At 54.3% G+C, this 57,671-nt stretch carries 41 protein-coding genes, 1 tRNA gene and 1 pseudogene (1 of these 43 only partly in view); 25 read left to right on the top strand and 18 right to left on the bottom strand.

What is annotated here, in order from left to right; translation table 11 throughout:
* From ED901_RS01560 to ED901_RS01500, 13 genes are all read left to right on the top strand, one after another.
* Positions 1-355 carry the 3' portion of a UxaA family hydrolase gene (locus ED901_RS01560; RefSeq protein ID WP_122094421.1) on the top strand. It extends 1,136 nt beyond the left edge of the window, so 355 of the gene's 1,491 nt are visible here — the last part of the coding sequence; the start codon falls outside the window, past its left edge; it ends in the stop codon at positions 353-355.
* A gap of 95 nt (positions 356-450) precedes the next feature.
* The gene (locus tag ED901_RS01555; protein WP_056776425.1) at positions 451-1,005 is read left to right on the top strand and encodes a YgjV family protein; all 555 of its coding nucleotides are present in this window, start codon (positions 451-453) and stop codon (positions 1,003-1,005) included.
* Positions 1,006-1,187: 182 nt separating this feature from the next.
* Positions 1,188-2,867, top strand: a complete 1,680-nt coding sequence (locus ED901_RS01550) for an alpha-amylase family glycosyl hydrolase (RefSeq protein WP_122094419.1) — start codon at positions 1,188-1,190, stop codon at positions 2,865-2,867.
* 104 nt (positions 2,868-2,971) lie between these two features.
* A complete protein-coding gene (locus ED901_RS01545; protein WP_205965068.1) occupies positions 2,972-4,264 on the top strand; it encodes an ABC transporter substrate-binding protein in 1,293 nt (430 codons plus the stop codon).
* A 30-nt stretch (positions 4,265-4,294) separates the two neighbouring features.
* Positions 4,295-5,176: a carbohydrate ABC transporter permease gene (locus tag ED901_RS01540; RefSeq protein WP_056776433.1), complete on the top strand. Its 882-nt coding sequence runs from the start codon at positions 4,295-4,297 to the stop codon at positions 5,174-5,176.
* The gene (locus ED901_RS01535) at positions 5,163-6,008 is read left to right on the top strand and encodes a carbohydrate ABC transporter permease (RefSeq protein ID WP_122094415.1); all 846 of its coding nucleotides are present in this window, start codon (positions 5,163-5,165) and stop codon (positions 6,006-6,008) included. The genes ED901_RS01540 and ED901_RS01535 overlap by 14 nt, the downstream gene beginning before the upstream one ends.
* A 43-nt stretch (positions 6,009-6,051) precedes the next feature.
* A complete protein-coding gene (locus tag ED901_RS01530) occupies positions 6,052-7,104 on the top strand; it encodes a zinc-binding alcohol dehydrogenase (protein WP_122094413.1) in 1,053 nt (350 codons plus the stop codon).
* Positions 7,105-7,116: 12 nt separating this feature from the next.
* On the top strand, positions 7,117-7,908 hold the full coding sequence (locus tag ED901_RS01525; protein WP_122094411.1) for a sugar phosphate isomerase/epimerase: 792 nt from the start codon (positions 7,117-7,119) through the stop codon (positions 7,906-7,908).
* A gap of 15 nt (positions 7,909-7,923) precedes the next feature.
* On the top strand, positions 7,924-8,982 hold the full coding sequence (locus tag ED901_RS01520; RefSeq protein ID WP_122094409.1) for a Gfo/Idh/MocA family protein: 1,059 nt from the start codon (positions 7,924-7,926) through the stop codon (positions 8,980-8,982).
* Complete coding sequence (locus ED901_RS01515) at positions 8,979-11,225, top strand: glycoside hydrolase family 65 protein (protein WP_122094407.1); 2,247 nt, start codon at positions 8,979-8,981, stop codon at positions 11,223-11,225. The genes ED901_RS01520 and ED901_RS01515 overlap by 4 nt, the downstream gene beginning before the upstream one ends.
* Positions 11,215-11,898, top strand: a complete 684-nt coding sequence (gene pgmB, locus ED901_RS01510; RefSeq protein WP_122094405.1) for a beta-phosphoglucomutase — start codon at positions 11,215-11,217, stop codon at positions 11,896-11,898. Before ED901_RS01515 ends, pgmB begins: the two co-directional genes overlap by 11 nt.
* Positions 11,899-11,907: 9 nt before the next feature.
* Positions 11,908-12,996, top strand: a complete 1,089-nt coding sequence (locus ED901_RS01505) for an ABC transporter ATP-binding protein (protein ID WP_122094403.1) — start codon at positions 11,908-11,910, stop codon at positions 12,994-12,996.
* 60 nt (positions 12,997-13,056) lie between these two features.
* A complete protein-coding gene (locus ED901_RS01500; RefSeq protein ID WP_122094401.1) occupies positions 13,057-14,067 on the top strand; it encodes an OmpG family monomeric porin in 1,011 nt (336 codons plus the stop codon).
* A 46-nt stretch (positions 14,068-14,113) separates the two neighbouring features.
* On the opposite strand, the gene ED901_RS01495 is transcribed toward ED901_RS01500, so the two are convergent.
* The 8 genes from ED901_RS01495 to pyrB form a co-directional block, all read right to left on the bottom strand.
* Positions 14,114-15,145 carry a LacI family DNA-binding transcriptional regulator gene (locus ED901_RS01495; RefSeq protein WP_122094400.1) on the bottom strand — a complete coding sequence of 344 codons (1,032 nt, stop codon included), beginning with the start codon at positions 15,143-15,145 and terminating at the stop codon, positions 14,114-14,116.
* Positions 15,146-15,243: 98 nt separating this feature from the next.
* Positions 15,244-15,975, bottom strand: coding sequence for a proteasome-type protease (locus ED901_RS01490; RefSeq protein WP_122094398.1), 732 nt, complete (start codon positions 15,973-15,975; stop codon positions 15,244-15,246).
* Between the two features lie 20 nt (positions 15,976-15,995).
* Complete coding sequence (locus ED901_RS01485) at positions 15,996-16,790, bottom strand: transglutaminase family protein (RefSeq protein ID WP_056776478.1); 795 nt, start codon at positions 16,788-16,790, stop codon at positions 15,996-15,998.
* Positions 16,790-17,731 carry an alpha-E domain-containing protein gene (locus ED901_RS01480; protein ID WP_056776481.1) on the bottom strand — a complete coding sequence of 314 codons (942 nt, stop codon included), beginning with the start codon at positions 17,729-17,731 and terminating at the stop codon, positions 16,790-16,792. The genes ED901_RS01485 and ED901_RS01480 overlap by 1 nt, the downstream gene beginning before the upstream one ends.
* A complete protein-coding gene (locus ED901_RS01475; protein WP_056776484.1) occupies positions 17,725-19,176 on the bottom strand; it encodes a circularly permuted type 2 ATP-grasp protein in 1,452 nt (483 codons plus the stop codon). The genes ED901_RS01480 and ED901_RS01475 overlap by 7 nt, the downstream gene beginning before the upstream one ends.
* A gap of 208 nt (positions 19,177-19,384) precedes the next feature.
* Entirely contained in the window at positions 19,385-19,771 is a 387-nt protein-coding gene (ridA, locus tag ED901_RS01470; RefSeq protein WP_122094395.1) for a 2-iminobutanoate/2-iminopropanoate deaminase, read from the bottom strand.
* A 55-nt stretch (positions 19,772-19,826) separates the two neighbouring features.
* The gene (gene pyrI / locus ED901_RS01465; RefSeq protein WP_056776493.1) at positions 19,827-20,291 is read right to left on the bottom strand and encodes an aspartate carbamoyltransferase regulatory subunit; all 465 of its coding nucleotides are present in this window, start codon (positions 20,289-20,291) and stop codon (positions 19,827-19,829) included.
* Positions 20,292-20,309: 18 nt separating this feature from the next.
* A complete protein-coding gene (gene pyrB, locus ED901_RS01460; protein WP_056776496.1) occupies positions 20,310-21,245 on the bottom strand; it encodes an aspartate carbamoyltransferase in 936 nt (311 codons plus the stop codon).
* 414 nt (positions 21,246-21,659) lie between these two features.
* Between pyrB and ED901_RS01450 the strand changes: the two genes are divergently transcribed.
* Positions 21,660-22,130, top strand: coding sequence for a YhcH/YjgK/YiaL family protein (locus ED901_RS01450; protein ID WP_122094391.1), 471 nt, complete (start codon positions 21,660-21,662; stop codon positions 22,128-22,130).
* On the opposite strand, the gene ED901_RS01445 is transcribed toward ED901_RS01450, so the two are convergent.
* The gene (locus ED901_RS01445) at positions 22,127-23,914 is read right to left on the bottom strand and encodes a sugar phosphorylase (RefSeq protein WP_122094389.1); all 1,788 of its coding nucleotides are present in this window, start codon (positions 23,912-23,914) and stop codon (positions 22,127-22,129) included. The two genes, ED901_RS01450 and ED901_RS01445, sit on opposite strands and share 4 nt — an antisense overlap.
* Positions 23,915-24,087: 173 nt before the next feature.
* Positions 24,088-25,095: an ornithine carbamoyltransferase gene (argF, locus tag ED901_RS01440; protein ID WP_122094387.1), complete on the bottom strand. Its 1,008-nt coding sequence runs from the start codon at positions 25,093-25,095 to the stop codon at positions 24,088-24,090.
* A gap of 168 nt (positions 25,096-25,263) precedes the next feature.
* On the opposite strand from argF, the gene rraB reads away from it, so the two are divergent.
* The 3 genes from rraB to ED901_RS01425 all read left to right on the top strand — a co-directional run bounded on the left by rraB (position 25,264) and on the right by ED901_RS01425 (position 28,910).
* On the top strand, positions 25,264-25,689 hold the full coding sequence (gene rraB, locus ED901_RS01435; protein WP_056776511.1) for a ribonuclease E inhibitor RraB: 426 nt from the start codon (positions 25,264-25,266) through the stop codon (positions 25,687-25,689).
* Between the two features lie 217 nt (positions 25,690-25,906).
* The gene (locus ED901_RS01430; RefSeq protein ID WP_122094385.1) at positions 25,907-27,337 is read left to right on the top strand and encodes a glycoside-pentoside-hexuronide (GPH):cation symporter; all 1,431 of its coding nucleotides are present in this window, start codon (positions 25,907-25,909) and stop codon (positions 27,335-27,337) included.
* Positions 27,338-27,350: 13 nt separating this feature from the next.
* Positions 27,351-28,910 carry a glycoside hydrolase 43 family protein gene (locus tag ED901_RS01425; protein ID WP_122094383.1) on the top strand — a complete coding sequence of 520 codons (1,560 nt, stop codon included), beginning with the start codon at positions 27,351-27,353 and terminating at the stop codon, positions 28,908-28,910.
* A 40-nt stretch (positions 28,911-28,950) separates the two neighbouring features.
* Here the strand turns inward: ED901_RS01425 and ED901_RS01420 are convergent, their stop codons facing one another.
* The 4 genes from ED901_RS01420 to ED901_RS01405 all read right to left on the bottom strand — a co-directional run bounded on the left by ED901_RS01420 (position 28,951) and on the right by ED901_RS01405 (position 33,415).
* A complete protein-coding gene (locus ED901_RS01420) occupies positions 28,951-30,384 on the bottom strand; it encodes a 6-phospho-beta-glucosidase (protein ID WP_122094381.1) in 1,434 nt (477 codons plus the stop codon).
* A 64-nt stretch (positions 30,385-30,448) separates the two neighbouring features.
* On the bottom strand, positions 30,449-31,981 hold the full coding sequence (locus ED901_RS01415) for a PTS transporter subunit EIIC (RefSeq protein ID WP_056776524.1): 1,533 nt from the start codon (positions 31,979-31,981) through the stop codon (positions 30,449-30,451).
* Between the two features lie 146 nt (positions 31,982-32,127).
* Positions 32,128-32,868: a MurR/RpiR family transcriptional regulator gene (locus ED901_RS01410; RefSeq protein WP_122094379.1), complete on the bottom strand. Its 741-nt coding sequence runs from the start codon at positions 32,866-32,868 to the stop codon at positions 32,128-32,130.
* Positions 32,869-32,911: 43 nt separating this feature from the next.
* Positions 32,912-33,415, bottom strand: a complete 504-nt coding sequence (locus tag ED901_RS01405) for a GNAT family N-acetyltransferase (RefSeq protein WP_122094377.1) — start codon at positions 33,413-33,415, stop codon at positions 32,912-32,914.
* Positions 33,416-33,674: 259 nt separating this feature from the next.
* On the opposite strand from ED901_RS01405, the gene ED901_RS01400 reads away from it, so the two are divergent.
* Together ED901_RS01400 and ED901_RS01395 are read left to right on the top strand one after the other, a co-directional pair.
* Positions 33,675-34,865, top strand: a complete 1,191-nt coding sequence (locus ED901_RS01400; protein WP_122094375.1) for a YjgN family protein — start codon at positions 33,675-33,677, stop codon at positions 34,863-34,865.
* A gap of 3 nt (positions 34,866-34,868) precedes the next feature.
* Complete coding sequence (locus ED901_RS01395; protein WP_122094373.1) at positions 34,869-35,912, top strand: M48 family metallopeptidase; 1,044 nt, start codon at positions 34,869-34,871, stop codon at positions 35,910-35,912.
* 44 nt (positions 35,913-35,956) lie between these two features.
* Here ED901_RS01395 and ED901_RS01390 read toward each other — a convergent pair whose 3' ends face one another.
* The 3 genes from ED901_RS01390 to pepA all read right to left on the bottom strand — a co-directional run bounded on the left by ED901_RS01390 (position 35,957) and on the right by pepA (position 40,922).
* Positions 35,957-38,812, bottom strand: coding sequence for a valine--tRNA ligase (locus ED901_RS01390; RefSeq protein ID WP_122094371.1), 2,856 nt, complete (start codon positions 38,810-38,812; stop codon positions 35,957-35,959).
* The gene (locus ED901_RS01385; protein ID WP_122094369.1) at positions 38,805-39,290 is read right to left on the bottom strand and encodes a DNA polymerase III subunit chi; all 486 of its coding nucleotides are present in this window, start codon (positions 39,288-39,290) and stop codon (positions 38,805-38,807) included. Before ED901_RS01385 ends, ED901_RS01390 begins: the two co-directional genes overlap by 8 nt.
* Before the next feature lie 120 nt (positions 39,291-39,410).
* Complete coding sequence (gene pepA / locus ED901_RS01380; RefSeq protein WP_056776547.1) at positions 39,411-40,922, bottom strand: leucyl aminopeptidase; 1,512 nt, start codon at positions 40,920-40,922, stop codon at positions 39,411-39,413.
* A gap of 277 nt (positions 40,923-41,199) precedes the next feature.
* Between pepA and lptF the strand changes: the two genes are divergently transcribed.
* Both lptF and lptG read left to right on the top strand, forming a co-directional pair.
* Positions 41,200-42,294 carry an LPS export ABC transporter permease LptF gene (gene lptF, locus ED901_RS01370; protein WP_056776550.1) on the top strand — a complete coding sequence of 365 codons (1,095 nt, stop codon included), beginning with the start codon at positions 41,200-41,202 and terminating at the stop codon, positions 42,292-42,294.
* On the top strand, positions 42,294-43,364 hold the full coding sequence (gene lptG / locus ED901_RS01365) for an LPS export ABC transporter permease LptG (protein WP_056776552.1): 1,071 nt from the start codon (positions 42,294-42,296) through the stop codon (positions 43,362-43,364). The genes lptF and lptG overlap by 1 nt, the downstream gene beginning before the upstream one ends.
* An 81-nt stretch (positions 43,365-43,445) precedes the next feature.
* On the opposite strand, the gene ampH is transcribed toward lptG, so the two are convergent.
* Entirely contained in the window at positions 43,446-44,585 is a 1,140-nt protein-coding gene (gene ampH, locus ED901_RS01360) for a D-alanyl-D-alanine-carboxypeptidase/endopeptidase AmpH (protein ID WP_056776553.1), read from the bottom strand.
* A 219-nt stretch (positions 44,586-44,804) separates the two neighbouring features.
* On the opposite strand from ampH, the gene ED901_RS01355 reads away from it, so the two are divergent.
* The 4 genes and pseudogenes from ED901_RS01355 to ED901_RS01335 all read left to right on the top strand — a co-directional run.
* A tRNA-Leu gene (locus tag ED901_RS01355) sits at positions 44,805-44,889 on the top strand.
* Positions 44,890-45,175: 286 nt separating this feature from the next.
* Positions 45,176-45,433: pseudogene (locus tag ED901_RS01350) on the top strand (transposase); the annotation flags it as partial.
* A gap of 927 nt (positions 45,434-46,360) precedes the next feature.
* Positions 46,361-47,986, top strand: coding sequence for a ShlB/FhaC/HecB family hemolysin secretion/activation protein (locus ED901_RS01340; RefSeq protein WP_122094367.1), 1,626 nt, complete (start codon positions 46,361-46,363; stop codon positions 47,984-47,986).
* 22 nt (positions 47,987-48,008) lie between these two features.
* The coding region (locus ED901_RS01335) for a hemagglutinin repeat-containing protein (RefSeq protein ID WP_240993857.1) at positions 48,009-57,671 on the top strand (9,663 nt) is incomplete at its 3' end.

Here is a 57,671-nt window from a genome sequence, read left to right as displayed (position 1 = left end):
CGAGCGTCTGACCAAACCGGGGCTGAACCTGCTCAGCGCGCCGGGTAACGATGCCGTCGCTACCAGCGCACTGGCCGGAGCCGGTTGTCACATGGTGCTGTTCAGCACCGGGCGCGGCACCCCTTACGGTGGTTTTGTGCCGACGGTCAAACTGGCGACCAACAGCGAACTGGCGGCGAAAAAACCGCACTGGATCGATTTCGATGCAGGACAACTGATCCACGATGTCACAATGGATCAACTGCTGAAAGAGTTTGTGGATCTGATCGTGGAGATCGCCGATGGCCGCAAAGCCAAAAACGAACTCAATGATTTCCGCGAATTAGCCATCTTTAAAAGCGGTGTCACATTGTAACCGGTCAGGTTTATCGTTAGGATGAAACGGCGTTTCAGTTATGGAACGCCGTTTGCTTTTGCAGCGCAAGTCTTCCACGGATGAGATCAGGATAAATGACGTATTACTGGTTGGCACAGTCAGTCGGTGTTGTGGCCTTTGCGGTCGGCATCACGATGTTTTTCAACCGCAGCGACCGCCGCTTCAAACAACAACTTTCCGCTTACAGCGCCATTATCGGCGTGCATTTCCTGATGATGGGCGCAGCGCCCGCCGGGATGAGCGCCTTACTCAACTCCCTGCGCACCCTGATTTCCCTGCGGACCCGCAACCAGTGGATCATGGTAGTTTTCATCGTCCTGACGCTGGTGTTAGGGCTGAGCCGCGCACACCATTGGGTGGAATTATTGCCCGTCGGCGCCACCGTCGTCAGTACCTGGGCGCTGTTTCGCACCAGCGGGCTGACCACGCGTTGCATTATGTGGTGTTCAACCTGTTGCTGGGTGGCGCACAACATCTGGCTTGGCTCGATCGGCGGCTCGCTTATCGAAGGCAGTTTCCTCGTCATGAACGGTTTTAACATCATTCGCTTCCGCCGCCTGCAACTGCGCGGCATCGATCCGTTTGAGGTCGAGAAGAAGATACTGCAGAAGAGGGATGAGCAGGGGTAATCCCTGCTTTTGAGTGCGTAATACGTATTCTCCCTTATTTTGAATCCGCTCACAGATCCTAATAATAATTCTCCGTTTCTCCTCGTATTGATTAATTCCCCCAGTTTGACGCGTTGACAACCTCTGGGGGCAGGAGTAGTTTTCGTATTTGTGGGAGCGGTCCCACGGATAAGGAATAAATCATGGATGTTATTAATGGATTACTGAAGGATATATACGCAGGGAAGTTATCACTGGAATTTTTAGATGATCTCACTACTCGCATTGAGGTGGCTAAAAATCAGAGAAACTATTCAGCCAAACAGGGATGGGATGAAAAAGATGTGGTATTGATCACCTACGCAGATCAGTTCACACACCAAAATCAGAAAACACTTTCTGTATTTAACGCGTTCTATCAGAAATATCTCGGCGACATATTTAATATTGTTCATCTGCTGCCATTTTATCCGTATTCATCGGATGACGGCTTCTCTGTGATTGATTATCAGCAGGTCAATCCGGTTGCCGGGGACTGGAAAGATATTCGTAAACTGGGTCAGTCAACACGCCTGATGTTTGATTATGTCTGCAACCATATTTCCGCAGGCAGCGAATGGTTTAAAGAGTATCTGGCGGGAAATCCGAAATATGAAAATTATTTCATCAGCCTTGATGAAAATACGGATTTAACCGCCGTTACCCGTCCGCGTCGTTCGCCTTTATTAACGCCGTTTCGCGGCAAAAGGGGAGATGTCCGTCACGTCTGGACGACCTTCAGTGCAGACCAGATTGACCTGAATTTCGCCCACCCGGATGTGCTGTGTGACATGCTCGACGTGTTGCTGAAATATCTGGCGGAAGGCGCGGAGTATGTTCGTCTCGACGCCGTCGGTTACATGTGGAAAGAGCCCGGTACCTCGTGTATTCATCTGCCAAAAACACATTTGCTGGTGAAGTTATTCCGCGCCGTGGTGGAGTATGTGGCACCGGGCACCGTGCTCATTACCGAAACCAATGTGCCGCATCAGGACAACATCAGCTACTTTGGTGACGGTATGGACGAGGCGCAGATGGTGTATCAGTTCCCGCTGCCGCCGCTGGTTTTGCATGCTGTTCACAGCGGAAGTGCCGCGACGCTCACCCGCTGGGCCGCCGGTCTTAGCGCCTGTTCGCCTGCCACCACCTTCTTTAATTTTCTTGCCTCGCACGACGGGATCGGCCTGAACCCGTTACGCGGTTTATTGCCCGAGACAGACATCCTCGCGCTGGTGGACGCGCTGGAGCAGGAGGGCGCGCGGGTGTCGTATAAGAATAATGCTGACGGCAGTACCAGCCCGTATGAAATCAATGTCACCTACATGGATGCGCTGAACCGGCAGGACGATCACGACGATGCGCGTCTGCAACGTTTCATGCTCGCACATGCTATTTTGCTGGCATTCCCCGGCGTTCCTGCGGTGTATATTCAAAGTATTCTTGGCTCCCGTAACGATAATCAGGGCGCAGAACGTGCCGGGTATCACCGGGCGATAAACCGGCAAAAATATGACATTTCACAAATTGAACAGGCGTTATCCGAACCTGATTCATTACGTGCAAGAGTATTCTCGGCACTTAGCACATTAATTTCCAGCAGAACCCGGCAACCGGCATTTCATCCGTCTTCGCCGATGCAGGTTATCGATTGTCATGATCGTATATTTGCTTTCAGACGTGGCGCAGGAAGTCAGGAAATATATTGTCTGTTTAATCTTTCAGATAAACATACACAGGTTAATCTGCCCGCGGGACATTATCGGAATATACCCAATGACACACCTCTGGAATGTGTCGGAGAAATAACCTTAGCGCCTTATCAATATATCTGGCTGTGCCATTAATAAACTGATCAGTTTCGTTATTCCCATTCAGAGCATGTGAAACTCGCAGGCCAGTGCTTGCGGCTAGCCCTAAAACAGTCAAGGAGATGTTCATGAATATAAAAATGACCAAAAAATATATCCTTATTATCCCGGCATTAGCGTCTGCGTTATGTTTATCCGCCTGTGATAATGCAAAAGAAAAACAGGTCACCATTGAATTTATGCATTCTTCGGTGGAGCAGGAGCGTCAGGTGGTGATTAACCAGCTCATTGCGCAATTCGAAAAAGAAAATCCGCTGATCATTATAAAACCGGTGCCGGTGGAGGAAGACGCTTATAACACCAAAGTGATCACTCTGGCGCGCACCGGCGCGCTGCCTGCGGTGATCGAAGTCAGCCACGATTACGCCAAAGTGATGGATAAAGAACAGCTTATTGACCGCGATGCTATCGGACACGTGATCGACAGTATTGGCGCTGACCAGTTTTACCCCGGCGTGCTGCGCATCGTGCGCACCGAAGAAGGTCAGCACTATACCGGCGTGCCGATCCACGGCTGGATCCAGGGCATCTGGTACAACAAACAGCAACTGGCCGATGCCGGATTAGCAGCCCCGTCAAACTGGCAGGACGTCATCCATATCGCTACGGCATTTAATCAGCCCGAACAGAAGAAATACGGCATTGCCTTGCCCACCGCGGAAAGTGTCCTGACTGAACAGGCGTTTTCCCAGTTTGCGCTTTCCAACAATGCCAACGTTTTCAATGCGCAGGGGCAAATCACGGTGAACACGCCACAAATGCAACAGGCGCTGGATTACTACCGTCAGCTCGCGACCTTCTCCATGCCGGGTTCCAACGATGTGATGGAAATCAAAGACGCCTTTATGAACGGTACGGTGCCGATGGCGATTTACTCCACGTACATCCTTCCTGCGGTTTACAGCGAAGGCAAAGCCGCCGATCTCGGGTTTGCGGTACCGACAGAAAAATCCAAAGCCGTTTACGGCACCATCACCTCGCTGACCATTTCCAACGGGCTGAACGAACCGGACCGCGAGGCCGCCGAACGCTGGGTGAGTTTCCTTGAAAAAGCCGATCACGCGACGGCGTGGGTATTGATGTCGCCCGGTGCGGCGCTGCCGGTCACCAAAGGCGTCACGGGCAACCCTGTCTGGCAGAACAATCCGGTGATCAAAGCCTTTGGTACGCTGCCGCAGAGGCTGGTGAACGAGTTTGCCAATGTTCAGGTGTTCGGTTCCGTCGGGGAGAAAAACTTTGCGGGCATGGGCGATGTCACGGGATCGGCGGTACTGAGCGAAATGCTCAACGGTGTGACCGTCGGCAGGAAGGATCCGCAGCAGTCGCTGGCGGAAGGGCAAAAGCGTATCGAAGCACTGATGCAAAAGCGCTAAACGCAGGCGACTGAATTCTCAGGGAAGACCATGAAATCACGTAAATTTAACCATTCCGATGGACGTTTTGCGCTGCTTCTGCTCGCGCCCAGCATTCTGTTGCTGGGCCTGCTGGTGGCGTATCCGATGCTGTCGAATATCCAGATTAGCTTTCTGCAAATTCCGCTGAATCCGCGTCTCGATAACCGGTTTGTCGGGCTGGATAACTATCTCAGCATTCTCACCGATCCGGGTTTCTATCATTCGCTGTGGGTGACGTTCTGGTACACCGCGCTGGTGGTGGCGGGCAGTACCGGGCTGGGGCTGGGCGTTGCGCTGTTTTTTAACCGGGAATTCCGTTTTCGGAAAACAGCGCGTTCGCTGGTGATTTTGTCCTACGTCACGCCCTCCATTTCGCTGGTGTTTGCCTGGAAATATATGTTCAACAACGGCTACGGCATTGTGAACGTGATCGGCGCTGATGTGCTGCATGTGTTCAGCGATGCGCCGCTGTGGTTCGACAATCCGGTCAGCAGCTTCATTCTGGTGGTGCTTTTCGCCATCTGGCGTTACTTCCCGTATGCCTTTATTTCGTTTCTGGCGATTTTGCAGACCGTGGATAAATCCCTGTACGAGGCCGCCGGTATGGACGGCGCAAACGCCTGGCAAAAATTCCGCATCGTCACGCTGCCCGCCATCATGCCGGTGCTGGTCACGGTGGTCACACTGCGCGCCATCTGGATGTTCTACATGTTTGCCGACGTCTATCTGCTGACCAACAAGGTCAACATTCTGGGTGTGTATCTCTACAAAACCGCCTTTGCCTTTAACGATTTAGGTAAAGCTGCCGCCATTTCTATGGTGCTGTTTGCGCTGATCTTTATCGTTATCCTTCTTGCCAGAAAACGGGTGAACCTCAATGGCAGCAACTAACCGCAAGATCCTGCGCAAAGCGGGCTTTTATGCCAGCCTGCTGATTTTCCTCGGCGCGATGTTATTCCCTTTTTTCATCATGCTGATGACCTCCTTTAAAAGCAGCAAAGAGGCGATTTTCCGCCATCCGACGCTGTTGCCGCAGGCATGGGATTTCCATCATTACGTGGATATTTTCAATCCGCAGATTTTTCCCTTTCTCAGTTACTTCAAAAACAGCCTGACCGTGTCGGTGCTGGCCTCGGTGATCGCCGTGTTTTTCGGCATTCTCGGCGCATATGCATTGTCGCGCCTGCGTTTCAAAGGGCGCATCACCATCAACGCCAGTTTTTACACCGTCTATATGTTTTCCGGCATTTTGCTGGTGGTGCCGCTGTTTAAAATCATTTCGGCACTGGGGCTTTACGACACCACCACCGCGCTGGTGATCACCATGGTCGTGCAAACTTTACCGACGGCGGTGTTCATGCTGAAAAGTTACTTCGACACCATTCCTCATGACATCGAGGAGGCGGCGATGATGGACGGCCTCAACCGCGTGCAAATCATCTTTTACATCACCGTGCCGCTGGCGATATCCGGCATCATTTCGGTGTTCGTCTACTGCTTTATGGTGGCCTGGAACGACTATCTCTTCGCCTCCATTTTCCTCTCCAGTTCTGCCAATTTCACCCTGCCGGTGGGGCTGAACACGCTGTTCAGCACGCCGGATTACGTGTGGGGAAGAATGATGGCCGCCTCGCTGGTGACTGCATTACCGGTGGTGCTGATGTACGCGCTTTCGGAGCGGTTTATCAAAGGTAATCTCACCGACGGCGGCGTAAAGGGCTGACGTTAACGACTCACATTCAAAGACTACAGATAAGGAATATCCGATGAAAAAACTGGTCGCAACTCAGCCACGGGTGGCTGAACTGATGGAATACACAGACCGCCCGGTGGCGGCGCATGAAGTCAAAATTCGCGTGAAATTTGGCGCGCCGAAACACGGCACCGAGGTGGTGGATTTTCGCGGCATCAGCCCGTTTACCGACGAAGAATTCTCCGCCGAATGGGGCATGTTTGTGCCGCGTCCGCCAGAAGCGCCGCGCGGCATCGTATTTGGCGAGTTCCAGCTCGGCAATATGGTGGTCGGTACGGTGTGCGAGAAGGGGAGCGAGGTGACAGATTATGAGCTGGGCGATGAGGTCTGCACCTACGGGCCGCTCAGCGAAACGGTGATCGTTAACGGCGTGAACAATTACAAATTACGCAAGATGCCCGCCGGTGCGTCCTGGAAAAACGCCGTCTGTTATGACCCGGCGCAGTTTGCCATGAGTGGCGTGCGCGACGGCAACGTGCGCGTGGGGGATTTTGTGGTGATCGTCGGGCTTGGGGCTATCGGTCAGATTGCCCTTCAGTTAGCGAAAAAGGCCGGGGCCGCCATCGTGATCGGTGTCGATCCGCTGGAAAAACGCGGCGAGATTGCGCTGAAAAACGGCGCGGATGCGGTGTTCAACCCGATCGGCACAGACATCGGTCTGGAGATCAAAAAGCTCACCGGCAAACAGGGTGCCGACGTGATTATCGAAACCAGCGGAAACGCACAGGCGTTGCAGGCGGCGCTGCGCGGCATCGCTTACGGCGGCACCATTTCTTACGTCGCCTTTGCCAAACCTTTCGCCGAGGGCTTCAACCTCGGGCGTGAGGCGCATTTCAACAACGCCAGAATCGTCTTTTCCCGCGCCAGCAGCGAACCCAATCCGGACTATCCGCGCTGGAACCGTAAACGTATTGAAGACACCTGCTGGGCATTGCTGATGAACGGCTACCTCAACTGCGAAGACCTGATCGACCCGGTCGTCACGTTCAGCGACAGCGCGCAAAGCTACATGAAATACGTCGATCAGCACCCCGATCAGAGCATCAAACTCGGCATCACTTTCTAAAAGGACTCAGACATGAAAATCGGCACACAAAATCAGGCATTCTTTCCGGAAAATATTCTGGAGAAATTCAAGTTTATCAAAGCGATGGGATTTGACGGCTTTGAAATTGACGGCAGGTTGCTGGTGACGCATCTCGATGACGTGAAAGCTGCCATTAAGGAAACCGGCCTGCCGGTGATCACTGCCTGCGGAGGCTATGACGGCTGGATCGGCGATTTTATCGAAGAACGTCGCCTGAATGGCGTGCAGCAAATCACCGCCATTCTGGAAGCGCTGGCACAGGTCGGCGGCAAAGGGATTATCGTGCCCGCCGCCTGGGGCATGTTTACCTGTCGTCTGCCGCCGATGACCCCGCCGCGCACGCCGGCCGGCGATCGTCTGGCGATCAGCGCCTCGTTGCAGGCGCTGGACGCCGTGGCAAAACGCACCGGCACCACCCTGTATCTGGAGCCGCTGAACCGCTATCAGGATCACATGATCAACACGCTGGCGCAGGCGCGCGCTTACATCGAAGAGGGCGCGCTTGAGCACGTCCAAATCATCGGCGATTTCTATCATATGAACATTGAGGAAGACTGCCTGAGTGCCGCGTTTCATCAGCAACGTGACCTGCTCGGTCACGTGCATATCGCTGATAACCATCGCTATCAGCCAGGCAGCGGAAGCCTTGATTTTGCCCCCGCGTTCCGCCAGCTGGAACAGGACGGTTACGACGGATATATCGTCTACGAATGCCGCGTGCGGGCAGACAATCCGGCGCAGGCATATCAGGATTCACTGACCTGCCTTCGCAATTTACTCTGACTGACAGGCCGTAAAATGGAATTTATAACGAAAACGGCAGGAACGCTGAAGGTCGCGCTGATCGGCGCAGGCCAGGTGGCGGAAAAGGTTCACGTGGCCGGTTACCGTCAGGATCCCGGCCTTGAACTGGTGGCGGTGGTGGATTGTGATGCCGCACGCGCTCAGGCATTTGCGCAGCGTAACGGCATCGCGCGGGCCTATACGTCGCTGGAAGATATGTTACTCACCGAACGCCCCGACGCGGTCAGTGTGTGTACGCCCAACCTTTTCCACCATCAGCAGGTGATCGCCGCATTGCAGCATGGCTGCCATGTGTTTTGCGAAAAACCGCCCGCCATGGATCCCGCTCAGGCGCTGGAGATGTGGCAGGCGGCGCAACAGGCTGACCGCATCCTGGCCTACGATTTTCACCACCGTTTCGCCGAAGATGCGCGCATTTTGCGCCGTAAAGTCGCAGACGGAGAACTGGGCGAGGTGTATGTCACCACCGCCCGCGCGCTGCGGCGTTGCGGGGTTCCCGGCTGGGGCAATTTTACTGATATCACTCAGTCCGGTGGCGGACCGCTGATCGACATCGGCATTCACATGCTGGATGCCGCGATGTACGTGCTCGGTTTTCCGGCGGTGCGCAAGGTGACGGCGCAGATGTTTCAAAAAATAGGTACCCGCAAAGGTGAAGGACAATTCGGCAGCTGGGATCCGAAGAAATACAGCGTGGAAGATTCCGTGTTTGCCGCCATCGAGTTTTGCGATGGTGGGTTGCTGCGGGTGGAAACGGCATTTGCGCTGAACATTCAGCCGCAGTCGGTGATGAACGTCGAGTTTTGCGGTGACAAGGCCGGTGCCACGCTGTTTCCGGCACAGGTGTATACCGATGAAAAGGGCCAGCTGGTGACGTTATTTAGCCGCGAGGTGGCCGACGACCAGCGCCATGCGCGCAGCCTTCAGGCTTTCGTGGCGGCGGTTCGCGGGGAAACAGTCAGCCTGGCTGATGCCGGGCAGGGGTACCGCATTCAGCAACTGGTGGCAGCGATTTATGCCTCGGCAACCTCAGGGGAGAGCGTGTATCTATGATCCAGACTCAGATCCTGCACGAAGCGCCATTTTCGCCTCATCGCCTGAATAAATACGCCAGCCTGCATACCTGCGGCAATGGCCGGACCGGCATTCGTGGCTGTCACGAAGAAGCCTATACCGATCAGCAGCGGGGAATGTTCGTTGCCGGTTTTTATCACCGGGCGAATGCCACGGAAGTGACTGAACTGGTGAATCTGCCGGACATCACCGGGATGCGCATTGAACTGGACGGCGAAAGCTTCTCGTTGCTTTCCGGCACGCTGATGTCGTATCAGCGCGAACTGCGCACCATGAACGGCGAGCTTTACCGTGAACTGGTCTGGCAGTCACCCGCCGGTCAGCAGTTTAAAATTGAAACCCGGCGGTTTGTGGCGCTGGCTCCGCTGGCGCTGGTGGCCTGCCGTTTAACCGTCACCGCTCTCGGGAGTGATGCGCATCTGTGCGTGAGCACCGGCATTGATGCCACACAGACCAACAGCGGCAGACAGCATCTGAATGAATGTTCGGTGCGGGTTTTCGATCACAACGTTTTACAGGGTTGCTATCAGACCACCGACGGGCAGCAGCAGGCGATTATCACCAGCCGGTGTGTGATCCCGCCCGGTGCCAGCAGCAGTTTCTCTGCCAAAAACCGCCAGCTGTTGCAGCATATCAGCCTGCCATTGCAGGCCGGTGAAGCGGTGACGCTGGAGAAATTCAGCTGGATTGCCACGTCGCTTGATGCGGATGCCGGGCCGGATAATACCTGGCCGCAACGTTGCCTGGAGGCGCTTTCTGCCGTTGCGCAGCATAGCTACGGCCATTTGCTGATGGAACATACCGGCCACTGGCAGCATTACTGGCGCGCGTCGCGCGTCGGCGTGGAATCTGATGATCCGCAAGATCAGCGTGCGCTGGATTTTGCGCTGTATCATCTGAAACTGATGATCCCGGCGCATGATGCCCGCGCCAGTGTGGCGGCGAAAGGGCTGACCGGCGAGGGCTACAAGGGGCATGTGTTCTGGGATACCGAAATTTTTATCCTGCCTTTTGCCCTGCTCAATGCGCCGGAGCAGGCGCGACAACTGCTGGAGTACCGTTTTCGCCATCTTTTACCGGCGCAGGATAAAGCCCGGCGCAATGGCTATGAGGGCGCGCTGTTCCCGTGGGAAAGCGCTTTCAGCGGCGAAGAGGAAACCCCGGAGTTTGCGGCCATCAACATCCGTACCGGCCAGCGGCAGCGGGTGGCGTCTGCACTGGCCGAACATCATCTGGTGGCCGATGTCGCCTATGCCACCGCAGGCTATTTTCAGGCGACACAAGATGGCGAGTTTATGCAGCAAACGGGGCTGGCGTTGCTGAAAGAAACGGCGCTGTTCTGGATGAGCCGCGCCGAACGTCGCCACCATCGTCTGGAAATCCTCAATGTTATCGGGCCGGATGAATACACCGAACACATTGATAATAATGCGTTTACCAATTATATGGCGCATTACAACGTGCAGACAGCCTGCGAATACCTGCGCCGGTCCGGTCATCAGGATGAGGCGTTCTTCCGCCGGGCAGCGGATTTTCTCACGCAGCTGTATCTGCCGCAGCCGGATCAACAGGGCGTGATCGCGCAGGATGATACCTTTCTCAGCAAGCCGCAATGCGACCTGACCGCCTATAAAACGCAGCAGGGCACGCAGGCTATTTTGCTGGAGTATTCCCGCGCTGAAATCAACGAGATGCAGGTACTGAAACAGGCCGATGTGGTGATGCTGATGCACCTGCTGCCCGCGCAATTTACCCCGCACAGTCAGGCCGCCAACCTGCGTTTTTATGAGCCACGCACCATCCATGATTCCTCACTGAGTAAATCCGTCCATGCCATTGTTGCCGCCCGCACCGGGCAGGCTGCGCAGGCATTGCAGTTTTACCGTGAGGCGTGCCGCATAGATTTAGGCGATGAACCGCATTCCAGCGACGACGGCATTCATGCGGCGGCGACCTCGGCGGTCTGGATGGGGGCGCTGATGGGGTTTGCGGGGCTGGATTATCAGTCGGGCGAACTGCATTTCCGGCCTGCGCTGCCGCAGGGCTGGCGACAGTTACAGTTTCCTCTGTGCTGGCGCGGGTCACGCCTGAAAGTGACGATCGAAGCGCAGCAATTCACGCTGTGCAAAACGGATGCCCGCCCGCTGACAGTCCGGGTAAACGGCCTCTCTCACACGTTTACGGAAAGCCTCATTCTGAAAGGATCGCATGATGAAATCTGACATTTCGCCGCGCGCCGTCATTTTTGATCTCGACGGCGTGGTGGTTAATACCGCACACCTGCATTTTGTCGCCTGGCAACGGCTGGCGCAGCGCATCGGCATCTCAATTGATGCGGCATTTAATGAGCAACTCAAAGGCGTCAGCCGGCAGGGATCGCTGCTGCGGATCCTGGCCGCAGGCGGTAAAGCACAGGATTTTACACCGGCGCAGTGTTCAGCGATGGCGGCAGAAAAAAATGCCGATTACGTCAGTTTACTCGCCGGGCTTACCACGGCAGACATCCTGCCGGGGATCAGCGAACTGCTGCACCGGCTGCGGGATCAGGGCGTTCTCATCGGACTGGCCTCTGTGTCACAAAATGCCCCGCAGGTACTGGCCGCGCTGGGATTACAGCAGGCATTTGATTATGTGGCAGATACCCGCCAGATCGTGCATTCCAAACCGCATCCGGAGATTTTTCTCCACGTCTGTGAGGCGCTCAATGTCACGCCGCAACAGGCCGTGGGGATTGAAGATGCGCAGGCGGGCATTGATGCGTTGCGTGCCGGAGGCATTTTTGCGATAGGCATTGGTGCCACTCTGGAAGGGGCAGATTACCGTCTTGATTCGACCGACGGGCTGTCATGGGCGGTGATCAGGCAACAGTGGTTACGCTATCAGGCTGACATTTAAGGAAAAATTATGGCTCAGATTTCACTGCAACATATTCAGAAAATTTACGACAAGCAGGTTCAGGTGGTGAAGGATTTCAGTCTGGAAATCGCAGACAAAGAGTTCATCGTGTTTGTCGGGCCGTCGGGCTGCGGAAAATCCACCACATTGCGCATGATTGCAGGGCTGGAGGCGATTTCTGACGGCGACCTGCTGATCGACGGCGTGCGCATGAATGATGTGGCGCCAAAAGATCGCGAGATTGCGATGGTGTTTCAGAACTATGCGCTTTATCCACATATGTCGGTTTACGACAACATGGCGTTCGGACTGAAGCTGAGAAAAATTGCGCCGGAGGAAATCCACCAGCGTGTGGAATATGCTGCGCAAATCCTCGGTTTGAAAGAGTATCTCCAGCGCCGTCCCGGCGCGTTATCCGGCGGGCAGCGACAGCGTGTGGCCCTCGGGCGCGCCATTGTGCGCGATGCCAAAGTCTTTCTGATGGATGAACCGCTGTCGAACCTGGACGCCAAACTGCGTGTGCAGATGCGTGCGGAAATCAGCAAGTTGCACCACAAACTCAACACCACCATGATTTACGTCACCCACGATCAGACCGAAGCCATGACCATGGCGACGCGGATTGTGGTGATGAAAGACGGTGTGATCCAGCAGGTCGGTGCGCCGAAGGCGGTGTATAACCACCCGCAAAATATGTTCGTTGCCGGTTTTATCGGTTCCCCGGCGATGAACTTTATCCGTGGCGCGCTCGATGGTGAATTCTTTGTCACCGAAAGCCTGCGCATTCCGGTGCCGCAGGAAAAACTGGCGGTCCTGAATGCACGCGATTATCAGCGTAAGCCGCTGGTGCTGGGCATCCGCCCGGAGGATATCGCCAGTGCGGCTTCGCAAAATGCGCATTTTGAAGCGCGTATTACCGTAGCCGAACTGACGGGCGCAGAATTTATGTTGTATTGCTCTATTGGCGGACATGAGTTTGTCTGTCGCTCCGGCGCGAATACGGATTATCAGGCAGGTGAATTATTATCCCTGCGTTTTGATATGAATAAATGCCATTTCTTTGATTGCGATTCTGAAGTCGTTATTACAGGTATTTAAAAAAGAGGTTACCCGTTGTCTTAATATTTCGCTGTCCCTACTGTAAAAGGAATTTATATAATGAAAATAAATCTCATTGCCGCCTTATTCTGCGGCGCAGTCTGCTCGTCTGCGTTTTCTGCTGAAGGCGAAAGCGTGAATAAGAATGAAGATCATAATTCACCGGAAATGATGACGCCGGTGCCCATCGGCCTGGCGGCCCTGCCTTCTGAACCCTGGAAGATCCAGGTCGGTGTGATGCAGGAAACTGAAAACACGGAAGGTCAGGGCGATAAAGACGGTGCCTATGAACCGACGGTGTTTATTAACTTCAGCAAAGGACAGTGGAATCTGTACGGCGCGTTTTATCAGGAAGATCATAACGTTGATTATTCTCAGGATACGCGCAGCGACTGGTTCAATCAGTACGAGTTCGATGCGCATTATCAGTTTGCCGATAACGATGATTACGCCCTTGGGCTGATGCTGGGGTTCAGAAATTATCAGTGGAAGTATAATGAAGATAAGAAGAAAGACAGCGGATCCTACAACACCCAGCGTTACACTGTTCAGCCCGACTGGTCAGTTTCACTTAGCCCGAATCTGAAATATAACGGCTGGATGGCGTTATACAATTATTATAATAATATGGACAATAACGGTTATCTGAATAAGGAATTCGAAGGCGAAACGGGTCTTAAATACAGTTTCTCCGGGGATATTGCCATTCAGGTGAATTATTATTTAGATCGCGGATGGAATACCGGAGACAGTCAGCGCGGCGAATTCGCCAAACAGGAAGCCCGCGTATATTTACCGGTGAGTGTGGATCTCTTTTCCAGCGGAAAAACGGTGCTGACGCCGTACGTTCGCAGAACGCTCGACACTTATTATTACAATGACGACCGCGCAGAGCGGGAAGGGGAAACCGATACCCGTTTCGGACTGTTAATTAATCAGCCATTACCGGCCGGTTTTGCGATATCTCTGGAATATGCCTACGAATTGCAGCTGCACGATAATATTGATGCCAGCGCCAATGCGAAAACCAAATTCCATTATACCGGTGTCGGCCTGACGTATACCTTCTGATGCACTGAATCATCCAACAGGGGGCGCCGCTTCCTGTTGGACTGACTTATTTCGCGGTCTTAAGACAACGGGCGGAATGATTGACGACTAACTGCGTGGGCACAAGCGTTCGTGCGTGCGCACACGGGCGGTCGAAAATTTTATCAAACAACACACTGCAACCCTGCCAGCCTAATTCCCGGATCGGAATTTCAATGCCGGTAAGACCTGGAGAAAGGAGGGGCGAAACATTGTCGCTGCTGTAGCCGGTGACGGAAAGCTCGTCAGGAATGGTTTTTTTCTGATCATGGGCCGCGCGGTAAATACTCATGACTTTTAAGGCATCGGTGGCGAAAACGGCAGTCGGTGGCCGATCACTTTTGAGCAGCGCCGTTGCCGCCAGACAGGCGCTTTCCGCCGTGTAGCCGCCGTCAATCATCAGGCCTGGTTGCACCGGCAGCCCGGCGTCCTGCATGGCGTGCTGATACCCGGACAAACGATCAATCGAAACGTGGTAATCCAGCGGAGCATGCAGGCAGGCAATATCCCGATGACCGAGCGAAATAAGATGTTGTGTCAGCCGGTAGCTGTCCTGGAAATTATCGGTATCGACGGAGAAAACATGTTTATAAGCGCCTTCGATATTACCAATAACAACAACGGGAACCTGATAATGGTCGAGTTGCGCCAGAATGTGTTCATCAGCCGGTGAACTCAGCATAATCACGCCCTTCACCATTTTTTCCGTTATTTTTGCCACGCACTTTTGCAAATCTTCTTCGCTATTTTTGGAGGTCTGCAAAATAACATCAAACCCTTCTTTTTCCGCGCGCAATGCAATGGATTGCAGTATTTCGGAAAAGAACGGATTACCGGCGGTGGTTTTGGTGGAGCGGGTGGAAATGACCAAAATGGCATCAAAACCTTTAGATGTCAGCGCCCGTGCCACTTTACTCGGCTGGTAATTCAGGGTGCGGATAGCTTCCAGAACACGCTCACGCGCATCAGGCGAAATATTGGTTTGATGAGTGATAACTCGCGATACGGTAGATTTGGAGACTTTTGCCAGACGGGCAATATCATAAATAGTGACTGCCACGATATTTCACCTCAAATATCCGTATTAAGGACGGGATATTGATAATACGGGGCAGGTCTGAGGTTGTCCATGTTCCCCAGACCTGATGTGGCGGAGGTTTACTCGTCTAATTTCAGCGGTGGTAGTTGGGCAAAAATACTCAGCAAGCCTTCGCCCCAGCCTTTGCGGATCATGTCGAAATACGGATGTGTGTCGGTGATCCGGTACTGCTGCGCCGTGCTGTAGCTGTCGACCGGGTAGGTCAGCACATCCAGCGGCAGGCCGACGGAAAGATTACTGCGCAGCGTCGAATCCATCGAAATCAGCGCGCACTGCATCGCCTGATCCAGCGGAGTATCGAAGTTCAGCACGCGATCGATAATCGGCTTGCCGTACTTGCTTTCCCCCACCTGAAAATAGGGTGTGTCGTGGGTGGCTTCGATGAAATTACCCTGGGGATAAATATGGAACAGCCGCAACCCTTCACCCTTGATCTGGCCGCCGAGCAGCAGGTTACAGCTGAAATCCGTGGTGCCGCCCTGATTGGCGCCGCTGTCACGGGCAATCACTTCGCGCACCGTTTCCCCGAGCAGGCTGGCGGCGTCGTACATTGATTCCACGTTAAGCAGATTTTCCCGCTGATCATCGAGGCAACGCCGGTGCAGCAGGCTGATAATGCTCTGTGTGGTCGCCAGATTTCCGGCACTTTGGAGCACCAGCACCCGTTCATCGCTGTGATGAAAAACATGCAGTTTGCGGAAGGTGGAAATGTGATCCACCCCGGCATTGGTGCGCGAGTCTGAAACAAACACCAGGCCAGAGGACAAGCGCATGGCCACACAGTAAGTCATAGGATTCGTTCCTGTATCGATTATTGCGGTATGTCGAACATTTCAACTGCCGCGACAGTGCGCATGTCTTCGCATCCTCCACCTAACCGGATACCGCGGACCGGGCAAGCATCAAGATAATCTATGCCGATAGCCAGTTTCAAATGCTGATTGGGCTGGCAGGTGTTATTGGTGACGTCAAAGCTCTGCCAGCGGTCATCCAGCCAGGCTTCCGCCCAGGCATGCATCGCCACATGGGCGGAATCTTCAGTATAAAGGTAGCCGCTGACATAGCGCGCCGGAATGCCCAGACTGCGGCAGCAGGCGAGAAAGACGTGAGTGTGATCCTGACATACGCCTTGCTGCGCGGAAAACGCCTGCGACGCGCTGTCTTTCACCGTGGTGGTGCCGGGGCTGTAGGGCATTTTCAGCAACAGCTCACCCATCAGGCTGCACAGGCTTTCGTGCTGAGCCTGTGGCCGGTAATAACGATGCGCAAAATCGCGGATCGCACCGTCGGCCTGCGTCAGCGGGCTGGTACGCAGGAACACCAGCGGCGAGAGATGGCCGCAGCTGTCGTCTTCGGTGTTGTCTTCGATCTCCACCATGCCGTTGGCCTCAATGGTGATCGCCTGATGCGGCTGGTCGAGGGTCAGCACATGCAAAACGTTGCCGTAGGCATCAAAGGTGCGGGTGGCATATTCCGGCAGGGTTAAATCCCATGACAGGATTTTCTGATGGCTGGAGTTTTGCGGGGTAAGGCGCAGGTATTGCGTGCTGTGTTTGACCTGCTGCGCATAGGTGTAATGCGTCTGATGACTGACATTCAGTTTCATTATTGTGCCTCCAGATAGGTCTGATGGATGCTCTCGGCGATAGCGCCGGTCTGGTCGAGGAACTGCATCAACCAGGGGCTGAGGCCCATTTCGACAATCTCTTCCATTTCGGTGAAACGAAGCTGCGCGTGCAGGGTATGAACGCGGCGGCGTGGCAGGTTGCCTGCGGTGCCGCCGATTTCTTCCAGCTGTTCGGCCATGATTTCCACGCAAGACAGCAGTGAGCGCGGTAATTCACGGCGCAGGATCAGCAATTCAGCGATGCGTTTCTGGCTAAGTTGCTGCTTATAAAGCGTGTGGAACGCTTCGCGGGCGCTCACCGCGCGCAGCAGGGTGTCCATCCGGTAATATTCGCGTACCGGATCTTCATCGGCGTTGAGAAGCTGATTTTTGGCATCCAGCAGGCGGGCTGTACTGTCTGCGCGCTCCAGCATGGTGCCGAGCCGGATGAAGTTCTGGGCGTCGCTGCGCAGCAAAGTGCCGAACATGGCGCCACGAAACAGGTGTGAGCGCTCCTTAACCCAGTCGAAAAATGAATCGGCGCCCGCCGACCCGACGCCCTGGCGGCGGATCAGTTTCATCTCGATCCAGGTGGCATTGATGCTTTCCCAGACTTCAGAAGACAGGCTGCCGCGCACGGCGTGAGCATTATTCCACGCCATTTGCAGACAGCTGAAAATGCTGCCGTGGTTGATGTTGTCTAACGCGAAAAAGTTGAGCAGATTGCTCATCGTCAGCTGCGGATAATGCGCATCGAACAGCGTGCGCGTGCCGGTCATGGTCAGCGGCACCAGCAGATCGTTATTTTCGTCGCGTGCTGTCACGTCGCGGATCGACATCATCGACAGCTTGTTAGTGACGTCCAGCAGACGGGCGATATTTTCGGCGCGTTCCAGATAACGCGCCATCCAGTACAGCTCACTGGCGGTTCTGCTTAGCATGCGTCGTCCTCCGTCGAATCTTCTTCCAGCACCCAGGTATCTTTGGTGCCACCGCCCTGCGATGAATTGACCACCAGCGAGCCTTCGGCCAGCGCAACGCGGGTGAGCCCGCCGGGCACCAGGCGAATTTCCGCACCGGTCAGGGCGAAAGGCCGTAAATCGATGTGGCGCGGCGCCAGGCCGTTTTCGACAAACGTCGGGCATGTTGAGAGCGCGAGTGTCTCCTGCGCGATGTAATTTTCAGGGCGGGTTTTTAGCAGATCGCGAAAACGGGCCAGCTCTTCCTGACTGGCCATCGGGCCAATCAGCATGCCGTAACCGCCTGCGCCATGAACCTCCTTCACCACCATTTTGTCCAGATTCGCCAGCACGAAAGAGAGATCGCTTTCTTTGCGGCATTGCCAGGTCGGCACGTTATTGAGGATCGGATCTTCGGCCAGATAGTAGCGGATCATCTCCGGTACATACGGGTAGATCGATTTGTCATCCGCCACGCCGGTACCGATCGCATTCGCCAGCACCACGCCGCCCGCGCGATAGACGGAAAGCAGGCCGGGCACGCCGAGCATGGAATCAGCACGAAACGCCAGCGGATCCAGGAACGCATCGTCGATGCGACGGTAAATCACGTCAATTTTGCACGGCCCGGCGGTGGTACGCATCAGTACGGCACCGTCTTTCACGAACAGATCGGCGCTTTCCACCAGCTCAACGCCCATTTGCTGCGCCAGGAAACTGTGCTCGAAATAGGCGCTGTTAAAGCGGCCCGGCGTCAGCACCACGACGGTCGGATCGTTCACCGGTGTGCTTTCGCGCAGGGTTTGCAGCAGGTGAGAAGGGTAGCGCGAAACCGGCGCGATCCGCTGCTGGGCGAAGAGTTCCGGGTATAACCGCATCATCATTTTGCGGTTTTCCATCATATAGGAGACGCCGGAGGGCGTGCGCAGGTTGTCTTCCAGCACGTAATATTCACCGTCGCCGCCGCGCACCATGTCGGTGCCGGCGATGTGGGCGTAAGTATCACGGTGAAGATCGATGCCCTGCATGCAAGGCTGATATTGATCGTTTGCCAGCACCTGTTCGGCAGGCACGATCCCGGCTTTGAGGATCTTCTGGTCGTGGTAAATATCATGCAGAAACGCATTCAGCGCCTGTACCCGCTGACGGATACCGCGATCGAGCATTTGCCATTCCCCGGCAGGAATAATGCGCGGCACGCTGTCGAACGGGATCAGCCGCTCCGCGCCATCATCTTCGCCGTAAACATTAAAGGTAATCCCCACCCGGTGGAACAGCAGCGCAGCTTCCTCTTTTTTGCGCTGGACGGCCTGTTGATCGGCCTGCTGCAACCACTGCCAGTAAGCCTGATAATGGCTGCGGTGTTTCCCTTCAGCCATTAACATCTCATCAAAAAAGGGTGAATCGGAAAGGTCAATCTTGATCATCATCACCTCACAAACTGGACAGGCTGCAATTGAATCGTTCAATAACAATGAAGATCAGGCATAAAGTGTGCCAGCGTGCAAAATGGGCTGGAAATCAGGAGAAAAGAGGCAGGGCTGCTTAATTATAGGGCGGAAAGCGGGTTCTTTGCCTGATAATGGGGCAAAAAAAACCAGCCCGCAGGCTGGTCTGGTGCATCGGTGGCACGAATTAACGGCGTACAGCGATGGCTTCGATTTCGATTTTCACGTCTTTTGGCAGACGCGCGACTTCAACGCAGGAACGGGCCGGGAATGGCGCGTTGTGTTCGGTGAAGAAGGCTTCATACGTGGCGTTAACGGTGGTGAAGTCGTTCAGATCTTTCACGAAAACGGTGGTTTTCACGATGTCTGAAACTTTCAGGCCAGCGGCTTCCACGATCGCCTGCACGTTTTCCAGTGACTGGCGTGCCTGAGCGGCGATATCGTCGGCCACGGCGCCGGTTTTAGGATCCACCGGGATCTGACCGGACGTGATGATCATGCTGCCCAGATCGACGCCCTGAACATAAGGACCGATGGCTGCCGGAGCGTTTTCAGTGCTGATTTCGCGGGACATAATGTCTCCTGATTTGAGTTAAGGTGAATGAAAAATTATCCCTCAGTATAAAGGGTTAATCGTTGTTCAGCACCACCTGGTGCTCAAACTCTTTCTCGCAATACTTACATTTCAGGTGCACGCCGTCGGCACGCTGTTTCACCGCAAAACTGGAATCCACCGGCTCAAAGCGGCTGATGCAGTTGCCGTTCGGGCAGCGTAAAACGCCCACAATCCGGTCCGGCAGCGTCGGCATCAGTTTCTTCACCACTTCATAATCATCAATGCGATTTACCGTCGCGCGCGGGGCGTACACCGCCAGCTGATTGACCTGCTCGTCGGTCAGAAATGTATTCTCGATTTTGATGATGTCTTTGCGGCCAAGTTCGCCGGACGGCAGGTTCAGGCCGACGGTGACGCGTTGTTCCGTCTGGGTAAATTTGAACAGAGACAGCAGCTTAAACCCGACCTGCGCGGGAATATGGTCGATCACCGTACCGCATTTGATCGCTTCAACCTGAAGTTTATTGTCGTGAGTCATGATCGTTTCTCCTCAAGTTTATTGGGCAGTGTCTGCGTTCAGCACCAGTGCCAGCAACGCCTGGCGCGCAAAAATGCCGTTTCCGGCCTGCTGGAAATACCAGGCGTAAGGCGTTTTATCGACATCCGGCGTGATCTCGTCAATACGCGGCAGCGGATGCAGCACTTTCAGATGCGGCTGAGCATGGGTCAGATCGGCGGCGCGTAACACAAACTGCGCCTTCACATTGGCGTACTCAGAGGGATCAAGACGCTCTTTCTGCACGCGGGTCATGTACAGAATATCGATGTCCGGCACGACCTCCTCGATGCTGCTATGCAGGCTGTATTCAATCCCTTTCTCTTCCAGCAGCGCCAGAATGTAGCCCGGCATCGCCAGTGCGTCCGGGGCGATAAAGTAGAAACGGTTGCCGTTAAATTTCGCCAGCGCCTGCGCCAGGGAATGCACCGTGCGGCCATATTTCAGGTCGCCGACCATGGCGATGTTGATGTTATCCAGGCGGCCCTGTGTTTCCTGAATGGTGAACAAGTCCAGCAGGGTTTGGGTCGGATGCTGATTCGCACCGTCACCGGCGTTCAGTACCGGAATGTTGCCGGAGAATTCAGTGGCCAGACGCGCCGCGCCTTCCTGCGGATGGCGCATCACAATGGCATCGACGTAGGTGCTGATCACCGAAATGGTGTCGGCCAGCGTCTCGCCTTTTTTGCCAAGCGACGTGTTGCTGCTGTCCGAGAACCCGACCACCGACGCACCGAGGCGGTGAACGGAGGCTTCAAACGACAGGCGCGTGCGGGTGGACGCTTCAAAGAAACAGCTGGCGATGACTTTGTGTTTCAACAATTCAGGCTGCGGACTGGCTTTCAGGCTGGCGGCGGTCTCGAGCACCAGCTCGAGCTCCTCGCGGCTGAGATCGTTAATTGAAATGATGTCTTTTAGATACAGCGGATTCGCCATCGTCATTCTCCTGTTTCTTTGTGCTTAAAAGATGTGCTTGCAGTGGCTGCACACTCAAATTTCGGACAAAAAAAAGCCCCTGCAATGAGGGGCCTTTCTTTTTGATCAACTGAACGCTGACCAGCAATACAACGGAAGAACAACGGCAGCGGGCTGCCTGATGGCACGGTGTCTGGTCGATCGTCTGAGCGCAAAACGTGGCAAATGTTCATGGGTTCTCCCGGCAAATTGTGGCGCATTATACGCGCGTAACCGGCGACATCAAGCGGAAAATCGCCCGCAGGCAAACGTTTGGCTGTGGCCGGATCCGCAGGCAAAAAGTGTTAACTGGATCAAGGGGCGCAGGGCAAGAGTGCATTATCATGTTCCCACATTGAAACATCATTTCATTTTTACTACAGCAAAGGGAAAATCATGATTACCGGTAATATTCATCAGTTACATTTAGTCCCCTATCTGCCTGCCGCGCTGCGAGAAGCGATCGAATTCGTCAAACAGAACATCAATGCCGATACCCCGCTGGGTAAACACGATATCTGTGGCGATGACGTTTTCGTGCTGATTTCCAATGATTCAACGGCACCTCAGGCAGAACGCCGTGCCGAGTTTCATGCGCGTTATCTGGATATTCAGATTATCCTCAATGGGACTGAAGGCATGACTTTCAGCAACTTACCGGCAGGGTACGTTGACACCGACTGGCTGGCCGACAAGGACATCGCGTTTCTGGCTGCCGGTGAACAGGAAAAAACCATGATCATGCAGACCGGCGATTTCGTGGTGTTTTATCCGGGCGAAGTGCATAAACCGCTGTGCGCCGTTGGCGAACCGGCCAACGTGCGCAAAGCCGTGGTGAAAATGGACGCCAGCGTGTTACCCGCTTAACGATCTGCAGGCTGACGTTTAGTACGTTTAAACAATTTCATCCGCCAGCGACGCAGTCTTCCGAGGCGTTCTGGCGCTTTCAGTTTGTGTTTGATCCACACCACCTGCCACGGCTGGAGTCGCGTCTGCCCGTTAAACACGTCCCCGCCAATCAGATCCTTGCCTTCTACCGCCAGTTTCAGCACCTGTGAACGGCTGCTGATGTTAAACACGCAGGTTATGCGGTCTTCTGTTTTCGGATCATAGCGTTCCATGGCAAACAGCGATTTCCCGAGGTCAAACACCCGCTGACCAGCCTGTGGCGAGAACGCCGGATGGGCGCGCCGGTGCCTTATCAGTGCCTGTAAGCCCTCGAATACCCGCGCGGGCAGACTGTCTTTCTTATCCAGTTCGGCCTCAATTTTACTCAGATCCAGCTTTTTACGGTTGATGCGCCGGTTGATCCCGGACTGATGCATGCCGTCGAGATCGTTTTCGCTGCCCAGCAGGCTGTGGATATAAATCGCCGGAACGCCGATGAACGACAACAACAGCGCCTGCGCCGCCAGGAACTTGCGCGCTTTCATTTCGACGCTATCTTCCGGTTCGGTCAGTGCGCTCAGGTAATTGATATTCAGCTCATAAGGAGAATGGGTGCCGTCGCCGTTGTCTTTGTAGGAGACGCGCCCCTCTTTACGCAGCGTTTCCTGCGCCATGTATTTGCGTTCTTCATCGCTGAGAAAGGTTTCTGTCGGGCGCAGGCCGATCCCGTCGTGGCTGGCGAGGAAGTTGAAATACGTGGTGTCAGGGTAGCGCGCTTCGGCATTCAGGCTCTGTGCCCAGCGGGTGAGTGTGGTGGTGTCTTCGCGTAAAAACGCATGCAGCGTCAGCGGCGGCAGCGGGAACTGATACACCATGTGCGCCTCATCGCCTTCACCGAAATAACTGATGTTTTCGTGATGCGGAACGTTGGTTTCGGTAATCAACCGCGTGCCGGGGATCACTTCATCCAGAATCGTGCGCCACACTTTGATGATGTTGTGCGCCTGTGGCAGGTGAATACAGGAGGTTCCGGCTTCCTTCCAGATATACCCGATGGCATCGAGGCGAATCGACTGCCCGCCGCTGGCCGCGTATTGCAGCAGCACGTCGATGCTTTCCAGCAGGACCTGCGGATTTTTGAAATTAATGTCCACCTGATCTTCGCTGAAGGTTGTCCACAGATACAGCTCGGTGCCGTCGGCTTTGATAAAGGGAGAGAGCAGCGGCGAAGCGCGCGGGCGCACAACCCGGCTGTAATCGAGTTCAGGGTTGGCGTCGATGAAATACCCTTTGTAATAGGGATCGTCGTGCAGATAGCCTTTCATCCAGTCGCTTGAACGCGAGATGTGATTAATCACGCAGTCGAACATCAGATTAAAGTTCTCTGACAGGTGGTGAATGTCAGACCATCCTCCGAGATTTTCGTCGATTCGCCGGTAGTCGATCACGCTGAAGCCGTCATCCGAGCTGTACGGGTACATCGGCAAAATATGGATGTCGCTGATAATGTCGCGCAAATAGGTGTTAGCAAAATGATTCAGCGTCGCCAGCGGCGGTTGCTCGCCCTGACGTATATTGTCGCCATAAGTAATCAGATAAATATTCGTACCGTCCACCCAGCCGGTGGTGCGGTGTTTGCCGTAATCCCATTTGTTGGCGAGATGCAGAATCTTTTTCAGCAGATCGGCGATGTGTTCCCTGGGGTAAATCCTGCTTAACAGGCTTTCCAGCCGCAGGACATACTCAAGATTTACTGAGCTCATATCGGTTCCTTCTCACTGCATTTCTGTTTTTCTGACAAAGGCGATAAAACGAAAGCGCTTTAAAAAGGTTAGTTGAAAATGACCGGCTGTGGCGACAAAAGGGGGGATAACGGAGAATTCTGGAGGAAAAAGGCGGCATCATCCGCAAAAAATTCGGGATGATGCCGTGGAATTTATTCTGTGCCGAGTGTGGCAACCATGACGGCTTTGATGGTGTGCAGACGGTTTTCCGCCTGATCGAACACGACGCTGTGGCGGGACTCAAAGACGTCGTCAGTGACTTCCATACCGCCCTGCAAACCGTATTCTTCGGCCATTTGTTTGCCGAGTGTGGTCTGATCATCATGGAACGCAGGCAGACAGTGCAGGAATTTCACGTCAGGATTGCCGGTCAGCGCCAGCATCGCGCTGTTCACCTGATAAGGACGCAACAGGTTGATACGCTCCTTCCAGGCCTCTTTCGGTTCACCCATCGACACCCAGACGTCGGTATAGAGGAAATCCGCGTCTTTCACGCCGGTAGCAATGTCTTCGGTGAGCGTGATAGTGCCGCCATTTTCATTTGCGAGATGTTGACAGGTCGCGACCAGGTCGGCATCGGGCCAGCATACTGACGGTGCCACAAGGCGTAAATCCAGCCCGCACAGCGCGGCAGCTTCCAGCAGCGAGTTGCCCATATTGTTACGTGTGTCGCCCAGATACGCCAGGCGCATCCCTTTGAGCGGCTGATTTGGCAGATGCTCCTGCATGGTCAGCAGGTCGGCCAGCAGCTGCGTCGGGTGAAATTCATTGGTTAAGCCATTCCATACCGGCACGCCGGAATATTCCGCCAGCGTTTCCACTTTATCCTGACCGTAGCCACGATACTGAATACCGTCGTACATCCGGCCCAATACGCGGGCGGTGTCTTTCATCGATTCTTTATGGCCGATCTGGCTGCCACTGGGGCCGAGATAAGTGACTTTTGCCCCCTGGTCATATGCGGCAACTTCGAAAGAGCATCGTGTGCGGGTTGAGTCTTTTTCGAAGATGAGCGCGATGTTTTTGCCTTGCAGGCGGGCTTTCTCAGTGCCATTTTTCTTTGCCGCTTTCAGTTCAGCGGAGAGTGTCAGCAGGGACGAAATCTCTGACGGGGTAAAATCCAGTAACCTGAGAAAATGACGTTTACTCAACAAACTCATGATGTCGCTCCATAGCGCGTAAGCATTTCGGATTGAATTAAAATTCAATTTATATGTATGAATATGCAATTACAACCCCACAGAGAAAACTTTCTCTTTAATAGTGGAGGCGCGCTCTATGGTGTGTGAAAATAGCGTACAAACGTCAAATTGATTGAGGACTGAGATATGGCAAACCGTGAATTGCTGGAAGAACAACGTGAAGAAACTCGCTTAATCATCGAAGAGCTGCTGGACGATGGCAGCGATCCTGACGCGCTTTACACCATTGAACACCACTTATCTTCAGAAAAGTTCGAAGTTCTGGAGAAAGCGGTCGTAGAAGCTTTCAAACTGGGTTATGAAGTTTCCGACCCGGAAGAGCTGGAAGCTGAAGACGGTACTGTCATGATGTGCTGTGACGTGATTAGCGAAGTGGCGCTGAATGCAGAGCTTATCGACGCACAGGTTGAGCAACTGATGAATTTGGCCGAAACCAACGGCGTTAACTACGACGGTTGGGGCACTTACTTCGAAGGCGACGACGACGAAGAAGGTGAAGAAGGCGAAGACGAAGATTTCATCGACGAAGATGATGACGGCAAACGTCATTGATTGAGTCGGGCTTCTGAATTTCGATTCATGAAGAAAGAAAAGGCTGCCGGAGACGGTGGCCTTTTTTGTTTGTGCATGACAGCCCCCCTTTGTGACTCCCTTCGCATTAAGCAAATTTCATAAACCCTAAGTGAAATATGGTTAAATTCAACGCACCTGCCAAAAGTTAACATACCAATTCTGAAAGATATTCTACCTCATGGTGTGGAGTCAGATTATGGCAGCCGTAAAGAAATTGTCTGTTATAGAAAAACTTGGTTTTGGTATGGGAGACGCCGCTTGCGGGATCGTTTATTCCTCCGTCACGATGTTTCTGACCTACTTTTATACCGATATCTACGGGCTTTCCGCGGCAGCGGTCGGGGTGATGTTTCTGGTCACACGCATTCTGGATGCCGTCAGCGATCCGCTCACCGGTATTTTTGCGGACCGCGTGAAAACCCGCTGGGGGCATTTTCGCCCGTGGCTGATTTGGTTCGCCATTCCTTATGCCGTGCTGGCGGTGATGACGTTCACCACGCCTGATTTTGGTCATTCCGGAAAACTGCTTTATGCCTACATTACTTATTCGCTGCTGATGCTGTGTTACACCTTTATCAATATTCCTTACTGCGCGCTGGGTGGGGTGATTACCACGGATGATAAAGACCGGCTTTCTGCACAATCCTACCGGTTCACGATTTCCTCTCTGGCGGGTTTACTGGTTTCTGTCGGCACTTTGTGGCTGGTGGATTATTTTGGTAAAGAGAATCAGCAGGCCGGATATCAGGCGACGATGGCGGTGATGGGCGCGATTGCGGTGTGTATGCTGGTGTTCTGTTTTTGTTTCACCAAAGAACGCATCACGGCGGAGGATACCCGTCAGGTATCGGTGATGAGTGATTTGAAAAATCTGCTGTCGAACGATCAGTGGCGTATTGTCGCGATTATCACCTTTTTCTCCAGTATGGCCGGAGTAATGCGCAGTTCCGCCACGTTGTATTACGCGACGTATCTGATGCTGGATAAGGGGCAGAGTCTGGTCAGCGGTACGGCGATGAAAAGTACGTTTATTACCACCAGCGTGGTCGGCACGATATTCGGGGCGATGGCGGCGGGGTATTTTGCCAAACGGTTCAGCACGCTGGCGATGTTTAAAAATATCAACCTGCTGCTGGTTCTGACGGGCGTCGTGATGTTTTTCGTACCGCCGAAATTCCTGCCGGTGATTTTTCCGCTGTATTTCATCATTGGTTTTTTACACCAGATGTACCAGCCGTTTAAATGGAACATGATGGCCAATGCGGCGGATTATGGTGAGTGGAAAACAGGGCGGCGGATCACCGGCCTCTCTTTCTCCGGGAATCTGTTCGCGTTAAAACTGGGGATGGCCTTTGCCGGGGCGTTCGTCGGGTTCTCACTCGGCTGGTTCGGTTATCACGCTGGTGCAGAAACCCAAACCGCGCTGGCAACGACCGGCATCATCGGTCTGCTGACCGTCGGACCTTCAGTGTCCTATCTGATCCTCTATTTCCTTGCCCGCTTCTACAAACTCGATGATGCCACGATGAAGAATATTCAGACGGATTTGGCGAAACGCAGCGGTGATATTGCCCGCGAGCAGGAAAACGCAGCCGGTAATCTGGCGCCTGTGATGGCGGTTAAATAAGGGGGAGATGAATATGGAGAAGATTAACCACGCTGGCTGGTGCGCAGATTTGGGTGACGGGCGTTATCAGAATCCTGTTTTGCATGCGGATTATTCGGACCCGGATATTGTCTGTGTAGGTGACGATATTTATATGGTGGCCTCGAGTTTTAACCATATTCCGGGCCTGCCCGTTCTTCATTCAACCGATCTGGTGAACTGGAAAATCATTAATCACGTCGTGCAGCGGATTAACTCGCCGGCATACGACAGCATGCAGCCTGGTAAAGGGATCTGGGCGCCGAGTATTCGTTATCACAACGGGCTGTTCTGGGTGTTTTACAGCATGCCCGATGAAGGCATTTTTATGTCTTATGCCGAAGACCCGGCCAAAGAATGGAGCGAGCCGCAGTGTATTAAAGCGGTGAAAGGCTGGATCGACCCTTGTCCATTCTGGGATGAGGACGGGCGGGCGTGGCTGGTTCATGCATTCGCCTACAGCCGTTCCGGAATCAAGCATCAGCTACAGCTTTGCGAAATGTCCCCGGACGCCACGTCCCTGCTCGATGAGGGTAAAATCATTTTCGATGGCGCGGTTTCCCATCCGACTATCGAAGGGCCAAAAGTCTACCGGCGTCATGGCTGGTATTATATTTTTGCCCCCGCCGGCGGCGTTGAAAGTGGCTGGCAGACCGTATTACGCTCCCGCCAGTTGAGCGGCCCGTTTGAGGCGCGCGATGTTTTACATCAGGGCACCACGACCGTGAATGGCCCTCACCAGGGCGGCTGGGTGGAACTGAAAAACGGCGAATGCTGGTTTGTTCATTTTCAGGATGCCGCACACAATGGCCGGATAGTGCACCTGCAACCGATGCGCTGGAACGGCGATGACTGGCCGGAGATCGGCGAGAAAATCAATGCCGAAGGGCTGGGGCAGCCGGTATCGGTGTACACAAAACCTGCTGCATACGCTCAGGAAATGCCATACGTTCCGCAAACGTCGGACAGTTTTGCCGACGGCCGCTTTGGCCTGCAATGGCAGTGGCAGGCGAACCCGCAGCCAGACTGGATAATCCCGTCGACGACTGGCCTGAAACTGGCCTGCCAGCCTTATGGCGCACGCTCTTTGTATGACACGCCGCAACTGCTTTTGCAGAAATTCTCCGCCCCTGAATTCACGGTGACCACCCGTCTGATACCGCATTTTAACCATGACGGTGAGCAAAGCGGTTTGATTGTGTATGGCGAGAGATACGGAGCGGTTTCGGTGTGTCAGCAGAATGGCGGGTGGGTGCTGGTGTTCGATTTCGGGTGGATGAGCGATAAAGGCGTTCTGAGCCAGAAAAGAACCGTGCTGGCAACGCTCACTGGTCATGGGTCGGTGTTCATCAGGGCGGATGTGTTGTCACGTGGCGTTTGTCATTTTTCATTCAGGCAGGTCGAAACGGAAGAGTGGAAAGCTGTTGAACCTCAATTTTCAATTTCAGCAGGGAAATGGGTGGGGGCGAAAATTGGCCTTTACTCGGCGGCCTCTGCAGTCAATGCTGATGCGGGCTACGGCGAGTTTGCCTATTTTTCGATGAGCGCCCGATAGCCATAAAAAAGCCAGCTCGCGGGAGCTGGCTGTTCTCTTCTTAAAGCACTTCACCGTTACTGCCAATCACTTTCTGATACCAGCCGAAGCTCTCTTTTTTAGAGCGCGCCATCGTGCCGGTGCCGTCGTCGTTTTTATCGACGTGAATGAAGCCGTAACGTTTGCTGTACTGGCCAGTGGTGAACGACACGCAGTCGATGCAGCCCCACGGCGTGTAGCCCATCAGATCCACGCCATCTTCCAGCACGGCTTTTTTCATCTGCCCGATGTGCGCCTTCAGATAGGCGATGCGGTAATCGTCGTGAATGACGCCGTCTTCACCGGCTTTGTCGATTGCGCCAAAGCCATTTTCGACGATAAACAGCGGCTTCTGATAACGTTCGTACAAGATATTCAGGGTGTAACGCAGACCGACAGGATCAATCTGCCAGCCCCAGTCGGATGCCTTCACATGTGGATTCGGCACGCTGCCCGCAAAGCCGGACAGGCCGTTATCATCGCTCGGATTGTGCGCCGAAATTGCGTTGCTCATGTAATAGCTCAGGCCGATGTAATCGGCACAGCCTTCGCGCAGCGCCTGAAGATCGCCGTCTTCCATTTTGATATTGAAACCGCGACGTTCCCACTCTTTCAGCGCATATGCCGGGTAGTAACCGCGCATATGCACGTCGCTGAACAGGAAGCGTTCGTGCATCGCTTCGACGGAATACATCACGTCGTCCGGATGGCAGGAGAACGGATAAAGCGGCACCATGGCGATCATGCAGCCGATTTTGAAATCAGGATTAATGGCATGGCCGAGTTTGACCACTTTGGCACTGGCAACGAACTGATGATGCAGCACCTGATACATAGTTTCTTCCGGATTTTCCTGCTCGGTAAACACCACGCCGGAGCAGCAATAACCGAACAACGGGTACTTCCAGTTGCGCTGGTTGTTGATCTCGTTGAAGGTCATCCAGTATTTGACCTTGCCTTTGTAACGCTCCATTACCACCTGGCTGAAACGCACAAAGAAATCCACCACCTGACGGTTTTTCCAGCCGCCATATTCTTTCACCAGATGCCACGGCATCTCAAAGTGAGAAAGGGTAATGACCGGCTCGATATTGTGTTTGAGTAGTTCATCAAACATATCATCGTAGAATTGCAGACCGGCTTCGTTAGGCTGCAATTCGTCACCGTTCGGGAAGATGCGCGTCCATGCAATCGAGGTGCGGAAGCATTTGAAGCCCATCTCAGCGAACAGCGCGATATCTTCTTTGTAGTGCGAGTAGAAATCGACGGCTTCGTGGTTTGGATAACTGTAACCCTCCAGCACGCCGTCGGTCATCACGCGGTCAACGCCGTGTGCGCCGCCGGAAAGCACGTCGCAGATGCTGATGCCTTTGCCGCCTTTGTTCCAGCCGCCTTCAACCTGATGCGCCGCTACCGCGCCGCCCCACAAGAAATCTTTCGGTAACTGATGACTCATTTGATTCTCCCTGGATACTTGATGAGGGCAGATTGCTTCTGCCCTGTAGATCGTAATGTCAGATTTAATTCATTTCCGCCTGCGCGGCACGCCGGGATTCAGCCTGTACCTTTTTGGTGGCCACCACATCGGGCTCGTCTTTGAAGCCGACCAGCCAGGTGAAGAGCGCACCGAGAACAAAGGCCACGCTTATCGACAGCAGGAAGCCAAGGAACTGCGGCATGTGGCCTTCTTTAAAGAACACCGGCAGCACGGCGATACCCGGCAGGCAGTAGCTCCATGACACCGCATTAAAGGAACCGGCTATCGCGCCGCCGATACCGCCCGCTACGCAGCTGCACAGGAAAGGTTTTTTCAGGCGCAGCGCCACACCGTAAATGGCCGGTTCAGTGATGCCAAACAGACCGGTCACGCCGGCGGAGAGCGAGATGCCTTTCATTTCACGGCTGCGGGTTTTCAGGTATACGCCGAACATGCTGCCGGTCATCGCAAAGACGGCGGAAGCCTGCAGGCCGGTAAAGGTGTCATAACCCAAGGTCGCGTAGTTGCCGACGGTCACCGGCGTAATGCCCCAGTGAACGCCCAGCGTGACCAGCGGTTGCCAGAAGGCGCCGACCACGAAACCGGCAATGATCGGGCTGAGGTGATAGAGATAATTATAAACGCCGCCGATCGCGCCGCCGATCATGTTACCGACCGGGCCGAACACCAGCAGGGTCATCGGCACCATAATGGCGATACAGAACATGGGGGTGAACAGGTTACGGATAACCACCGGCAGCACTTTATTAAAGAAGTGCTCGATGTACGACATCGCCCAGACCATCAGAATGATCGGGATTACGGAGGCGGTGTAACTCAGGTATTTCACCGGAATACCGAGGAAATCCAGCGTCGGTGCAGAAACCGGAATGCCGACCACGTTTTGTAGAATGTTGGCGATATCAGGGTTGCTCACCGCCTCGCGCATCAGTTGCTGCATGGCCGGGTCGGCGGAGTTGATTGAGGTGATCTTGAACGCGGTCAGCATGTTCATGTAATCAGGGCTGATCAGCGCACAGGCCGTAATCACGGCGGTGAAAGGGTTCACGTTGAATTTTTTGGCGGCGGTGAAGGCAATCATTACCGGCAGGAAAGTAAACGCCGTCCACGACACAAAGTTGAGAATACGGTAGGTGCCGCTGTTCGCATCCATAATCCCGACAGCGGCAAGGAAGGAGATGATCCCCTGTAAAATACCGCAGGCGGCGAGCTGATAAAGGAACGGGGTAAAAATGCTGGAGATGACGTCCATAACCCGGCTGACGATACCGACGTTTGGCGCTGAAACAGGTGCGTTTTCATCGATGTCGATCAGTTGTAATACCTGTTTATAGGCATCGCTGACGTGGTTGCCGATCACCACCTGCATCTGGCCACCGGCCTCAATCACTGTGATCACGCCTTTTACACGTTTTAATTCTTCTTTATCGACGGCTTTATTATCTTTCAGAACAAAACGTAAACGGGTAGCGCAATGTGTGATGCTAATCACATTAGCATTGCCGCCGATATATTTAACAATATCCTGGGCTGTTTGTGCGTAATCAATGGCCATTATTTATTATTCTCCTGCCGGGGTGTACAGAGATGAGTTTTATTTTTTTAATCGCTGGCAGGAGTGTAGCAAAAGAAAGGATGAAGTCACGATATAACAAAAAACAAGGTTAGGAATATGTCACAACATAAAAACACCCTGTTTTTTCATTGCGCTGCGTCACGTTTTATTAACGGAAGTTTCTTGCCGATAGTTTCAATAATATAAAGTACCGGGATCTGCGTAGTAATATTATATTGGCCTTCAAGCACAATTTGCGGCATGTGGTATGAGATGTTGAGGTCTGCCATGCGCGCCAGCGTGGAGTTCTCGCTGTTGGTCAGGCTGATGATCTTGCAATTGTGCTGGCTGAACTGTGTGGCAAAGCGCAGTACTTCTTCCGTTTCACCGGAAACAGAAAGAATAATGGCGATGGCATCTTTATACATATCGCTGTTGATCGGGAAATAAGGGTCATCAATAAAGGTGCTGAATTTACCAACGTTAGAGAAAAAACGCGCGCTGTATTTCCCGAGTGATCCTGACGTTCCCACGCCCACAAATATAATGCGCTGGGCATCAGATATTTTTTTTGCGGCCTGATCTAATAATTCATCAAATTCGCTGTTATTAATACTTTTGAAATAGCTGATAATTTCACTGATTCCAAAAGAAACCGGCGGCTTTTCTTCATGTTCTAAAAACAGCTTAAAACGGATACGAAATTCTGAGTAACCGTCGCAATCCATCTTTTTACAGAAGCGCAAAACAGTGGTGGTAGACACGCCTGCGGCATCCGCCAGTTCGCGGATAGTCATGTACATCACTTTGTCGCCATTTTTGACGATGTAGTTATAGACCGTCAGTTCCAGTTCATTTAACGCGGAAATGGCTTTGTGTGTGAACATGAGGCGCCTGTTTGCAAAGATCGATTAAAGAACGAAAGTGGTGTCAGAGGTATTTTAACATCGTCACTTCGCAATCGACGTGACCTGTATTCCCCATTGCGCCATCAATGTGCTGGAAGCCGAGGCGTTCATACAGGGCAATGGCCTGAGTCAGGCTGGCGGTGGTTTCCAGATAGCAGCGGGCAAACCCTTGCTGACGCGCATGATCGATGGCCTGTAATGCCAGACGTTTAGCCAGACCCTGGCCGCGCAAAGAAGGCATGAAGTACATCTTCTGCAACTCGCACAAATCGTCTTCTGCACCTGACAGCGGTGCCATACCGCCACCACCGGCCACCACGCCATCGAGTTCCACCACCCAATAAGCACAGCGCGGCTGGCTGTAGCTTTCATACAGATGATCTAAATTCGGATCAGCGACGGTATAGCCTTTGTCAGCCGTCAGGCCAAATTCGGCAGAAACGTGGCGGATCACGTTAGCGATAGCGGCATTATCTTCAGGGCGGATCGGGCGCACCAGCACGCTGACAGGAAAGGTGGTCGTCATGTTACTCACTCAGTTTCAATAATCGGCAATCATACAGACCGTTTTAATACCATTTAAGGGCGGGTGGGCGCAACGCTGCCGTCCCCTCTGCGACATATTCCTTAACGCAAATGAGAGTCTTTTTCATCTGAATTGTAAAGAATTCGTTGCCTCCTTGTACCGGAGCGTGATTAAATCTTCATCGTTATGTAAAGCACTACGCCTCTTTCTTAATTACAGGAGAGACGGTTTCTCATTCCTTTCAGGACGAAAGATAAAAATGTCTGATAATAATCAACACAACGACAACCTGCATCAGGTCCGTTTTCATGGTAAGGGCGGAGAATATTTCGCAATCTGGCTGGTTAATGCATTACTGACCATTGTCACATTAGGGATTTATTCTGCATGGGCGACAGTACGCCGTCGTCGTTATTTTCTGGGTAATACTGAAATAAACGGTGATCGTTTTGATTATCACGCAAAGCCAATTCAAATATTGAAAGGCCGTTTGCTGGTGATTGCAGGGATCATTGTCTTTTATATTCTGGCGGCAATAATGCCGCATCTGGCGTTATTGTTCGTGCTGGCCTTTTTCGCCCTGCTGCCGTGGGTGATTATTCGCAGCTGGCGCTACAATGCGATCATGACCAGCTACCGTGGTGTGCGTTTTAATTATCACTGCAAAACAGGGCGCGCTTACTGGACCCTGTACCTGTGTCCGATCCTGCTGATGCTGGCGTTGTATATTCCGATTGTGGCCATCGTTCTGATTGCAGTTCAGACAGCCAGTATCAGTGCAATATTACTGAGCGTGGTGCTGGTGGCTGTCGCCTTAGTCCCTGGTATTGCTGCCGTTCAGGGGATTATCAGCGCCATGACCCACGACCTGTACGTTAATAATATGTTCTTTGGAAAGACGGCATTCAGTGCCGAATTAAAGAAAGCTGCATTTATTAAATACAGCCTGCTGGGCATTTTATTATTCCTGCCATTCCTAATCTTTGCCTTCTGGCTGATGGGATCGTTTATCACCACCCTGTATCAGATGGCTCTGATGGGCGGTATGTCTGATGAAATGGCCAGTGCGATGCTGATGGGCAACCTGTTTGGTTTCTTCCTTGCCATCGTCATTCTGTTGGTGGGTTCCCTGGTGGTTGCCAGTTATCAGGTCGTGGCTATCCGTAATTACGTCTTTAACCAGACACGGATTGGCAACGGGGTTAAGCTGCATTCCTCGATGAAAACCCTCTCCTACCTGGGGCTTCTGTTCACTAATGCGCTGATTGTGGTGTTCTCACTGGGTCTGGCGACGCCGGTGGCCCATGTGCGTATGGCGCGTTACATCGCCGCATCGACCGCTGTTTCTGGCGATTTATCACTGCTGGATGTGCAGGCACACAGCGATTCTGTTAACACCGCCGTTGCCGAAGAAGTTGCACAGGCGTTTGATCTTGGCGTCGGTATGTAATGCATGATCATTGAAGGCTTTTATCAGCCTCCAGGACGGGCAGCGCGTGAGGCTGCCCGCCTCTTTTTAGAAGAAGGACAGCAGCTGACGCTGGACACCCCGGAATCGCAGACTCGATTTTCGCTGCGTGATATTGATGTTTCTGACGCGCTCGGCACTATCCCTTTATTCCTCACATTCCCCGACGGCAGCCGTTTTGTACCTTCCGATGACGCGGCGTTTCGTCACTGGCTGTCGCAGCATCGAAAGCCGGGCTGGGTTTATCGTATGGAAAGCCACAAGCGCGGTGTGATCCTTGCGCTGCTGTCGACCTGCCTGCTGATTATCTTCTATGTCTACGGTTTATTACCCTGGGCCAGTCATGCCATTGCGCTGCGAATTCCGACCACCATTGAGCAGAACCTTGGTCGTCATACGATGACGCTTCTGAAAGCCAGTGATTTTCAGGCATCGGCGCTGCCCGATGTCCGGCAGAGCGCTCTTCAGGCGCTGTTCCGGCAGGTGACTCCGCCGTCATTGCGCGAAGACCGAACGCCGGTCAGCCTGAAACTGATGAATATTCCTGATACCGCTAATGCGTTTATGCTGGCGGATGGCACGCTGATCCTCAGCGATAAGCTGGTGGAACTCAGCCCCGGGGATGATGCGCTGGCGGCAGTCATGCTGCATGAAATGGCTCATCATGCTTACCGTCATCCGATGCGCATGCTGGTGCGTTCTTCGCTGGTGTCACTCACGCTCCTGTGGATGACCGGAGATGTCAGCGGTATCGGTGATACGCTTCTCCAGACGGCGTCACTTGCCAATGAATTGCAGTTTTCGCGCAGCATGGAGCGCGAGGCGGATGACTGGGCGATCGCAGAGATGAAACGGGAAGGGCGGTCGCTGGCGCAAATGGCGCAAATTTATATGTTGCTCTCTGCGCAGGCGCAGAATGAAAAAATCCACGACAGCACGTTGCCGGACTGGCTGAGTACGCACCCTGCGATGCAGTCACGGATTGAACATATCAGGGAAGCGGATAAACACGAGTTTCGCCGCCCATAAAAAAAGGCCGCTTGCGCGGCCTTTATCATTTTGCTTTAGCGAATTTACAGCGCGGCAATCGTGGCTTTCTGCTCTGCAATCTTGAGTTTCGCTTCACCGCAGGCTGCCAGACGTTCGCGTTCTTTTGCGACAACGGCTTCTGGCGCACGCGCGACAAAACCTTCGTTAGACAATTTGCCTTCGATGGAAGCAATCTCGCCGTCGAGTTTTGCGATCTCTTTGTCGAGACGTGCCAGCTCAGCATCTTTGTCGATCAGACCCGCCATCGGGATCAGCAGTTCCGCGCCTTCGACCAGCTTGGTGACAGACACCGGGCCTTTGTCGCCGGCAGGCAGAATAGTGATGGATTCCAGACGCGCCAGAGATTTAATGAAGCTCAGGTTCTGTTCCACACGACGCTGTGCATCCGCACCTGCACCGCGCAGCAGCAGTTCCAGCGGTTTGGCCGGAGACAGGTTCATCTCGGCACGCACGTTACGGATTGCGATGATCGCCTGCTTGATCCACTCGAGATCGGCCAGCGCCAGTTCATCCGCTTTCGCCGCATCAAACTCAGGGAAAGGTTGCAGCATGATGGTTTCAGCTGTGATGCCTTTCAGCGTTTTCACGCGCTGCCAGATGGTTTCAGTGATGAACGGAATGATCGGATGCGCAAGACGCAGCAAACCTTCCAGCACTTCCACCAGCGTATGACGGGTACCGCGCAGTTGTGCTTCGCTGCCGCCGTTCATAACCGGCTTGGTCAGCTCCAGATACCAGTCGCAGAACTGGTTCCAGGTGAATTCATACAGAATGCTGGCAGCCAGATCGAAGCGATAGCTGTCCATCGCATCACGGTAGGCTTTCACCGTGCGATTATATTCCGCGAGGATCCAGCGGTCAGCCAGTGACAGCTCAAGTTCGCCGCCGTTCAGGCCACAATCCTGATCTTCGGTGTTCATCAGTACGAAGCGGCTGGCGTTCCACAGCTTGTTACAGAAGTTGCGGTAGCCTTCAAGACGCTTCATGTCCCAGTTGATGTCACGGCCAGTAGAAGCCAGCGCCGCCAGCGTGAAGCGCAGGGCGTCGGTGCCGTGCGGTTCGATACCGTTCGGGAATTGCTTCTCGGTGCGCTTGCGGATTTTTTCCGCCAGCTGAGGCTGCATCATGTTGCCGGTACGTTTTTCCAGCAGGTCTTCCAGTGAGATACCGTCAATCATATCCAGCGGATCGATAACGTTACCTTTGGACTTGGACATTTTCTGCCCTTCGTCGTCGCGGATAAGACCGGTCATGTAAACGGTATTAAACGGAACCTGTGGCTTGCCGTTTTCATCTTTCACGAAGTGCATGGTCATCATGATCATGCGCGCGATCCAGAAGAAGATGATGTCGAAGCCGCTCACGACCACGCTTGAAGGGTGGAAGGCTTTGAGATCAGGCGTCTGTTCTGGCCAGCCCAGCGTGGAGAAAGTCCACAGGCCGGAAGAGAACCAGGTGTCGAGCACGTCTTCGTCCTGAGTCAGCACGACGTCTGCGCCCAGATTGTTTTCGCTGCGTACTTCCGCTTCGTCGCGGCCAACGAAAACGTTGCCTTCGGCGTCATACCACGCCGGAATGCGGTGTCCCCACCACAGCTGACGGGAAATACACCAGTCCTGAATGTCACGCATCCAGCTGAAGTACATGTTTTCGTACTGTTTAGGCACGAACTGGATCTCACCTTGCTCAACGGCTTCTACTGCCACTTTCGCCAGCGGTGCGGTACGGACGTACCACTGGTCGGTCAGCATTGGCTCGATCACCACGCCGCCACGGTCGCCGTAAGGTACGGTCAGATCGTGAGGTTTAACTTCTTCCAGCAGGCCCGCTTCATCAAAGGCTGCGACCACGGCTTTACGCGCAGCAAAACGCTCAAGGCCACGGAACTGCTCAGGGATATCATTGGCGCATGCATCACTTTCTTCGCCGTTCGTATCGAATACTTCAGCGGTCTGGCGGATATCGCCATCGAAAGTCAGGATGTTGATCATCGGCAGGCCGTGACGTTTACCGACTTCATAGTCGTTAAAGTCATGCGCAGGCGTGATCTTCACGCAGCCGGTGCCTTTTTCCATGTCCGCGTGTTCATCGCCCAAAATAGGAATGCGACGGCCCACCAGCGGCAGGATAATCTCTTTGCCGATCAGATCTTTGTAACGCGGATCTTCCGGGTTGACCGCCACGCCGGTATCACCGAGCACGGTTTCCGGACGGGTGGTGGCGACCACCAGATAATCTTTGCCTTCAGCAGTTTTCGCGCCGTCAGCCAGCGGATAACGCAGGTGCCACATGGAACCTTTGGATTCACGGTTTTCTACTTCGAGATCGGAGATCGCGGTGCGCAATTTCGGATCCCAGTTCACCAGGCGTTTGCCACGGTAAATCAGGTCTTCTTTGTACAGGCGAACAAACACTTCGCGCACGGCGTTGGACAAACCTTCGTCCATGGTGAAGCGCTCGCGCTCCCAGTCCACGGAGTCGCCGAGGCGGCGCATCTGGCGGGTAATGGTGCCGCCGGATTCTGCTTTCCAGTCCCAGATTTTGTTGATAAACGCTTCACGGCCATAGTCGTGACGGGTTTTGCCTTCTTCGGCCGCGATTTTACGCTCAACCACCATTTGCGTTGCGATACCCGCATGGTCGGTGCCCGCCTGCCACAGGGTGTTTTTGCCCTGCATGCGCTGATAGCGGATCATGGCGTCCATGATGGTTTGCTGGAAAGCATGACCCATGTGCAAGCTGCCGGTAACGTTCGGCGGCGGGATCATGATGGCAAAGCTTTCTTTACTGGTATCACCATGTGGCTTGAAATAGCCCTGTTGTTCCCAGTGCTCGTAAAGCGGCTGCTCGATGTCTTGCGGGTTATATGTCTTATCCATTTCGCTTCGTATTTTCGTCGGTCGATGTGGTGACGGAGGGCGGCGTGGCCGTCGTCAAAGAGAAACCCACGCTGCGATAGGCTTTGTAGCGTTCGCGCGCAAGTTGTTTAAGGGAATCTTCGTAAGGAACGAAGTCTACCACTTCATGGAAAGCAGTAGCAAAATCTGCAAACTCAGGCAGCAGGCTTATCAGCAGGTCGCGTGGCGCATTGCCGCGCTTACCTGGCCAGCAGAGCTCCACCGGCGCACCAAAACGCGGGCCTTCGCCCGCCAGATTGTGCGGCACAAAGTGGCTCGGATCGCGCTTCCAGAGTGCTTCATCCAGACGCTCGGCCTGTTGTTGATCTTCACAAGCCAGCAGGACACGTTTGCCCATCCGGTAACGTTCAGCGGCGACCTGACAGGCCAGCGCTTCGTGTGAGCTGAGCTCGCCACTTGCATCCGGCGCATCGAGAAGAAAAAAGGTTGCCTGTTTCATGATGAGTTCACTGTGCTGCTGAGAAAAAACAGGGGCGCAACTGGGTGCGCCCGCCTGTGAAGGGTCTGGCGAGCCAAACCCTGAGGGTGAAATTATACCTTATTTGACGGGTGAATCAGATCATTCATCACCGTCAAGACCGGCACGGTTGAGCAGGAACTGTGACAGCAGCGCGACCGGGCGACCTGTTGCCCCTTTGTTTTTCCCTGAACGCCATGCAGTACCGGCGATGTCCAGATGCGCCCAGCTGTATTTACGGGTGAAGCGCGACAGGAAGCAACCGGCGGTGATAGCCCCCCCTGCACGGCCACCAATGTTTGCCATATCGGCAAAGTTGGAGTCCAGCTGTTCCTGATATTCGTCAGCCAGCGGCAGACGCCATGCGCGGTCACCTGCCTGCTCGGAGGCGCCAATCAGCTCATGGGCCAGCGGATTGTGGTTCGACAGCAACCCGGTGATGTGATGTCCAAGGGCAATCACGCAGGCACCGGTCAGCGTGGCGACGTCAATCACCAGCTCAGGATCGAAACGTTCGACGTAGGTCAGCGCATCACACAGCACCAGACGGCCTTCAGCGTCGGTGTTCAGCACTTCGACAGTCTGGCCGGACATTGTCGTCAGAATGTCACCCGGACGGAACGCCTGGCCGCCTGGCATGTTTTCACAGCCGGCGAGGACGCCAATCACGTTGAGCGGCAAATTCAGTTCAGCCACGACGCGCATTGCGCCATACACAGCGGCTGCACCACACATGTCGTACTTCATTTCATCCATATCCGCGGCGGGCTTGATGGAAATACCGCCGGAATCGAAGGTCAGGCCTTTGCCGACGAGCACGATAGGCTTAGCGTCCGGATTAGGATTGCCCTTATATTCCATCACCGACATCAGCGATTCGTTTTTCGAACCCTGACCGACGGCCAGATAAGCGTTCATCCCCAGCTCTTTCATCTGCTGTTCGCCGATAACGCGGGTGGTGATGTTCGTGCTGAACGCGTCGGCGAGCTGACGCGCCTGTGACGCCAGATAAGCGGCGTTACAGATGTTTGGTGGCATATTGCCCAGATCTTTCGCGGCTTTGATACCGGCGGAGACGGCTAAACCGTGCTGGATGGCGCGCTCACCGCTGGTCAGTTCACGGCGGGTTGGCACGTTGAAGACCATTTTACGCAGCGGACGGCGAGGTTCGACTTTATTGCTTTTCAGCTGGTCGAAGGTATAAAGCGATTCTTTTGAGGTTTCGACCGCCTGGCGCACTTTCCAGTAAGTATTGCGCCCTTTTACGTGCAGCTCGGTGAGGAAGCAAACGGCTTCCATAGAACCGGTGTCGTTCAGGGTATTGATCGTTTTCTGGATAACCTGTTTGTACTGGCGCTCATCCAGTTCGCGTTCTTTGCCACAACCAATCAGCAAAATGCGTTCTGAAAGAATATTCGGTACATGATGCAGCAACAGGGTCTGGCCCACTTTGCCTTCAAGTTCGCCACGGCGGAGCAGGGCACTGATATAGCCATCACTGATTTTATCGAGCTGTTCGGCAATCGGTGACAGACGGCGAGGTTCGAAAACGCCGACTACAATACAGGCACTGCGTTGTTTTTCCGGGCTACCGCTTTTTACGCTGAACTCCATGCACTCTCCTGAATCTTAAAGACAAGGGCGGGAGGTACGGCTAGAATGGTTGCCGGAGACACTCTCCCGTCATTGTGTTAACGACCTGTGTTAACCTTAAACGGCGTTAGTTTTTATTTTGGCGGCTATAAGCATGTTCCTATAGGACACCCCAATTCTCGGTGTTGTAATACTATTTTAGCTGTGAAGGTTGCCATATGATGAGAATAAATGACGGATTAGCGATGAAACTAGCGATTTTCCTTCAAAAAGACAAGTTTTCACAGGCGTATTAAGCGTGATCATCATTAGATATCTGGTTAGGGAAACCTTCAAGAGCCAATTTGCCATTCTGTTCATTCTGCTTCTCATCTTCTTTTGTCAGAAGCTGGTCAGGGTGCTTGGAGCGGCAGTCGATGGCGATATCCCAACAAATTTAGTTCTGTCACTTCTGGGTTTAGGTATTCCGGAAATGGCGCAGCTTATCCTTCCTCTCAGCCTTTTCCTCGGCTTGCTGATGACGCTCGGTAAATTGTATACCGACAGTGAAATCACGGTCATGCATGCCTGCGGTCTTGGAAAACGGTCGCTGGTCATCGCGGCGATGGTATTGGCGTTATTTACCTCAGTTTTCGCCGGCTTTAACGCGATATGGTTAAGCCCGTGGTCATCGAAACATCAGGATGCGGTTCTGGCGGAAGCCAAAGCCAATCCCAGTATGGCGGCGATGGTTGAAGGCCAGTTCCAGCAGGCACAAAACGGCAATGCGGTACTGTTCGTGGGTAACGTGAAAGGTAAGGAATTCCATAACGTCTTCCTGGCGCAGCTGCGCCCGAGTGGCAACCAGCGTCCTTCGGTGGTGGTGGCAGATAAAGGCCACATGTTGCAACGTCCGGACGGTTCTCAGGTCGTGACTCTGGATCAGGGCACGCGCTATGAGGGCACCGCCTTGCTGCGCGATTTCCGCGTCACTGACTTTACTGATTATCTTGCCGTTATTGGTCATCAGACCGTTCAGCTGGATCCGAACGAGTCCGATCAGATGAGCATGTCGCAACTCTGGCATTCCGATGAGCCGGAAGCGCGTGCAGAGCTTAACTGGCGTATCACATTAATTGTGTCGGTCTTTATCATGGCGCTGTTAGTGGTTCCGCTTAGCGTGGTGAACCCGCGTCAGGGCCGCGTGCTGAGCATGTTGCCGGCTATCCTGCTTTATCTGATTTTCTTCCTGCTGCAAACCTCCCTGCGTTCCAATGGCGCGAAAGGTAAACTGGATCCGATGGTCTGGATGTGGGGCACTAACCTGCTCTACCTCGCACTGGCATTGGTTCTGAATGCATGGGATACCTTGCCGGTTCGTAAGGTCCGCGCGCGTCTGAGAGGAGTTGCCTGATGTTTGGCGTATTAGACCGGTACATCGGTCGCACGATCTTCAACACCATCATGATGACGTTGTTCATGCTGGTGTCACTCTCCGGCATCATCAAGTTTGTCGACCAGTTGCGTAAGGTCGGGCAGGGCGGATATTCAGCGGCTGGCGCAGGGCTTTACACCTTGCTGAGCGTTCCGAAAGATATCGAGATCTTCTTCCCGATGGCCGCACTACTCGGTGCATTGCTGGGGCTTGGCACACTGGCAACACGCAGTGAGCTGGTGGTCATGCAGGCCTCTGGTTTCACCCGTATGCAGATCGCTGCATCGGTGATGAAAACGGCAATTCCGCTGGTGCTGTTGACCATGGCGATTGGTGAGTGGGTCGCGCCGCAGGGCGAGCAGATGGCGCGTAACTATCGTGCGCAGCAGATGTACGGCGGTTCGCTGCTCTCCACCCAAAACGGGCTGTGGGCAAAAGACGGGCATGACTTTATCTACATTGAGCGTGTTGCGGGTGAGAAAGAACTCACTGGCGTGAACATCTACCATTTCGATGATCAGAATAAGCTGCAATCGGTGCGTTATGCCTCTTCAGCGACCTTTGATAATGGCGAGTGGAAACTCTCTCAGGTGGATGAATCAGACCTGACTGACAAGCTGCAAATCACCGGTTCTCAGACCCTCTCCGGCGTGTGGAAAACTAACCTGACACCGGACAAACTCGGTGTCGTGGCGCTGGATCCGGATGCGTTGTCGATAAGCGGGCTCTACAACTACGTAAAATACCTCAAGCAGAGCGGCCAGGAGTCCAAGCGTTACCAGCTGAACATGTGGAGTAAAATCTTCTCTCCGCTGTCTGTTGCCGTAATGATGCTGATGGCGCTTTCGTTCATCTTCGGGCCGCTGCGCAGCGTGCCGATGGGCGTGCGGGTGGTGACGGGGATCTGCTTTGGTTTCCTGTTCTACGTGCTTGATCAGATTTTCGGCCCGCTGAGCCTGGTTTACAGCATTCCGCCGATTCTGGGCGCATTGCTGCCAAGCGGACTGTTCCTCGTCATCAGCATGTATTTACTGTTGAAGAAAAAGTAAAACCGCAGATTCAGATAAACAAAAAGCAGGCTCTTTACAGAGGCCTGCTTTTTTTACGTCTGAATGCGGAGATCTGAACAATCAAATCTCGTTATTGCGCACCAGATCAGCCACCAGATCGTTCACGCCATCACTCATGTTTTTAAACTTGGTCAGCTCGCTGCGGGTCACCACCACGAACACACCGACACCGCGTTGCGGTACCATCGCAACATAAGTGATAAAACCACCGCCGCCACCGGTTTTCTGAATGATGCGCGGTAACAGTGGGGTTGGCGCCATGGTCACCCATCCCATGCCCAGCGAGTCCGCCATGCCCGGTACGTCCATCCCCTTGAGCGAGACTAAATCAGAACGTTTGTAATACATTTTCTGCGCCATATCGGCGGTAGAGGTGCGTTGCCCGAGGAACTGCCGCATCCAGCGACCCATATCAGCCGGCGTCGAGTACAGCCCGCCACTGCCTGCTGCTGCCGTGGTATTGATGCATGGCGTCGGTCTCAGGCCCACCATCAGCCTTGCACACTGGCTGGCATTTGGTGTGAGCGTGGTGTCGATCATGCCGAGCGGCTGGGTGATCTGCTCGCGCAGAAGTTGGGTGTAAGGTTTATTCGCGGCTTTTGATAACGCATCCGACAACAGATCAAATGCCAGATTAGAGTAAGACGCGCGGGCGCCCGGCGGCACGGTCATTTTGGCGACGCTCAGCCAGTTCCAGCGGTCGCTTTTCGTCGGCCAGGTAAATACATCACGGTGTGCAACGCCACCCGGTTGCTCACGGGGCAGCCCACTGGTGTGCGTCGCCAGATTCAGCAACGTGATGGGATTGGTGCCGTTGTAACTGGGTACGCGGGCACCGGCAGGTGCATATTTACGCAGCGGGTCATTAATACTGACTTTGCCCTGTTGTGCCATTTTGACCAGCACTTCGCTGGTAATCAGCTTAGTCAGCGACGCAACGCGCACGAGGGAGTCTTCACGTGGACGCACATCGGAACCGGGGCGGGTTTCACCAAAACTGCGGAACACCTGCTGATTGTTATCCACCACCACCAGCGCCATTCCCATTGCGCCACTGCCGTAAAAAATGTGTTCTGCATGGTCATCCACGACCTGCGACGCGAGACGTGCGTTTTGTTGCGCATAGCTCCATAAAGGCGTACTGGCAAAGGCCAGGGCAAGGAGCGAAAGAGAGATTTTTTTCAACAAGCGGGTATCCATCAACAGGGCATCAACTATTCGTGATTTGTATACTAATGCGAAGTTTGAGAAACGGCATGAGAAAAACGCGCCCAAATCGAAGATTTTTGTCAACAAAACCCCCAGTTACCGCCGCTGATGTTTGTTTTTTCAACACTTAAACCGAACAGGGTGGGATAACTATTGCGTGACCTGCTGGGCTGGGTATAATGCCCACGTTTTCCGCATACTACTTTCTGTGCCGAAGTGGCGAAATCGGTAGACGCAGTTGACTCAAAATCAACCGCCGCAAGGCGTGCCGGTTCGATTCCGGCCTTCGGCACCATTAGTATGTAAATCAAGTCACCCATGGGTGGCTTTTTTTATGCCTAAAATCCAGTGCCCGCAAGGTTTTGCCCCGCTTTTTAGTCAACCGACGTCAATCTGACTTACCCCACATCAACATGCTTGTGAGTATAGAATCGGGTATATATGCTGGTTCGATAATGCTTATATACTCACGGCAGCATTTGGAAGGAATACCATCAAGGCCCTGACTGATACCCTGCTCCCCGTTAATGAGCACACCCCGATGTGAGTAATGTCTTCATAAGCTCCATGAAGACATCCTCCTGAAGAAGCGTTTTTCCGACCAACAGATCATCAGTATTCTCCGCGAGGCTGAAGCGGGAGTCTCCACCCGTGAACTCTGCCGAAAACACGCCATTTCCGACGCCACGTTTTACACATGGTGTAAGAAGTATGGCGTTATGGCGGTGCCTGAGGTTAAGTGCCTGAAGTCGGTTGAGGAAGATAACGCCAGATTCAAGAAGCTGCTTGCCGAAGCCATGCTGGATAAGGAGGCGCTTCAGGTGGCTCCCTGGAGAAAGCACTGCCAGGAGTTCCGTTTGTTATTATGCCGGTTTCGCGCGTGGTATTGCGGCTTCGGTGAAGCTGAAATTGCCGACAACCTGTCAGCTGATTGGGCTAATTGTTGCTCTGATTTTTTTGTTCCTTCATCGTCACCTTCCCCGGCATTTCATCCAGATTATCTTCCCGCAGCCCGGTTCCACGTTTTAGCCCCCCATCAGTATGGGATCACTCAGGTGTGGCAGCGGTGCGGACTTCATAGGAATAGTCAGAGACAGGAAGCCAGCCTTTGTCTGACCCAGCGGATATCTTCAAGGATCCCGTGCCAGGAAACCCAACCTGCACAGCCGCTAAAAGTTAATAGTCACGCAGTGGCTCGCCGGCTTTAAACATTATCTGATTACCGGTAACAGAAAAATCCTACTAATTAGGGTTCTTCAGGAATTAAATACTCCCGGCAATAATAATCCTAATGGCGTAATCATGTTTTTTCGGGATGCAGCCTTAGCCATGCCCGGTCTTAACATGCAACTGAAGTATTATGCGCATAGCTTTTGAGTGTTATTATTAATCGTTAAAAAACATGTATTTATAATCAAATTCCCATGCGGGGATACTCCTGGCTGCTATCTTGTTTTGAATCAAAAATAAAGTATCATTACGCATTGGTAATAATAACCTTACGAAAGATTACATTTCCACTTGAGTTGCTAATAGAAAAGCGTATTTTACCTTCGTAAATTTCTCATGGACTGACTGTCATGGCTGACGCAATGGATAAGCACATCTGCACGCAAAAGAATAAATCACTCCGCCCTTATGGTGTCATCAAAAATAATAAATATCTGAGTGTATTAAATTCAGTGAAATCTTCGGCTGTAGTGCAAGGCTGTAAATTATTATCCCACCTCCGTCACTCGGTGCTTTTACTTCCTCTCTGGGGAGTCATGCCGGTTCATTCCAGCGCCGCGTTGATAAGTCCGGCCGATCGCGATGCCGTTCAACAACAGCAGCAGGAATTGCTACAACAAAACAGTCAGCAGCGACAATCCCTGCAGCGCAGCATAACGCCTGCTTTGCCTGCTGCCCGTCCTCCTGCGGAGCAGCCGGGTGGCCCGTGTTTTCTCATCTCTTCCATTGCGCTTTCCGGTGCTGAACATCTTCCGGCGCAGGCTGAGCGTGAGCTGACTGAATCTTATCTTCAACGCTGCCTCTCTCTTGGCCAGATACAAACGCTGGTGAAGCAGGTGTCAGACTGGTACATCAGCCGGGGATATATCACCAGCCGCGCCTTTCTCACTGAGCAAGATCTCTCTCACGGCCAGTTACGTCTGCAGGTGCTTGAAGGAAAGCTGGAGGACATCGAAATTGAGAAGCAGGATGCCCGAATGCTGCGTACCGCTTTTCCGGGGCTGAAGGATAAAATTCTTAACCTGCGTGATATCGAACAGGGAATGGAGAGTATCAACCGGTTGCGTAAAGTACCGGTTCAAATTGAAATTTTGCCCGGCACGCGGCCAGGTTATTCGATCGTTAATCTGACGGCCACGCCTGAGTTTCCAGTGACGGCAGGCATCGGCTTTGATAACAGCGGACAAAAGAGTACCGGTACCGGGCAGATCAACGGGTCACTGACGGCCAATAACCTGCTCGGGCTGGCGGATCAGTGGTTTGTATCCGGCGCGCGCAGCAGCGATTTTGCCAGCGATCACAATGCCCGTAGCGTGCAGGCCGGTTTTAGCGTGCCTTACGGCTACTGGCTTTTAGATTACAACTACTCTTACAGCGATTATCTGACCACCATTACTGATCGCGGCTTTGACTGGCGCTCTGACGGTGACAGTCAAATCCACCGCCTGACCCTGTCCCGCGTCCTTTTTCGCAACGGTGACATGAAAACTGGCGCATTCCTCGGCCTGTCTCATCGCATTGGCCGTAATTATCTCAATGATACCCGCCTTGAAAGCAGCAGCCGCAAACTGACCAGCGTGACGGTGGGGGTAAATCACAGCCAGAAAGTGTGGGGGGGATATGCCACCCTGAACCCTTCCTTCAGCCGTGGTGTGCCCTGGCTTGGCGCCGAGAGCGATGCTGATAAATCTGGTGATGCACCCCGCGCCGAGTTCAACAAAGGGTCCTTATCAGGCAGCTACTATCTGCCACTGGCGCAGGACTGGAACTATCTCACCAGCTTTTACGGGCAGTGGACGCCAGACCGCCTCTACGGCAGCGAGCGTATGACCCTCGGTGGAGAAAGCTCGGTCAGGGGGTTCAAAGAACAATACCTTTCCGGTGATAACGGCGGGTACTGGCGTAATGAAGTGAATCACGACCTGCTTACGCTGCCTTTGATTGGCACCCTCAACGCAGTGGCGGCCGTCGATGGCGGCTACCTCCGGCATGACAATCAGGACAGCTTTGCATCCGGCACGCTGTGGGGCGGTGCCGTGGGCGTGGGCAGTCGTAACCGCTATTACAGCAGCCAGTTCACCGTGGGCTGGCCGCTTGCCTATCCGGACTGGCTCAAGCCCGACCGTGTCTCAGTGTATTACCGCGTGAACGTCGTACTTTAATGATCAGGGAAAGGTATCAGGGATGAACAAGAATAAACCCGTCAAACTGTCGCAGCGTGGCCTGACCTATCTGCTCTGCAGCCTGCTTGCCTGGCAACCGTTGCTTCCCGCACTGGCTGCGGGCGTCAGCGTTGCACAAGGGAATACGTCGCTGGATAAAGCAGGTAACGGCGTCCCGGTCGTCAACATTGCTACGCCCAACCAGGCCGGTATTTCCCATAATAAATACAACGAATTCAACGTCGGCAATGAAGGCCTGATTCTTAATAATGCCACCGGCCAGCTGACGCAAAGTCAGCTTGGCGGGTTGATACAGAACAACCCGAATCTGAAAGCCGGGCAGGAAGCCAAGGGCATTATCAACGAGGTAGTGGCACCTAACCGCTCCCAGCTTCAGGGGTACATGGAAGTGGCAGGTAAAGCGGCCAACGTCATGGTGGCTAACCCGTACGGAATTACCTGTAGCGGCTGCGGTTTTATCAATACGCCGAATGCGACGCTGACCACCGGCAAGCCGGTGATGGGGCCAGACGGGCAACTGCAGTCGCTGGAAGTGACACAGGGCGCAATCAGCATTCAGGGAAAAGGCCTGGATGCCAGCCAGAGTGACAAGTTCGCGCTGATTGCCCGCGCAACGGACATTAACGCCCAGCTTTATGCCAAAGAGGCTGAGATCACGCTCGGTGCCAACCGCGTCGATGCCGCGGGGAAGATTACCCCGATAGCCGGTACCGGCGATGCGCCTAAGGTCGCCATTGATACCGGGGCCCTCGGCGGGATGTATGCCAATCGCATCCGCCTGGTCTCCAGTGAAAAAGGGGTGGGGGTTAACCTCGGCAATCTCAATGCCTCAGTGGGCGATATGCAGATTGATGCCAGCGGGAAACTGACGCTGCGCAATGCCACGGCGGCGGGTAAGGTCACGGCAAACGCGCAGGATATTGCGCTTCAGGGCACCCAGCAATCCGGTGGTGACATGGCGTTGAGCGCCGACGGCACGCTCGCGGTTGAGGGCAGTCGCGTCACCAGCGGAGGCAACATGGCGCTGGCAGCCGGTCAGCTTACCTCTGACAGCCCGGCGCAGGTATCTGCTGCAGGGAATATTAACGCTACTGCCCGCAACGGCGGGCAGTGGCAGGGCAGCCTGACGGCAGGAAAAGATCTCCACGTCGGGGCTGCGGATCTTACCAACGGCGGACTGATGGCGGCGGACGGGAATGCCCGTTTCACCACAGGGAAGCTGACCAACACGGGCACGTTGCAGGCGCAGGGTGAACAAACCCTTCAGGCAACGGGGCTGGATAATCAGGGTAAAATTCAGACCAAAGGTGTGCAGAGCATTCAGGCCGACAGCCTGAATAATAGTGGCACACTGGCCACTGACAGCGCGTTAACGCTCGCCGTCAACGGCGATATGTCAAACAGCGGCACGGTGGCTGCGGGTGGCGACAGCCGGGTGACGGCGAAAAAGGCGACCAACAGCGGGCTGATACAGGCGCAGGGCGCACAAACCCTGAACGCCTCAGCCCTGAGTAACGGCGGTAAAGTGCAGTCGGGCGGGGCCGCGCAGATTACTGCTGACAGCCTGGACAATCAGGGGCTTATCGGCTCGCAGCAATCGCTGGCGTTACACACCGCCGATCGGCTAACGCTGAGTGACACGGGCTCAATATTTGCCGGTGACCGGTTGACGATGGATGGCGGTCAGATGACCGTTGACGGCGTGCTGACCGGTAAAAACGGCCTGATGCTTAATGCGGCATCACTCTTCGCCGGACAAAACTCGCTGATCACCAGCCTCGGTGATATTGGCTTCAATGCAGCGCAGCAGTCGTTGTACGGTGAGCTTTCGACACCGGGGAATATCAGCCTGAACGGCAACGATCTGTTGGCAGGCGCGGGTGCCCGTATTCACAGCGATGCGGGGCTTTCGATTTTCGCCACAAATCAGGCCTCGGTGGCGGGTGCAATGGACGCGCAAAGTCTGGACGTCAGCGGCGGTTTGCTGACGCTGGCGGACACAGGTTCGCTGACGTCTCTGGGCGATATGCGCCTGTTATCCACCCGGCAACAACTTGACGGTGTGGCCGGTGCTGGCAGAAATCTGTCGATTGACGCCCGTGAGCTCAATGCTGCACACAGCGGTAAGACCTCAGCGCAAAACGATATTCACGCCAACATCACCGGCGGCGGCCAGTGGTCAGGCAGCCTTATTGCCGGTCAGGACCTGACGTTTACCGCCGGTGATTTTAGCAACGGCGGTACGCTTGCCGCTAACCGTAACGGGCAATTCAGTTTCAACACGTTAGACAACGACGGGCTGCTTCAGTCGATGGGAAGCCAGTGGCTGAGCGGTGAGACGTTCAATAACACCGGCACGTCGCAATCCGGTGGCGTTCAGACATTAACGCTGAGCCAGCTCAATCATCAGGGACTGATCGGCTCGCAGGGAAATGTTGACGTCAATGTGCGTGACGGGATGACGTCAGGCGATAACAGCACGCTGCTGTCGGGCGGGTATCTGACGCTTCGCGCGGCCCAGGCAGAACTGGGCGGGACGTTAACCGCAGCGTTGGGCGCAGATCTCCACGGCACGTCTCTGACCAGCCGCGTCGGTTCGGTGCAAACCAGTGAGGGCGATGTCAGCCTGAACGCGGACTCAGCCACGCTCAACGGGTTCCTGTCCGCTGACGGGGCGATGACGCTGACAACCGGAAAGCTGACCACGGGCAGCGGCTCGCAAACGCAGGGCAAAAACGCGCTGAGCCTCACGGCAACGCAGCAGGCGGATTTAGACGGGAAAATTGTTACGCCGGGTGCGTTAACGCTCGTTGCCGGCATACTCAATAACGCAGCCACGATTGGCGCGAGCGCCGTGGCCATGCAGGCCAGTGTGATAAGCAATGAAGGCAGTATCACCGCAGACGACAGCCTGCAGATAGAGGCTAATACCCTTCACCAGAACGGCCAGCTTGCGGCTAAAAACCAGATGACCCTTAAAGGCGGCAAACTCGCTAATCAGGGCAGTATTACCGCGGGCAATCTGACTGTTAACGCCACTCATACGTTGATCAATCAACAGGCTGGCATCATCACGGCCACAGACGGCGCAAGCGTGACCGCGGGCTCTGTGTTAAATGACGGTGCGCTGGCCGCGAGAACGGCAGTCATCAACGCTGACACTATGACCAACAACGGTTTGCTGCAGGGGAGTCATGACCTTCAGCTCGTTGCAGGCAGCCTGACCAATGGTGATCAGGGGCGCGTACTTTCCGGTGGAGTGCTCGATTTACACCTGGATGAACTTCAAAATCAGGGACGTCTGCAAGGGGGCACGCTCGCCGTTGCCGGCAACAACCTTATCAACAGCGGGACGGTGTTGGGCAGCAACGGACTTTCCCTGAGTTTACAGGACGCCGTCAACAACTCGGGCAGCCTGCTGACGCAGGGTAGCGCGACGCTCGATGCGGCTACGTTCGAAAACAGCGGTCAGTTGCTCAGTGGAAAAGACGCCACGATCGCCGTCTCACATCTGAGCAATCAGGGGCAAATTCAGGGCGACACGCTGATTCTTACCGCTGACGATGCCGATAATAGCGGCAACCTGATTGGCCTGAAAGCGCTGACCGCACAGCTGGCGCAGGATCTCAGCAATGCGACGTCCGGTAAACTGCTGACGCAGGGGGCGCTGAAGGTCACCGCCGGTCACGTCATCAACGACGGTAACTGGCAGGCTGATAATGCCGAACTGCACGCCAGCCAGCTTGATCTCAATGGCGCGATCCAAACTGTCTCGCGCGCGGCGCTGATGCTCAAGGGTGAACTCAACACCGGCGCACAGGGCAAAATCATCTCTTCCGGGCTGGCCATTCTGCAGGCGGCCAGCCTGAATAATCAGGGAGAATGGTCCGCCGACAACCTCACGCTTGAGGGCGAAAATCTGATTAACGGCGGTGCGGTCACCGGCGTCAGCCAGCTTGCTGCCACGCTCGGTGACACATTGCAGGTGCAGCAAAGCGGCGCACTGCTCAGCGGCGGCACCAGCAGTCTGCATGCGGCCAGTATTGCCAACAGTGGCAATATTCAGGCAAACGATCTGATACTGAACGCGAATAGCCTGTCGAATGCCGGCCAGCTTCAGGGGCAGAACAGCCTGCGGGCAACCGTTGGGCGCGACGTCAGTAATTTGCAGGGCGGGACTCTGCGCAGCCAGGGCACCTTCGATCTCAGCGCGCAGTCGCTGCGTAATCAGGGGCACATACAGGGCGACGGCGTCAGCCAGGTTATTCTGACCGATAATCTCGATAATCAGGGCAGCCTGCTGACCGGCGATAAACTGACGCTCTCTGCGCCGACCCTCACTAACAGCGGTGTACTGCAGGCTAACGGGCTTACCCTCACCGGTAATACACTCAATAACAGTGGCACGCTGACCGGTCAGGCCGACGGTGTGCTGAATGTGGACACGGTGAATAATCAGGGGCAGCTACAGGGAGACAGGCTGCAACTTACCGGTAACACCCTGCACAACAGCGGAACGCTGTTCGGCAGCCAGGCGCTTAATCTTAAGCTGCAAAATATTGAAAACCAGTCGGGCGGTAATCTCTTCAGCGCAGGCTCGCTGACGTTGGTCACACCGACACTGACCCAGTCGGGCAGCGTACTGGCACTCGGTGATATGACGCTGCAGCTTGGCTCGGGATTCACTCAGAGCGGAACGCTGGCGGCCGGTCAGGCACTCACCCTGACCACTGAGGGCGACCTTAATGTGCTGGGCACGCTGCAGGGGAATGACATCCATCTCAGTGCGACCGGGGACGTTGTAAACCAGGGCCAGCTTCGTGCGGGTGGCGGTAGCGTGGGCATTGATGCACGTAACATCACCCTCAACGACAGCGGCAGCGTGCAGTCCGGCGGCGATATTATCCTGAACAGCCGTGGTTTTATCCGCAACAGCGGGTTCATCGGCGGGGCAGGTAATCTGGTGATGACTGCGGCCACTCAGCTTGTGAACAGCGCGCTGATTTATGCCGGCAACAACATGCAACTGCTGGCGGACAGCCTGCAGAATACGCACGGTGACATTCTTGCGGGCAACAGCCTGTGGATGCAGAAGGATGCGGCGGGCAATGCAAGCACTGAAGTCGTCAACACCTCCGGTAATATCGAAACCACGCGCGGTGATATCACGGTTAACACCGGCCACCTGCTGAATCAGCGCGACGGGCTGACAGTCGTCAACTCTTCGCTCACGCCGGTTGACGGGCCTTCGTGGCTCGGGCAAAGCTCGGTTGATCTGAGGTTGGGAGATTTAGACGAAAATGAGTTAGGTTTCTACACCAAGCGGGTAAGAACGGGCGGCAGTATGGGGCAGGGTAACGGCTCCGTTGACGATCACTATTATCTCGCCCCAAACAGTACCGCTGCTGAAAAACGCTATTTAGTGGCATCTTCAACTGTTGCGGCTCAGGCTAACGGTGGTGCCGGGCGTATTGCGGCGAACGGAAATCTGACGGTTGCGGCGGATACTCTCGATAATATCGCCAGTAATATTCTCGCGGGCGGTAATATTTCCTTGTCCGGACGCTCGCTGAATAATCAGTCCTATGAAAATGGTGTCCAGAATAAGTATCTGACGTATCAATATACCGGCACCCTGGCGAATAAGGAGTTTGATAGCAGACACGATCTCGCCTTCTTTGCCCCTGATTCAGAGCGGTGCTGCTTTAGGTCAAATACCACCAACACCATCGTTACCTACAATCTTGTCGGCGGTCCGGTCTATGAGACGGTGAATACCGGCGAAGGTTATCGCTCAGTCATTCAGGCGGGCGGTGCCGTTAATGCCAGCTTTAGCAATAACATCAGTAACACCACCACGACCGCCAATGCGGGCGGGTTGTCGCATGTCATCAACGCGCCCGCACTTTCGGGTACGGCGAGCCTGCAACCGGTCAGCGGCACGCAAAGCCAGCAACTGGCGTCAGGAAAAGATCTGGTGGTCGGATCCGTTCAGTGGAATGAATCCGTCAGCAGCGCCCTTCAGCAAATCGGTAACAGCGGCGCTGCGCTGACGGATTATCCGTTACCTTCGGGTAATAACGGTTTATTCGTGGCAAGCCAGGATCCTTCCAGCCCGTATCTGATCACCACCAATCCGCAGTTGGGAAGTGTGGGTAAAACCGATCCATCGTTATTTAACGCATTGAATGATTATCTCGCACGGCCGGCAGGTTCTGCGCTGAGCCTTGATGCATTACCGGGCGGCATCCCGGCCGCCGGGCAGGTCCTGAACCCTGCGGTTACGCCGGGCACGCCCACCACGCCGCGTATTGAGACGGCTGCGCTGTACACCGATCAAAGTCAATTTATCGGGTCCTCCTACTTTCTGGACAGGCTTAATCTCAGACCCGATTACGACTATAAATTCCTTGGCGATGCCGCCTTTGATACCCGCTATATCAGTAATGCGGTACTCAGCCAGACAGGGCAACGGTACGTTGCAGGAACCGGTTCTGATCTGGAACAGATGCAGTATCTGATCGACAACGCCGCCGCCCAGCAAAGTGCACTTGGCTTGCAACTTGGCGTTAGCCTGTCACCTGCTCAGGTCGCGGCGCTGACCAAAAGTATCGTCTGGTGGGAGAAAACCGCGGTTAATGGTCAGACCGTTCTTGCACCAAAACTTTACCTCTCCGCCAATGACGTCAAGGTGTTAAGCGGCAGTGTGATCTCAGGCAGCACCGTCAATCTTGAGTCCGGGCATATCGTCAATGCAGGCAGCACGTTGCAGGCCGGAACCCAACTGACAGCAAAAAGCAGCGGCGCGCTGGATAATCTTAGCGCAGGGCTTATTGCCTCCAACGGAAGCCTGCAACTCGCTGCACTGGGTGACATCAATAATATTGGTTCGTCGATTTCCGGGCAGACCGTTGCGCTGCAATCCGTCACCGGGGACATCAATAACGTCACCCAGGCGCAGCAATGGAATGCTGCGCCTGGCAGCAGTAAAAATAAAACAGCGCTGCTGACGTTCAGTGAGACACAAACCGGGGACGTCGCGAGTATTACTGCTGGCAAAGGGCTTTCGCTCAACGCTGGTAATAACATTAATAACACCGGCGCCAAACTGACAGCGGGGAGTGATTTGCAGCTGGTGGCGCTGAACGACATCAACATCACCGGCAATGCGCTCAGCACCAACAAAACCACGGCAAAAAGCAGCGCGCAGACCACCGACAGCCAGGCCAGCACGGTCAGCGCGGGCGGTAATTTATCGGCCAGCGCGGGGCACGACCTGACGGTGGCGGGCAGCGCCGTCACCACCAAAGGCGACGCTAAGCTTGTGGCAGTCAATGACATCAATCTCGACGCGATGGACAAAAGCAGCCATCAGACCAGCGGAAAAAATCAGGCTGACAGCAACAACGCCACCCGCACGGTGGTCAGCAGCGGCGGCGACCTAACGCTCAGCGCGGGCCGTGACCTGAACTCGAAGGCAGCACAACTCACCGCCGACCTGAATGCTTCACTCAGCGCCGGTCGCGACGTCAATCTGAACGCGCAGCAGACCAGCACCTACAGCGAAACCCACGGCAGTAAAAGCGTGAGTATTCGTGAAAATGTTGGGCAGGAAGGGACAGCAGTGGTGAGCGGCGGAAGCACCACGATTGCCGCCGGGCGTGACATTACGACACAGGCCGCGCAAGTACAGGCCACCGGCGACCTGGCCCTGAACGCCGGGCGGGATGTGAATATCACTACCGCGCAGGAAAGCGAATACAGCTACGACGAGAAGACGAAAACTAAGAAACACCTGTTCTCTAAAACGACCACACACACTGTGGCAGAAGACTATGCCACCACGGAAAAAGCCTCACAGCTCAGTGGTGACAACGTCTCCGTTGTCGCCGGTCAAGACCTGACCGTCAAAGGTTCGTCGGTGGTCGGCGATGGCGATGTGACGCTGAAGGCGGGGAAAGACCTCAACATTGCGGCGGCGACGGAAGAGCAGTCGAGCTATCGCCTCAGTGAAAAGAAAACCAGCGGGATGTTCAGCGGCGGCGGTCTGGGCGTGACGTTCGGCAGTAAATCCTCACGTCAGCAAATTAATCAGGACGGCACCACGCAAAGCCAGAGCAGCAGCGCCGTCGGCAGCACCGGTGGCAATGTGAACCTGATTGCCAGTGAAAAGGCCCATATTGGCGGCTCGGACGTCATCGCTAAACATGACGTCAACATCGTTGGTGGCTCGGTCACGGTGGACCCCGGCAACGACATGCTGACCCGTAAACAGGTCTACGAGCAGAAGCAGAGCGGTCTGACGGTGTCGCTGTCGAGTCCGGTAACGGATGCGTTATTGTCGCTGAACAGCATTGCCAAACAGGCCTCACAGACCGGCGACAGCCGAATGAAAGCACTTTACGGCGTGCAGGCGGCGGAGCAGGGTTGGATGGCCTCGATGGACGGAACCGCAACGCAGGCGGCTCAACTGATGAATGGCAAAGTGGATGGCAACCTGGTCCAGTTGCAGGTCAACATCGGTGCGAGCAAAAGTAAATCCAGTTCCGAACTGGAACAAAATCAGGTCACCGGTAGCACCATTACCGGCGGCCGTAATGTCGCGATTGTCTCGACCGGGAATAACGGTCAGAGCGGCGATATCACTCTTATTGGCAGTGGCGTGACAGGGAATAATATCACGCTGGCCGCGCAGAATGACCTGATCCTGCAGGCCGCGACCAATAACAGTAAACAGACGAGTCAGGACAGTTCGAACGGCTGGAGTGTAGGGGGGCATATCTCGCTGGGTGAGGAAACGGGCATTGGTGTTCAGGGCAGCGGTTATGCGTCCAAAGGCAACGCGGACGGCGAGACGACGGAATACGTCAACACCCGTGTGAATGCCCACGACAATCTGTCGTTGAGCAGCGGGCGTGACACCGTGCTCTCTGGTGCTCAGGCGCTGGGCGATAAAATCACGGCAAACGTCGGGCGCGATTTAACGCTGACGAGTCTGCAGGACACAGACGATTACCAAAGCAAGCAGCAGAGCATCAGCGGCGGGTTTAGCTTAACCTTTGGTTCAATGACCGGTTCAGCCTCATTAAGTATGAACAAGGCTAAAACCAAGAGCGGGTACGCCAGTGTAGGCGATCAAAGCGGTTTGTTTGCCGGCAATCAGGGCTATGACATCTACGTGGGTGACCATACGCAACTGAATGGCGCGGTCATTGCATCGACGGCGGATGCGGCAAATAACAGCCTTAATACCGGCACGCTGGGCTGGAATGATATCCAGAACAAGGCGAATTACAGCGCCAGCAGCGTGGGTGTGAGCGCCGGTTTCTCATCAAGGCAGGAAAAGGGCAAGGAGAGGCACAACGCCGGCGGCGTGCTGCCGGTAATGGCCAGCGATAGCGGAAGTGCGTCAGGCACCACCCGTTCAGCGGTTGCGGACGGCAACGTGACGGTACGTAATACCGGGGAGCAAACTCAGGATGTGGGTACGCTGAGCCGTGATACCGATAACGCCAACGGCCATATCGACAAAATCTTTGATAAGGAAAAGATAGAGGAAAATCAGGCGCTGGCGCAGGCCATCAGCCAGGTGGGCGTGCAGACCATGCAGCACGCGGCAATGCAGGCGCAGGTGAATGCCAGAAATGAAGCGCTCGCAAGATTA

It is taken from the genome of Rahnella sp. Larv3_ips (assembly GCF_003697865.1).
Classification (GTDB): Bacteria; Pseudomonadota; Gammaproteobacteria; order Enterobacterales; family Enterobacteriaceae; genus Rahnella; species Rahnella rivi.
The sequence above is the reverse complement of the archived record's forward strand: the minus strand, read 5'-3'. Positions and strand labels throughout refer to the sequence as shown.

What these genes read in the sequence shown, in the direction of transcription:
- ridA (WP_122094395.1), bottom strand. Translation starts at nt 19,771, where the DNA reads ATGTCCCGCGAAATCAGCACTGAAAACGCTCCGGCAGCCATCGGTCCT.
- ED901_RS01540 (WP_056776433.1), top strand. Translation starts at nt 4,295, where the DNA reads ATGAAATCACGTAAATTTAACCATTCCGATGGACGTTTTGCGCTGCTT.
- ED901_RS01405 (WP_122094377.1), bottom strand. Translation starts at nt 33,415, where the DNA reads ATGACGACCACCTTTCCTGTCAGCGTGCTGGTGCGCCCGATCCGCCCT.
- ED901_RS01445 (WP_122094389.1), bottom strand. Translation starts at nt 23,914, where the DNA reads ATGAGCTCAGTAAATCTTGAGTATGTCCTGCGGCTGGAAAGCCTGTTA.
- ED901_RS01530 (WP_122094413.1), top strand. Translation starts at nt 6,052, where the DNA reads ATGAAAAAACTGGTCGCAACTCAGCCACGGGTGGCTGAACTGATGGAA.
- ED901_RS01500 (WP_122094401.1), top strand. Translation starts at nt 13,057, where the DNA reads ATGAAAATAAATCTCATTGCCGCCTTATTCTGCGGCGCAGTCTGCTCG.
- argF (WP_122094387.1), bottom strand. Translation starts at nt 25,095, where the DNA reads ATGAGTTTGTTGAGTAAACGTCATTTTCTCAGGTTACTGGATTTTACC.
- ED901_RS01385 (WP_122094369.1), bottom strand. Translation starts at nt 39,290, where the DNA reads ATGAAACAGGCAACCTTTTTTCTTCTCGATGCGCCGGATGCAAGTGGC.
- ED901_RS01450 (WP_122094391.1), top strand. Translation starts at nt 21,660, where the DNA reads ATGATTACCGGTAATATTCATCAGTTACATTTAGTCCCCTATCTGCCT.
- ED901_RS01430 (WP_122094385.1), top strand. Translation starts at nt 25,907, where the DNA reads ATGGCAGCCGTAAAGAAATTGTCTGTTATAGAAAAACTTGGTTTTGGT.
- ED901_RS01395 (WP_122094373.1), top strand. Translation starts at nt 34,869, where the DNA reads ATGATCATTGAAGGCTTTTATCAGCCTCCAGGACGGGCAGCGCGTGAG.
- ED901_RS01515 (WP_122094407.1), top strand. Translation starts at nt 8,979, where the DNA reads ATGATCCAGACTCAGATCCTGCACGAAGCGCCATTTTCGCCTCATCGC.
- ED901_RS01410 (WP_122094379.1), bottom strand. Translation starts at nt 32,868, where the DNA reads ATGTTCACACACAAAGCCATTTCCGCGTTAAATGAACTGGAACTGACG.
- ED901_RS01400 (WP_122094375.1), top strand. Translation starts at nt 33,675, where the DNA reads ATGTCTGATAATAATCAACACAACGACAACCTGCATCAGGTCCGTTTT.
- ED901_RS01555 (WP_056776425.1), top strand. Translation starts at nt 451, where the DNA reads ATGACGTATTACTGGTTGGCACAGTCAGTCGGTGTTGTGGCCTTTGCG.
- ampH (WP_056776553.1), bottom strand. Translation starts at nt 44,585, where the DNA reads ATGGATACCCGCTTGTTGAAAAAAATCTCTCTTTCGCTCCTTGCCCTG.
- lptG (WP_056776552.1), top strand. Translation starts at nt 42,294, where the DNA reads ATGTTTGGCGTATTAGACCGGTACATCGGTCGCACGATCTTCAACACC.
- rraB (WP_056776511.1), top strand. Translation starts at nt 25,264, where the DNA reads ATGGCAAACCGTGAATTGCTGGAAGAACAACGTGAAGAAACTCGCTTA.
- ED901_RS01475 (WP_056776484.1), bottom strand. Translation starts at nt 19,176, where the DNA reads ATGATCAAGATTGACCTTTCCGATTCACCCTTTTTTGATGAGATGTTA.
- ED901_RS01425 (WP_122094383.1), top strand. Translation starts at nt 27,351, where the DNA reads ATGGAGAAGATTAACCACGCTGGCTGGTGCGCAGATTTGGGTGACGGG.
- ED901_RS01390 (WP_122094371.1), bottom strand. Translation starts at nt 38,812, where the DNA reads ATGGATAAGACATATAACCCGCAAGACATCGAGCAGCCGCTTTACGAG.
- pepA (WP_056776547.1), bottom strand. Translation starts at nt 40,922, where the DNA reads ATGGAGTTCAGCGTAAAAAGCGGTAGCCCGGAAAAACAACGCAGTGCC.
- ED901_RS01485 (WP_056776478.1), bottom strand. Translation starts at nt 16,790, where the DNA reads ATGAAACTGAATGTCAGTCATCAGACGCATTACACCTATGCGCAGCAG.
- pyrI (WP_056776493.1), bottom strand. Translation starts at nt 20,291, where the DNA reads ATGACTCACGACAATAAACTTCAGGTTGAAGCGATCAAATGCGGTACG.
- ED901_RS01525 (WP_122094411.1), top strand. Translation starts at nt 7,117, where the DNA reads ATGAAAATCGGCACACAAAATCAGGCATTCTTTCCGGAAAATATTCTG.
- ED901_RS01415 (WP_056776524.1), bottom strand. Translation starts at nt 31,981, where the DNA reads ATGGCCATTGATTACGCACAAACAGCCCAGGATATTGTTAAATATATC.
- ED901_RS01490 (WP_122094398.1), bottom strand. Translation starts at nt 15,975, where the DNA reads ATGACTTACTGTGTGGCCATGCGCTTGTCCTCTGGCCTGGTGTTTGTT.
- ED901_RS01550 (WP_122094419.1), top strand. Translation starts at nt 1,188, where the DNA reads ATGGATGTTATTAATGGATTACTGAAGGATATATACGCAGGGAAGTTA.
- ED901_RS01535 (WP_122094415.1), top strand. Translation starts at nt 5,163, where the DNA reads ATGGCAGCAACTAACCGCAAGATCCTGCGCAAAGCGGGCTTTTATGCC.
- ED901_RS01340 (WP_122094367.1), top strand. Translation starts at nt 46,361, where the DNA reads ATGCCGGTTCATTCCAGCGCCGCGTTGATAAGTCCGGCCGATCGCGAT.
- pgmB (WP_122094405.1), top strand. Translation starts at nt 11,215, where the DNA reads ATGAAATCTGACATTTCGCCGCGCGCCGTCATTTTTGATCTCGACGGC.
- ED901_RS01420 (WP_122094381.1), bottom strand. Translation starts at nt 30,384, where the DNA reads ATGAGTCATCAGTTACCGAAAGATTTCTTGTGGGGCGGCGCGGTAGCG.
- ED901_RS01505 (WP_122094403.1), top strand. Translation starts at nt 11,908, where the DNA reads ATGGCTCAGATTTCACTGCAACATATTCAGAAAATTTACGACAAGCAG.
- ED901_RS01545 (WP_205965068.1), top strand. Translation starts at nt 2,972, where the DNA reads ATGACCAAAAAATATATCCTTATTATCCCGGCATTAGCGTCTGCGTTA.
- ED901_RS01520 (WP_122094409.1), top strand. Translation starts at nt 7,924, where the DNA reads ATGGAATTTATAACGAAAACGGCAGGAACGCTGAAGGTCGCGCTGATC.
- ED901_RS01480 (WP_056776481.1), bottom strand. Translation starts at nt 17,731, where the DNA reads ATGCTAAGCAGAACCGCCAGTGAGCTGTACTGGATGGCGCGTTATCTG.
- pyrB (WP_056776496.1), bottom strand. Translation starts at nt 21,245, where the DNA reads ATGGCGAATCCGCTGTATCTAAAAGACATCATTTCAATTAACGATCTC.